We start from the raw sequence: 46,528 nt of genomic DNA, 5'->3' as shown, positions 1-46,528 counted from the left end.
CCCACCCCCCGCCCCCCCCCCCCCCCCCCCCCCCCCCCCCCCCCCCCCCCCCCCCCCCCCCCCCCCCCCCCCCCCCCCCCCCCCCCCCCAGCCCCTTCTTCATGGCGCTGTCGTCACACGCTGTGAGCCCCGGCGGGCGTGGACCGGGCGAACGTGCCGTCTTTCCATTGCCACTTGGCCTCGTCCTTGAGGTCCGGGCAGCAGCTGGGCACGTCCGGTGTCGAGTAGCCGTGGAGCGTGGCGGTGATCACACCGGCACGCAGGGCGAAGTCGCTGACGTTCTGGCGGTCCTTCGGATCGACGAGCGTGGCGACGACCCGGGGTTTGCCTCCGGTGGCACGGGTGACGACGTACACGCCGTCGGGCGGAGTGCCCGATCCGGCGGCGCAGTGCACCACGGCGACGGTCTCGGGGCTGCCGTCCCCGTCGAGGTCCCCGGATGCCTTCTTCTTGACGACGGGTTTTACGTTGCCGCAGGTGATGGGGTACGTGACGGTGGCCGGATCCGGGGCGGGCGCGGGGGCCGCCGCGGTCTTGCCCGACGGCTTGGGGACCGGCTGGGCGGCGTTCGCGGGGTCGGGCTGCAGGAAGGACGAGCCCGCGATGACGGCGGCGAGCGCGGCCGCGGTGGCCAGCCAGTGGACGGGGCGGGTGGTGTTGTGTGCCAGTTCCGGGACGGCGGGGTGCTGCACTAGGAGTGTCTCCTGTGAGGGCTGTGCCGGTGGGGGAGGTGGCCAGCATCGTGCCATACCTCACAGTGCGGCGGAACACCGGGGTCGGTGAAGGGACCGGAATGAACGGACCGGCACGAACGAAACCGGCATGAACGAGAAGGCGCCGCCGCCGAGTTCCCCGGGCGAAGGGGGAACTCGGCGGCGGCGCCAGTGCGTTCAACGGTGGTGCGCGGGTGTCGGCACCCGCGGGGTTCTCAGCGCTCCGCGCGGGGTGTGCCGCCGTCGGCGTTCGGGCCTGTGTAGTCGTCGCCGTAGGCGCCCTTGGAGGGGCGGCGGCGGCGCATGGGCGGCTCGACGCCGTCCGCGAGGCGGCGGGCGGTGAGCAGGAAGCCGGTGTGCCCGATCATGCGGTGGTCGGGGCGGACGGCGAGGCCCTCGACGTGCCAGTTGCGGATCATCGATTCCCAGGCCGTCGGCTCGTTGAAGCCGCCGATCTCACGGATGGACTCGACGGTCCTCGCGAGCTGGGTGGTGGTCGCCACGTAGCAGCAGAGGATGCCGCCGGGGACGAGCGCCTTGGAGACGACGTCCAGGCACTCCCAGGGAGCGAGCATGTCGAGGATGACGCGGTCGACGTCGGTGTCGCTCAGGTTGTCCTGGAGGTCTCCGACGGTGAGCTGCCAGGCGGGGTGCGGGGCGCCGAAGTAGCGCTCCACGTTCTGCTGGGCGATCTCGGCGAAGTCCTCGCGGCGCTCGTACGAGTGCAGCATTCCCTGGTCGCCGATGGCGCGCAGGAGGAAGCTGCTGAGCGAGCCGGAGCCCACACCCGCCTCCACGACGCGTGCGCCGGGGAAGATGTCGGCGAAGGCCAGGATCTGCCCCGCGTCCTTGGGGTAGACCACGGCGGCGCCGCGGGGCATGGACAGGACATAGTCGGGGAGCAGGGGGCGCAGCGCGAGGTAGGCGACGTTTCCCGTGGTGCGGACAACGCTGCCCTCGGGAGCACCGATCAGCTCGTCGTGGGGGAAGGAACCCTTGTGGGTGTGGAAGTTCTTCCCGGCCTCGAGCGTGAACGTGTAGTGGCGGCCCTTGGGGTCGGTGAGCTGAACCTGGTCCCCGACCTTGAAGGGCCCGCGTCGGCGGGCGGCACCGGTCGGTTCGGACATGTGACCAGCCTACCGGCCCCCGCGGGGGCCGAGGACCAGGGTGGGCGTCAGCTGGGGCGGGCCATCGCCTTGACGAAGGCGCGCTCCACGTCGGCGGCGGAGAGCACTCCGTAGATCTCGCCGGAGGCCTCGACCACGAGGTACTCCGTGGCGGGCGTCGCCCGGAGGGTGTCGAGGAGTTCCTCGCCGGCGAGCTCGGCGGAGATCCGCATGCCCTCGGTGATGTCCTGGGCGAGGCCGCTGACGGTGACCCAGGGGCGGCGGTGCTCGGGCACGCCGACGATGGCCGCCTCGCGGACCACCGACATGGGGTCGCCGTCGGCGTCGACCACGACGAGGGCCCTTGCCCCGGCGTCGTTGGCGCGGCGCAGCGCTTCGGAGAGCGGAGTGCTCGTCTCCACGGGCACCGCGCGACGGGTCAGCGCACGGGCGCGAAGCTCGGGCAGGTGTTCGCGCAGGCGGGCCATGCGGAGGCTGTTGCCCGCGCCGGTCCAGATGATCGCGGCGAGGATCGCGGCGAGCAGGGCGTCCATCACGGTGTCCATGCCGCCGATGTCCTGGGTCTCACCGCCGAGCGCGCCGGACTGGTTGAGGAGGGGCAGGCCGATCAGGACGGAGATGGCGAGCGCGCGGCCGACCCAGGCGGCGGCGATCGTGCCGCTCATGGGCTTGCCGGTGATCTTCCAGACGACGGCGCGGAGCATCCGGCCGCCGTCCAGCGGCAGGCCCGGCAGGAGGTTGAAGGCGGCGACGATGAGGTTCGAGATCATCAGTCCCGCGAGCAGGACGCCGGGCACGGTGCCGGGCTCGACGGCGCGCATGCCCGCGTAGAAGACACCCGCGAGGACGAGGGAGAGCAGCGGGCCCACGAACGCGAGGACGAACTCGCGTCCCGGCGTCTCCGACTCCTTCTCGATCTCCGACACGCCGCCGAAGAACTGCAGCTGGATGCGGCGCACCGGCAGCTTGTAGCGCAGGGCGACGACGGTGTGGGCCAGTTCGTGGACGAGCACGGAGGCGTAGAAGGCGACGGCGAAGAAGAGCGAGACGAGATAGCGGGCGGCGCCGAGTTCGGGCAGGACGCGGTCGAGCTGGCCGCCGAAGACCCAGGTGATGAGGGCGGCCACGAGGAACCAGCTCGGCGCCACGTACACGGGCACGCCGAACGGCCGCCCCATGAGCAGCCCTCCCCCGGGTCCCTTCTTCCCCTTGGGCGGGGTCTTCTTGGGCGCGGGGCCGTGGCTGGCGTGCGCGAACTCGGGATGAGTGTCGTGCGAGTTCTTCCCGGGCGTGTCGTGCGGGGCCTTCGCGAGGCGGTCGCCGGGGCGCGCGGGCTCCTCCGCGGGGCGCCCCGGCTCCTCGGGCGCCTGCCGGGGTGCTTCCTCAGGGGCCTGCGGCCGGGCGCCCTCCGCGCTCTCCCCGCTCTCTGATCCGCCCTGCGCGGGCCTCGCGGAGTCGGCCGTGTCCACCGGTCGTGACGATTCCGAGTGGCCGGAGCCGTCTGGGGCCTCCGGCCGCCGACCGTCCGTCCCGTCGGGCTGCGGCCTGCCGCTCCCGGCGCTCTCGTCCACGATGTCCCCTTGTTCGAAGCGTCCCTCGCCCCTGTCCGGCGCGGTACACGCACGATCATGCAGGGCGAGAGGGTCTGCCGTCGATGGTATGCGGCCGTTGTCAGTGGCGGGTCGTAGGGTCTGTCCTCATGGAAACCAGCACCGAGGGTGCCGCGAAGGCCGTGCGCCCGGCGTCCCTGTCGCCCTCGCGCGCCAGTGACTTCATGCAGTGCCCGTTGCTCTACAGGTTCCGGGTGATCGACAAGCTGCCGGAGAAGCCGAGCGAGGCGGCGACCCGCGGCACGCTGGTGCACGCCGTCCTGGAGCGGCTCTTCGACGCGCCCGCGGGCGAGCGGACGGCGCCGCGCGCCAAGGCCCTGATCCCGGGTCAGTGGGACCGCCTGCGCGAGGCGAGGCCTGAGCTGACGGAGCTGTTCGCCGACGACGAGCAGGGTGAGCGGCTCACGCGCTGGCTCGCGGACGCGGAGAAGCTCGTCGAGCGATGGTTCACCCTGGAGGACCCGACCCGGCTGGAGCCAGCCGAGCGCGAGCTGTTCGTGCAGGCGGAGCTGGACTCGGGCCTGAAGCTGCGCGGCATCATCGACCGCGTGGACGTGGCGCCCACCGGCGAGGTGCGGATCGTCGACTACAAGACGGGCAAGGCTCCCCGCCCCGAGTACTCCGAGGGCGCGCTCTTCCAGATGAAGTTCTACGCCCTGGTGGTGTGGCGCCTGAAGGGCGTGGTCCCGCGCCGCCTCCAGCTCGTCTATCTGGGCAGCGGGGACGTCATCACGTACGACCCAAGGACCGAGGACCTCGAGCAGGTCGAGCGGAAGCTGCACGCGCTGTGGGAGGCGATCACGCTCGCCACCGAGAGCGGTGACTGGCGGCCCCGGCCGACGAAACTCTGCGGTTGGTGCGACCATCAGGCCGTTTGTCCCGAATTCGGTGGGACTCCCCCGCCGTACCCCCTTGCTACGAGGGTGCCCGAGTCCGAAGAGGACGCGCAGGGCAGAATGGCCCCGGGCTAGCGAAGGAGAGTTACGTGGCGATCCGTGTCCTACTGGTCGACGACCAGCCACTGCTGCGCACGGGGTTCCGGATGATTCTGGAGGCCGAGCAGGATGTCGCGGTCGTCGGCGAGGCCGGGGACGGCCTGCAGGCTCTCGACCAGGTGCGGGCGCTGCAGCCGGATGTGGTCCTGATGGACATCCGTATGCCGAGGATGGACGGCGTCGAGGCGACCCGGCAGATCACCGGGCCTGGCCGGGACGGACCGGCGAAGGTCCTGGTCCTGACCACTTTCGACCTCGACGAGTATGTGGTGGAGGCGCTGCGCGCGGGTGCCAGTGGCTTCCTGCTCAAGGACGCCCCCGCGGTCGAGCTGGTCCAGGCGATCCGTGTGGTCGCCTCGGGCGAGGCGATGCTCGCGCCGAGCATCACGCGCAGGCTCCTCGACAAGTACGCCGGTCATCTCCCCTCGGGCGACGAGCCGGTGCCGGACACCTTGCACACGCTCACCGAGCGGGAGGTCGAGGTCCTCAAGCTGGTGGCGCGCGGCCTGTCGAACGCGGAGATCGCGGCGGACCTGTTCGTGAGCGAGACGACCGTCAAGACGCATGTGGGCCATGTGCTCACGAAGCTCGGTCTCCGCGACCGGGTGCAGGCCGCCGTGTACGCGTACGAGAGCGGTCTGGTGCGACCCGGCGCGCAGTGACAGCAGTACAGCGTCGCTACGACACATGAGAAGGCGGCCACCCCTCCCGGGGTGGCCGCCTTCTCATGTGTCCGTGCGATCAGGACTTGCTGAGTTCCCAGAAGCGGAACACCGTCGACGCGTCGAGGCACGACTCCACGCCGTACACGTCGTCGCGGATGACCGCGTACTGCTTGGCCTGCCAGACGGGCAGGATCGGCAGTTCGTCGGCGACGGTGTCCTGGAGCCGCGCGTACTCGTCGTCGGTCTTGGTGCGGTCGGTCTCGGCCGCGGTGCCGGGGATGATCTTCCCGGTGATGTCGCTGTTCCGGTAGTCGTTGCCAAGGACGTTGCCCTTGCCGAAGAACGGCTGCGTGAAGTTGTCCGGATCCGGGTAGTCCGGCACCCAGCCCTTGACGTACACGCCGTACTTGCCGGACTTGATGTCCTGCTCGTACTGGGTGAACGGGATCGACTTCACGTCGGCGTCGAAGAGTCCGCTCGCGTTGAGCTGCTTGGCTATCGTCTTCAGCTCCTGGTCGGTGGCGGGGCCGTAACGCGAGGGCGTGGACCAGAGGGTGAGCTCGACCTTGCCGCTCAGGCCCTCGTCGCGCAGGGCCGCCGCGGCCTTGGAGCGCTGCGGGCGGGCGCCGTAGGTGTCGAAGAAGGCGGTGTCGTGACCGCCGATCCCGGCCGGGACGATCGAGTACAGCGGCGTCGCCGTGTCCCGGTAGACGTCTTGGACCAGGGCGTCACGGTCGAGCAGGTACGCCATGGCCTTGCGGACGCCCAGCTTGCCGGCGACCGGGTCCTTCATGTTGAAGACCAGGTGCTGCACCTCGGCGCTCGTGCCCTCGACGACGTCGATGTTCTGGCTCGCGTCGGAGGTGTCCTGCTCGATGTCCGCGACGTCGTCGGAGGCGAGGCCCCGGTACGCGATGTCGATCTTGTCGTCCAGGAGTGCCTTCTTCAGGCCCTTCTGGTCGTCGTGGAAGAACTTGAGGGTGACGCCCTTGTTCTTCACCCTGGCGGTGCCCTTGTACTCGGGGTTGACCGAGAACACCGCCTGATCCTCGTTGAAGGAGTCGAGCTTGTACGGTCCCGAACCCGTGGCCTGGCCGTCGCCGCGCAGCCGGTCCATGTCGTACGAGGCGTGGTCGACGATGGATCCGGCACCGGACGCGATCTTGCTGGGGAAGGTGGCGTCGGCGTACTTGAGCTTGAAGACGACCTTCTTGGCGTTCGGGGTCTCGACGCGGTCGAGCATCGGGAACATGATCGCCGGACCGGCCCGGTCGTTCATCTTCATCATGCGGTCGAAGGAGAATTTGACGTCCTTCGAGGTCAGCGCGTTGCCGTTGCTGAACTTCAGGCCGTCGCGCAGCGTGCACTCGAAGACCTTGGTCCCCGAGCCGGTGAAGCCGCACTCCTTGGCGGCCTCGGGCTCCGGCTCCGTGGCACCGCTCGGGAAGCTCATCAGGGACTGGAAGACGTTGTTGAACAGGAGCCAGGACCCGGGGTCGTAGCCCGATGCCGGGTCGGTGGCCACGACGTCGTCCGACATCCCCATCACCACCGCGTCACCGTCCGCCCCCGCTCCCCCGGATTCCGTTCCGCAGCCGGTCAGCAGGGCGGCGGCCAGCCCTCCCGTGAGGGGGAGGGTCAGCCACTGGTTGCGCAAATTCACGAACGTGCCTTGTCGTTGATGTCAATCGGTAAAGCGAAGCCCGGCGAGGCGTGTGCCGGTGTGCGCGAGGACTAGTCGCTCACACCGCGGCCGAGCTCCCACAGCTGCAGGCTCGATGCGGAGTTCAGGGCCCACTCGACGCCCGTGATGTCGTCGCGGGCGGCGATGTACTGCTTACCCTGCCAGAGCGGGATGAACGGCACGTCCTCGGCGACGATGTCCTGGATCTTCTGGATGCTCTTGGCGGCGGAGAGGCGGTCCGCCTCACGGCGCGAGTGCGGGATCAGCTCGTCGATGATGGTGGGGTTCGCGTACGGCGAGTTGAGGAAGTTGCCCTTGTCGAGGAACGGCGCGACGAAGCTGTCGGGGTCCGGGAAGTCGGGGAACCAGCCCATTCCGTAGACGTCGTACGCGCCCTTCTGCTCGGCGGGGCGGAAGGTGGTCCAGCCCTCGCCCTTGATCGACACGTCGAACAGGCCACTGTCGTTGAGCTGCTTCTGAAGGACCTGGAACTCCTTCTTGGTGCCCGGTCCGTAGTGGTCCGTCGTGTAGTGCAGGGTGAGCTTCACCGGCGTGCTGATGTCGGCCTTCTGCAGCAGTTCGCGGGCCTTGGCCGTGCTCGGGTTGCCGTACTTGTTGAAGAACGAGTTGGTGTGGCCCACGACCGTGGCCGGCACCAGCGAGTAGAGCGGCTCGGCCGCGTCGCCGTAGACGCCGGCCGCGAGGGCGCCGCGGTCGACGACCTGCGCCATGGCCTGCCGGACCGCCTTGGACTTGACGGTGGTGGCGTCCGTGTTGAAGCCGATGTAGCGGATCTCGAGGCCCGGCGTCTCGACCAGGTCGATGTTGTTGCCCGGGTTCGCGTCGAGCTGCTTGATCTGCTCCGGCGACATGGTGCGCGTCATCATGTCGATGTCGCCGTCCTTGAGGGCCTTGCCCATGGCCTCGGTGGAGGCGTAGTCGACCAGCTCGATCTTGTCGCTCTTGGGCTTGAACGCGCCCTTGTAGTTGGGGTTCTTGGAGAACACCGTCTTGAGGAGGGTGTCGCCCTTGACCTCTTGCTTGGCGGTGTAGGGGCCCGAGCCGTCGATGGCGAAGCCGTCGCGCAGCTTCCTCTTCGCGTAGTGCTCCGAGCTGACGACGCCCGCGACGGGCGTGGCCAGCTTGTACGGGAACGTCGCGTCGGCGCTCTTGAGGTGGAAGACGATGCCCCGGTCGCCCTCAGTCTCGATCGCGTCGACGTTGGCCATCAGGCTGGAGGAGCCGGTGGAGTCCTTGATCTTCATGTCGCGCACGCGCTCGATGGAGAACTTCACATCTTTGACGGTCAGCGGCTTGCCGTCGGCGAACGTCAGGCCCTTGCGGAGCGTGCACTCGTAGCGCTCGTTGCCGGTGTCGGTGAAGCCGCACTTCTGGGCGGCGTCGGGCTCCGGCTCTCCGTCGCCACGCGGCGACGCCATCAGCGTCTGGACCGTCTGGCGCAGGATGTTCCAGGAGCCCGCGTCATAGGCGAACGCCGGGTCGAAGGGGGCAGGGACCTCCGGCGAGGTGGAGAACACGTCCGTGGTGCCGACAGCGATCGCGTCGTCTCCCCCACCGTCGCCTGCCCCGCCGCACGCCGCGAGCGCGGGAGCGAGCAGACCTACCAAGGCAGGCAGCACCAAAGTCTTACGGTTCATGCTCGACGTTCTCCAGAGCTGTTGGTCCCGTGCGGACCGACAACGAGGGGTGGGGTCAGTCGGACCGTGGGGTGTGGCGTTGTTCTCGCGAAGACATTAGTCCGCGCCGTCAGGAGGGCCGGAAGGTACCGGAGTTGCCCACCAATCACGCAGCGAAACCGGGCGCGGACACACCGATAACCCGACACGGGAAGGTTTCGTCAGGTTCCCCTCAATCGGGACACAACGCCACTCCGCAACTCGCGCAAATCGGCACTCCGACACAGCCCGGACCGACTGTCGACCCCCTGCGGAGTGGGAAAGGTCACACCTTCAACCGCTCAGCGCTTTCCGGCCATCAGACCTTGCAGAAAAGGCAGGTTGACGTGTTCGAGGGACGGGACGACGGTCCTGCCGGTCGCCGCCGCGATGGGCGCGACGGACGGCACGGCCACCACTCGGCAGCCCGCCGCCTCGGCCGCCGCGACGCCGGTCGCGGTGTCCTCGATGACGGCACATCTGGCCGGTTCTGCCCCAACCCCCGCCGCCGCGAGGAGATAGGGATCGGGGTGCGGCTTGGTCCGGGTCACCTCGTCGCCCGCGATCGTCAGCGTGAAGTGGTGGGATCCGATCGAGTCGAGCACGCGGTCGATGATGCGCCGGTGCGACGCGGAGACCAGTGCCATCGGCACCTCGTGCGCGGCGAGTTCGGCGAGCAGCCTGGCGGCTCCCGGCATCATCGGCAGGGCACGGCCGATACGGTCCTCGAAGCCGTCGTTGAGCAGCACGGTCAGCTCGGGCACCGTGATGTCGGCCCCGGTGGACGCGATGAGGAATCCGGCGCTGCGGGTCATCGGCCCGCCGACGACGACGTCGCGCCAGGCCTCCTCGAGCGTGTGTCCGAGTGAGGCGAACACCGCGACCTCGGCGTCCCACCAGAACCCCTCGGTGTCCACGAGTGTTCCGTCCATGTCGAGGAGCACCGCCTGGAGGTCGGAGCCTTCGGCCGTTCGGGTATCGAGCGCGGGAACCGTACTGGTCATCCGGGCACACCTCCGTGAGGGACGAGAAGGCCGGTTGCTCCCTTCTGACGGGTGAGCAACCGGCCTGCACTGGGCCGACAAGTGTACGACTTGTCGGCTTAGCGCGCGTTGAAGTATTTCGCCTCGGGATGGTGGATGACGATGGCGTCCGTGGACTGCTCCGGGTGGAGCTGGAACTCCTCGGAGAGCTGCACTCCGATCCGCTCCGGCTCCAGGAGCTCGGCGATCTTCGCGCGGTCCTCCAGGTCGGGGCAGGCGCCGTAGCCGAGGGAGAAGCGCGCGCCGCGGTACTTCAGGTCGAACATGTCCTCGACGTCGGCGGGGTCCTCGCCGCCGAAACCGAGCTCGGCGCGCACGCGTGCGTGCCAGTACTCGGCGAGGGCCTCGGCCAACTGGACGGACAGGCCGTGCAGTTCGAGGTAGTCGCGGTAGGAGTCGGCCTCGAAGAGCTTCGCGGTGGCCTCGCCGATCTTCGAGCCGACGGTGACGACCTGGAGGCCGACCACGTCGGTCTCGCCGGACTCCTCGGGGCGGAAGAAGTCCGCCAGGCACAGGCGCCGTCCGCGGCGCTGGCGCGGGAAGGTGAAGCGGGTGCGCTCGTTGCCCTCGTCGTCCAGGATGATCAGGTCGTCGCCCTTGGAGACACAGGGGAAGTAGCCGTAGACGACGGCCGCCTCCAGCATGTTCTTGGTGTGCAGTTCGTCCAGCCAGCCGCGCAGGTGGGGGCGCCCCTCCGTCTCGACGAGCTCCTCGTAGGTGGGCCCGTCGCCCTTCCTGGCCTGCTTGAGGCCCCACTGGCCCTTGAACAGGGCGCCCTCGTCCAGCCAGGAGGCGTACTCCTTGAGCTGGATGCCCTTGACGACGCGGGTGCCCCAGAACGGCGGGGTGGGCACGGGGTTGTCGACGGAGGTGTCCGAGCGGGCGGGGCCCTCGTCCTCGCCGACCTCCAGGACGGGGGTGTCCTTCTTGGGCACGCGGCGTTGCTTGAGCTCGGGCAGGGTGGCGCCGGGGACGCCGCGCTTGACCGCGATGAGGGCGTCCATCAGGCGCAGGCCCTCGAAGGCGTCGCGGGCGTAGCGGACCTCGCCCTCGTAGATTTCGTGGAGGTCCTGCTCGACGTAGGCACGGGTGAGTGCGGCGCCGCCCAGGATGACGGGGAAGTCCGCGGCCATCTTGCGCTGGTTGAGCTCCTCCAGGTTCTCCTTCATGATCACGGTCGACTTCACCAGCAGGCCCGACATGCCGATCACGTCCGCGCGGTGCTCGGCCGCCGCGTCCAGGATCGCCGCGACGGGCTGCTTGATGCCCAGGTTGACCACGTTGTAGCCGTTGTTGGACAGGATGATGTCGACGAGGTTCTTGCCGATGTCGTGCACATCGCCGCGCACGGTGGCCAGGACGATCGTGCCCTTGCCCTCGGAGTCGGACTTCTCCATGTGCGGTTCCAGATGGGCGACCGCGGTCTTCATCACCTCGGCGGACTGCAGCACGAAGGGCAGCTGCATCTGGCCGGAACCGAACAGCTCACCGACGACCTTCATGCCCTCCAGGAGGGTGTCATTGACGATGTCCAGCGCCGGGCGGGACTCCAGGGCCTCATCCAGATCGGCCTCCAGGCCCTTCTTCTCACCGTCGATGATGCGCCGCTGCAAGCGCTCGTCCAGCGGCAGGGCCAAGAGCTCCTCGGCCTTGCCCTCCTTCATCGACTTCATGTTGACGCCCTCGAAAAGCTCCATGAGCTTCTGCAAGGGGTCATAGCCCTCCTCGCGGCGGTCGTAGATCAGGTCGTGGGCCGCCTTGACCTGCTCCTCGTCCAGGCGCGCGATCGGCAGGATCTTCGAGGCGTGCACGATCGCCGAATCCAGGCCCGCCTTGACGCACTCATCGAGGAAGACGGAGTTCAGGACCACACGGGCAGCCGGGTTGAGGCCGAAGGAAATGTTCGACAACCCCAGGGTGGTCTGCACGTCCGGATGGCGGCGCTTGAGCTCACGAATCGCCCCGATCGTGGCGATGCCATCCCCCCGGGACTCCTCCTGACCGGTGCAGATGGTGAAGGTCAGAGTGTCGATGAGGATGTCCGACTCATGGATACCCCAGGTGCCGGTCAGATCCTCGATCAGGCGCTCGGCGATGGCGACCTTGTGCTCGACGGTACGGGCCTGGCCCTCCTCGTCGATGGTCAGCGCGATCAGCGCCGCACCGTGCTCCCGGGCAAGGGCGGTCACCTTCGCAAAACGCGACTCGGGGCCGTCCCCGTCCTCGTAGTTGACGGAGTTGATGACCGCCCTACCGCCCAGCTTCTCCAGACCGGCCTGGATGACGGGCAGTTCGGTGGAGTCCAGCACGATGGGCAGCGTGGAGGCGGTCGCGAAACGCCCCGCCAGCTCCGCCATGTCCGCCACACCGTCCCGGCCCACATAATCCACACACAGGTCGAGCATGTGGGCGCCCTCGCGGATCTGATCGCGGGCCATCTCCACACAGTCGTCCCAGCGGCCCTCCAGCATCGCCTCGCGGAACTTCTTCGACCCGTTGGCGTTCGTGCGCTCACCGATCGCCATGTAGGCGGTGTCCTGGCGGAAGGGCACGCTCTGGTAGAGCGAGGCCGCGCCCGGCTCGGGGTGCGGCTCACGGCGCACCGTCTCCACACCGCGCACCCGCTCCACGACCTGGCGCAGGTGCTCGGGGGTCGTACCGCAGCAGCCGCCGACCAGGGAAAGCCCGTACTCGCGGACGAAGGTCTCCTGGGCGTCGGCCAGCTCCGCCTCGGTCAGCGGATAGTGGGCGCCGTTCTTGCCAAGCACCGGCAGGCCCGCATTGGGCATGCAGGAGATCGGGACACGCGAATGGCGGGCCAGATAGCGCAGGTGCTCGCTCATCTCGGCCGGACCCGTCGCACAGTTCAGGCCGATCATGTCGATGCCCAGCGGCTCAAGCGCGGTCAGCGCCGCCCCGATCTCCGAACCCAGCAGCATCGTGCCGGTCGTCTCGACCGTCACCGAGCAGATCAGCGGCAGGTTCACGCCGGTGGCATCCAGCGCGCGGCGGGCACCGAGGATCGCGGACTTGGTCTGCAGCAGGTCCTGGGTGGTCTCCACCAGCAGCGCGTCCGCGCCGCCCGCGATCATGCCTTCGGCGTTGGTCTGATACGCATCCCGCAGCACCGTGTACGGGGCGTGGCCCAGGGTCGGCAGCTTCGTGCCCGGGCCCATCGAGCCCAGAACCCAGCGCTGCTGGCCGGTGGACGCGGTGAACTCGTCGGCGACCTCGCGGGCGATCCGGGCACCCGCCTCGGAAAGCTCGAAGTTCCGCTCCGGGATGTCGTACTCGCTCAAGGCCGCGAAGTTCGTGCCGAACGTATTGGTCTCCACACAGTCCACACCGACCGCGAAGTACTCCTCATGGACCGAGCGGACGATGTCCGGGCGCGTCACGTTCAGGATCTCGTTACAGCCCTCAAGGTTCTGGAAGTCCTCAAGGGTGGGGTCCTGCGCCTGGAGCATGGTGCCCATCGCACCATCGGCCACCACCACACGAGTGGCGAGCGCTTCGCGGAGGGCGTCGGCCCGGGTTCCGTTCGAGGAACCGGACGAGGGGGTCGGCAACGAGGCCATGAAAGAGCTCCCTGAGGTGCGACGGCTGTCGGCTTTGCGCTTCGGTGGAAGGCGCACCCGGTCAGGGTAGCCGGACGAAGGTCCAGAGCGCTGGAGTGTTCACGGGGCGGACGCGTGGCCGGTCCGTCGCCGCCAGGAGGTGTAGCGCGCAGCCCGGCGGGAAACGGCGGGAACTCGCGACAAACACGGCTTGCCGCGCTGTCGCGTGAGGTCGGCAACGACCGATAGTGTTCAGCATTGTCGAACGTGGAGTCAGAGGGGACGGAGGAAGGGGCTGCGATGGCACGGAACATCCAGTCGCTCGAACGGGCGGCCGCGATGCTGCGGCTGCTCGCGGGCGGCGAGCGACGGCTCGGCCTCTCGGAGATCGCTTCCGCCCTCGGTCTCGCCAAGGGCACGGCTCACGGCATTCTGCGCACCTTGCAGGCGGAGGGCTTCGTCGAGCAGGAGTCCGCGTCGGGCCGCTATCAGCTCGGCGCCGAGCTCCTGCGCCTGGGCAACAGCTATCTGGACGTGCACGAGTTGCGGGCCCGCGCCCTGGTCTGGACCGACGACCTGGCCCGGTCCAGCGGCGAGAGCGTCTACCTCGGCGTCCTGCACCAGCAGGGCGTCCTGATCGTGCACCACGTCTTCAGGCCCGACGACAGCCGCCAGGTCCTGGAAGTGGGCGCGATGCATCCGCTGCACTCCACGGCCCTGGGCAAGGTGCTCGCCGCCTACGACCCCGTGGCGCACAGTGAGGCCGCTGAGGCCGACTGGCAGGGCTTCACCTCGCGCACCGTCGTGGACCCCGGGGAATTCGAGGGCGTCCTCGACGTGACCCGCGCGCGCGGGTACGCAGCCGACGTCGAGGAGACCTGGGAGGGCATCGCCTCCGTGGCCGCCCCCATCCACGACCGGCGCCGCATGCCGGTCGGCGCGGTCGGCATCACCGGTGCGGTGGAGCGCGTCCAGAAGGACGGGGAACTGCGCCCCGATCTGATCGCGGCGGTACGGGACTGCGCCCGCGCCGTGTCGCGGGACCTGGGCGCCGGGCGCTTCTGAGTGTCCCTCGCGCCCTTCACGGGGCACGCTCCCCGCGGCTCGACATGCAGCGGACGCCCTTCCGCGCGATCATCGTGTGACGGTGTTTCGCCCGGTGGCGACCCCTGCCGCGACCGATAACCCGAAACGATCAATAACGATCGTATTTTCAATTACAGAACTCTTGACGGGCAAGTAACCCCGGGGTGAGACTCGCGTCCATCGGTCGGCATTGTCGAACACCTACCGGCATTACGCGTTAGAGTGTGACAAGGCCAAGGGCCGGCAAGACCTCACCTGAGGTCGCGGACCACCGGAGGGACCCGGGGTTCGCCTTCCCCTGGACGAAGGACAAAGGAGTCGCGGGTGTCCAGCTCCGACATCTTCATCGGCGAGACCATCGGTACCGCCATTCTCGTACTGCTCGGCGGCGGTGTCTGTGCCGCCGTCACGCTCAAGGCCTCCAAGGCCAAGGACGCCGGCTGGCTCGCGGTCACCTTCGGGTGGGGCTTCGCGGTACTCACCGGCGCCTACCTGGCAGGTGGCGTGTCAGGCGCCCACCTCAACCCGGCGGTCACCGTCGGCCTGGCCATCGAGGGCGGCACGAAGTGGAGCGATGTTCCGCTCTACCTCGGCTCGCAGCTGCTCGGCGCGATCATCGGCGCCGTCCTGGTCTGGCTCGCCTACCTGGGTCAGTTCAAGGCCCACCTCACCGACCCGGAGATCCTCGCGGCGCAGCCGATGGAGGAGGGGCTCGTCGATCAGAAGGCGGCGCCCAAGGCCGGCCCGGTGCTCGGCGTCTTCGCCACGGGACCCGAGATCCGCAACTACGCGCAGAACGTGCTCACCGAGATCATCGCGACGGTCGTACTGGTCCTCGCGATCCTCACCCAGGGCCTGAACGACGGCGGCAACGGCATCGGCACTCTCGGCGCGCTGATCACCGCCCTCGTCGTGGTGAGCATCGGCCTCTCGCTCGGTGGCCCCACGGGCTACGCGATCAACCCGGTCCGTGACCTGGGTCCGCGCATCGTGCACTCCCTCCTCCCGCTGCCGAACAAGGGCAGCTCGGACTGGGCGTACGCATGGGTGCCGATCGTCGGTCCGCTGATCGGTGGCGCCATCGCCGGAGGCATCTACAACCTCGCGTTCAAGTAGGACCGCGAGCGCCGCCGATGACCGCCCCAGGAAGACCGCCGAGAGCAAAGAAGACCAGGAGTACACCGTGAGCACCGACGCACACACCGCAGGCCCCTTCATCGCGGCCATCGACCAGGGCACCACTTCGAGCCGCTGCATCGTCTTCGACAAGGACGGCCGGATCGTCTCGGTCGACCAGAAGGAGCACGAGCAGATCTTCCCGAAGCCGGGCTGGGTCGAGCACGACGCGAGCGAGATCTGGACGAACGTCCAGGAAGTCGTCGCGAGCGCCGTCTCCAAGGCGGGCATCACCCACGAGGACATCAAGGCGATCGGCATCACCAACCAGCGTGAGACCACGCTGCTCTGGGACAAGAACACCGGCGAGCCGGTACACAACGCCATCGTCTGGCAGGACACCCGTACCGACACTCTGTGCAAGGAGCTCGGCCGCAACGTCGGCAAGGACCGCTTCCGCCGTCAGACGGGCCTGCCCCTCGCCAGCTACTTCGCCGGCCCCAAGGCCCGCTGGCTGCTCGACAACGTCGACGGTCTGCGTGAGCGCGCCGAGGCGGGCGACATCCTCTTCGGCACCATGGACTCCTGGGTCATCTGGAACCTGACGGGCGGTGTCAACGGCGGCAAGCACGTCACCGACGTCACCAACGCCTCGCGCACCATGCTGATGAACCTGCACACCATGGAGTGGGACGAGTCGATCGCCGATTCCATCGGCGTCCCGATGTCGATGCTCCCCGAGATCCGCTCATCCGCCGAGGTCTACGGCGAGGTCACCGGCGGCAAGCTCGGCGACGTCCTGCCCGGCATCCCCGTCGCCTCCGCGCTCGGCGACCAGCAGGCTGCCCTCTTCGGCCAGACCTGTTTCGCCAAGGGCGAGGCCAAGTCGACGTACGGCACCGGCACCTTCATGCTGATGAACACCGGCGAGTCGGCCATCAACTCCTACTCGGGCCTGCTGACCACCGTCGGCTACCAGATCGGCGACCAGAAGCCGGTCTACGCGCTCGAGGGTTCCATCGCGGTCACCGGTTCGCTCGTGCAGTGGATGCGCGACCAGATGGGCCTGATCAACTCCGCCGCCGAGATCGAGACGCTCGCGTCGTCGGTCGAGGACAACGGCGGCGCCTACTTCGTACCGGCCTTCTCCGGCCTCTTCGCCCCGTACTGGCGTTCCGACGCCCGCGGTGTGATCACCGGTCTCACCCGGTACGTCACCAAGGCGCACATCGCGCGCGCCGTCCTGGAGGCCACGGCCTGGCAGACCCGTGAGATCACCGACGCCATGACGAAGGACTCCGGCGTCGAGCTCACGGCCCTCAAGGTCGACGGCGGCATGACCTCCAACAACCTGCTGATGCAGACGCTCTCGAACTTCCTCGACGCACCGGTGGTGCGCCCGATGGTGGCCGAGACGACCTGCCTCGGCGCCGCCTATGCCGCCGGTCTCGCCGTCGGCTTCTGGTCCGGCACCGACGAGCTGCGCGCCAACTGGCGCAGGGCGGCGGAGTGGACCCCCTCCATGGACGCGGACACCCGTGCCCGTGAGTACAAGAGCTGGCTCAAGGCCGTGGAACGGTCCATGGGCTGGCTCGACGAAAGTGGCGAGGAGTAATCAACATGACCACCCTGCAGAGCGTCCCTGCCCTCGGGACGCATCCGGCTGCCGGTTCCAACCCGAGCCGCGCCGAGACCCGGGAGCAGCTTTCCAAGGCGACGTACGACCTCCTGGTGATCGGCGGCGGGATCCTGGGCATCTCCACCGCCTGGCATGCCGCGCAGTCGGGACTGCGGGTGGCCCTGGTGGACGCCGGTGACTTCGCCGGCGCCACCTCCTCCGCCTCCTCCAAGCTGCTCCACGGCGGTCTGCGCTACCTGCAGACCGGCGCGGTGAAGCTGGTCGCGGAGAACCACTTCGAGCGTCGCGCGGTGTCGCGTCAGGTGGCCCCCCACCTGGCGAACCCGCTCACCTTCTACCTGCCCGTCTACAAGGGCGGCCCGCACGGCGCCGCCAAGCTGGGCGCGGGCGTCTTCGCCTACTCGGCGCTCTCCGCCTTCGGCGACGGCGTCGGTCACCTGCTCAGCCCCTCGAAGGCCTCGCAGGACGTGCCGGAGCTGCGCACGGACAACCTGAAGGCCGTCGCCGTGTACGGCGACGACCAGATGAACGACTCCCGCATGGCCCTGATGACGGTCCGCGCGGCCGTCGAGGCCGGCGCCGTCGTCCTCAACCACGCCGAGGTCACGGGCCTTCGCTTCACCACGGGCCGGGTCACGGGCGCGGAGCTCAAGGACCGCATGAGCGGCGACGAGTTCGGCGTCAACGCCCGCCTCGTGCTCAACGCGACGGGCCCCTGGGTCGACCACCTGCGCAAGATGGAGAACCCGGACGCGGCGCCCTCCATCCGCCTCTCCAAGGGCGCGCACCTGGTCCTCAAGCGCACCGCCCCCTGGAAGGCCGCGCTGGCCACGCCGATCGACAAGTACCGCATCACGTTCGCCCTGCCGTGGGAGGACATGCTCCTTCTCGGCACGACGGACGAGGAGTTCGAGGGCGACCCGGCCGACGTGAGCGTCACCGAGGCCGACACCGCGCAGATCCTGGACGAGGCCGCTTTCTCCATCCGCGACCAGCAGCTGTCCCGCGACCTGATCACGTACTCCTTCGCGGGTCTGCGGGTGCTGCCCGGCGGCCCCGGCGACACGTCGAAGGCCAAGCGCGAGACGGTCGTCACCGAGGGCGCGCGCGGCATGCTCTCCGTCGCGGGCGGCAAGTGGACGACCTTCCGCCACATCGGCCGTACGGTGATGAAGAAGCTGGAGTCGCTGCCGGGCCACCCGCTCGGCGACGACTACGAGCCGATCTCGCAGCTGCAGAAGCGCCTTCCGCTGCCCGGCATCGCCAACCCGCGCGCGGTCGCGCACCGTCTCTTGGTCGACGGTCCGGCGCCCGGCCCGCGCATGGCCGCCGACACCGCCAAGCACCTGGCGACGCACTACGGCTCGCTCTCCTTCGACATCGCCCGTATCGCGAACGAGAACCCGGAGCTCGCCGAGCGCGTCTCGCCGGACGCCCCGGAGATCTGGGCGCAGGTCGTCTACGCCCGTGACCACGAGTGGGCCGAGACGGCGGACGACGTCCTGCGTCGCCGTACGACGCTGACGATCCGCGGCCTCGCCACGGACGAGGTCCGCGGCAAGGTCCAGGACGTGCTGGACAACAAGTAGGACGGCAGGAACCGAAGGGCGGCTCCCCCGGCGGGAGCCGCCCTTCGGCGTGTCCGGGCGGCTCCGCCGTGGCCGCCATGCCGCGTACATACGCGTGCAACAGGCCGCGGGGAGAGTGAATCCATGAAGTTCCAGGTCCTTTCGATCATCGGTCATGTCCCGCACCCGCTGACCGGCCACCTCTCCTCGTCCGCCGACCGCTTGGCGGACGTGATCGAGGTCGGTGTGGCCGCAGAGCGGCTCGGCTATGACGCGTACGCCGTGGGAGAGCGGCACGCGGGCGCCTTCCTGTCGTCGAGCCCCACCGTCGTGCTCGGCGCACTCGCCGCGCGGACCACCCGGATCAAACTGCTCACCGGCGTCACCGTCGTGGCGATCCTCGACCCGGTCCGGGTCGCCGAGGACTACGCGACCCTCGATCAGATCTCGCGCGGCCGCATCGAGTTGGTGATCGGGAAGGGCGCGGAGGCCGGGCACTTCGATCTCTTCGGGCTCGACGAGGAGCGGCAGTGGGATCTGCAGAAGGAGAAGTACGAACTGCTCCGCCGCCTGTGGAGCGAGGAGAACGTCGACTGGGAGGGCGAGTTCAGGCCCGCCCTGAAGGACGTGACCACGGTGCCGCGCCCGTACGCGGGCCTGCCGCGCATCTGGCACGGCTCGGCGACGTCCCTCAACTCCCCCGATCTGGCCGCCAAGCACGGGGATCCGCTCTTCACCGCCAACGCCATCCAGCCGCGCGCCGCGTACGCGAAGCTGATCGCGCACTACCGCGCGCGGTTCGAGGAGTACGGGCACGATCCGGTGCGCGCCCGGGTGGCGGCGGGCTCCGGCGGGCTGCTCATCGCGGACTCCGCGGAGCAGGCGGCCTCGCGCTACCGCGAGCTGTACGAGGCGAAGGTGCGCCAGACCTTCAAGCCGCATCTGGAGGGAAAGGCGGGCTACAACACCCCCTTCCGCACCATCGAGGACGCGATCGCCGACGGGCCGCAGCTCATCGGCTCGCCGCAGCAGATCATCGACAAGATCCTCGGCTACCACGAGGTGTACGGGCACGACCTGCAGTCCATCACCGTGGACGGATTCGGTCTGGAGCGCGGCGAGCAGATCGAGACGCTGCAGCGGTTCGCCGAGGAGGTCGCGCCAGTGGTCCGCAGGGCCGCGCCGTCCACGCTGTGGGACGCCGAGTGAGCGCGGCTGACGTCGGCTGACCTGGGAGTTACGATCCCCCGTACCCACCTTGTCCCCTTCTGGAGCGAGCCATGACCCTCCTGACGACCTGGCCGGAGTCCGGCACCGAGACCGTCATACGCCGCACCGCGGACCCGGCCGAGATCGCCGCCGCGCTCGCCCCGGTCGGCGTGCGCTACGAGCAGTGGCCGGTGCGCGAGGACGTACCCGCCGACGCCGACAGCGACACGGTCTTCGCCGCGTACCGCGCGGAGATCGACAGGCTCAATGCCGAGGAGGGCTTCCAGACGGTCGACGTGGTCGCGCTGCACCCCAGCGACGACCCCGAGTGGCCCGAGAAGGCGAAGGCGGCCCGGCAGAAGTTCCTCGCCGAGCACACGCACGACGACGATGACGAGGTGCGGTTCTTCGTCGCGGGCGCCGGGATCTTCTATCTGCACGTGGCCGGCGAAGTGCACGCGGTCTACTGCGAGAAGGGCGATCTGCTCGGGGTGCCGCGCGGCACGACGCACTGGTTCGACATGGGCACGTCGCCCGCGTTCACGGCGATCCGCTTCTTCCACGAGGAGGACGGCTGGATCGGCACGTTCACGGGCAGCCCGATCGCGGACCGCTTCCCGGACTTCGACGCGATTCACGCGGGATACACCGCGTGACTTCGGGTTCGGGGTTCGACGTCGACGCCGTCGTGCTCGACATCGAGGGCACCACGAGCGCCACGGGGTTCGTGGTGGATGTGCTGTATCCCTACGCGCGCGAGCGCTTCGGGACGCTGCTCGACTCGCGGGGCGAGGAGCCGGAGGTGGCGCGGGCCGTCGCCCAGGTGCGGGAACTGGCCGGTGAGCCGGACGCGGACGCCGGGCGGGTGGAGAAGATCCTGGGCGAATGGGTCGACGCGGACCGCAAGGCGACGCCTCTGAAGACGCTCCAGGGCATCCTCTGGGCGGAGGGCTTCGCGCGGGGTGAGCTGGTCTCGCACTTCTACCCCGAGGTGATCGACGTGCTGCGCGGCTGGGCGGCGGACGGGGTACGCCTCTACGTGTACTCGTCCGGGTCCGTCGGGGCGCAGCGGGCGTGGTTCACGTACTCGCCCGAGGGCTCCCTGATGGAGCTCGTGAGCGGTTTCTACGACACCGAGAACGCGGGCCCGAAGCAGGAGCCGGGTTCTTACCGCGCGATTTCGGCCGCTGTCGGGGTGGACCACGGCCGCACGCTCTTCCTCTCCGACCGGCTCGGGGAGCTTGACGCGGCGCGGGACGCCGGGTGGCGGACCGTGGGTGTGCGGCGGGCCGGGGAGCCGTACTTCGCCGCCGGGGTCGGCGGGCATGCGGAGGTTTCGGCCTTCGACGAGATCAGCCTTGCGAGGAGCGTTCGATGAGTTCGACGAGTGGGACCACTGCTGTTCTCGACCTGGAGGAGGCGGGTGCCGTCCTCGCTGCCGAGGCCGCGCGGTTCGCGTCGTTCGGGTGGATGCGGGGTACGTCCGGGAACCTGTCCGTGGTCCTCTCGCGTACGCCGCTTCAGCTCGCGGTGACGGCGAGCGGGCGGGACAAGGGTGAACTCACTTCCGCGGACGTGGTGTTGACGGACGCGTCCGGTGCGGCGCTGGGCGCGGGGCGGCCTTCGGCGGAGGCCGCGCTGCATGCGCGGGTCGCCGCGCTCACCGGGGCCGGGGCCGTGGTGCACGTCCACACCGTGGCGTCGGTGGCCATGGGGCACCGGAAGCCGGGGGGTGTGGCCTTCCGGGACCTGGAGATGCTGAAGGGGCTCGGGCATGCGACGCACGAGGTCGCCGTGACGCTGCCGGTGATCGAGAACAGCCAGGACATGGGTGTGCTGGGGGATCGTCTTGAGGCCGCGCTTGAGCCGGGGATGCCGGCGGTGGTTGTCGCCGGGCACGGGCTGTACGTGTGGGGGGCGGATCCTCGGGAGGCGCGGCACCGCACGGAGGTCGTGGAGTGGTTGCTGGAGCTTGAGCTGACGCGGGGCTGATCTTCCCCGGCCCCGCCCCTTCCCGGCTGTACCGATCAGCGGCTCCGCCGCGTGGCGTGCCCGCGCCCCGGGCCTATCTGGGGGTCCGACCCAGACCCCGCTCCTCAAACGCCGGTGGGGCTGCATCTCTCAGTCCCACCGTCGGCAACTCCCCCGCCCCCACCTCCAGCACACCCCGCTCCGTCACGAGCCCCGTCACCAAGGAACCCGGCGTCACGTCGAAGGCGGGGTTGTGGCCCCGCGACCCCGCCGGAGCGGTCCGCACCCCACCCCACTCCAGGACCTCCTCCTCGCCCCGCAGTTCGATGTGGATGTCAGAGCCCGTCGCCGTGGCGAGATCCACCGTCGTGGTGGGCGCGGCCACCACGAACGGGATCCCCGCGTACGCGCACGCGAGGGCGATCCCCACCGTGCCCACCTTGTTCGCCGTGTCCCCGTTCGCGGCGATCCGGTCGGCGCCGACGATCGCCGCGTCCACCTCACCCCGCAGGATCGTGCCCGCGGCCGCCCCGTCCGCCTGGACGAAGTGCGGTATCCCCTCCTGCACCAGCTCCCACGCGGTGAGCCGCGCACCCTGGAGCAGGGGGCGGGTCTCATCGGCGTACACGGTCTCCAGGCGTCCGCGGCCGTGCAGTTCGCGTATGACGCCCAGCGCCGTGCCCCACCCCGCCGTGGCGAGCGCACCCGTGTTGCAGTGGGTGAGGATCCGCAACGGCCGGTCCGCGGACACGCGCTTCAGGAGCCAGTCCGCCCCGAACGCGCCCATCGCGTGGTTCGCTTCCAGGTCCTCGCGCACGATCGCGTCCGCCTCCGCGAGCACCGCGGACAGACCGGCGTCGATGAGCGGGGCGACCCGGTCCACGCACACCATGAGGTTCACCGCGGTGGGCCGCGCCGCACGCACCCGCGCGACCTCCGCGTCGAGGCGTGCCCGGCCCCAACCCTCGCGCTCGCCCTGCGCCATGGCGAGTGCGACGCCGTATCCGCCGGCCGCACCGATCGCGGGGGCGCCACGGACCACCAAGCGCACGATCGCGTCGATCAGCTGGTCGACGGTCGTGACGTCGAGACGCTCCAAGGCGTGCGGGAGCGCGGTCTGGTCGATGAGGGAGAGGGACGGCGCGCCACCCTCCACGGCCGCCGTCCACGTGACGGCTCGCAGGTCCTGGCTGCTCATGTGCTTGCTCAACTCCGGGAGAACGGGGGCGTTCGCGGCCATGCGGGGAGGGGTGCCGCCACCGTACCTGACCTGCTCGAACCATATTTCGAGACGTTCGTGCAGCCGTCCGAAATCCGGTGCTACCCTCACCGCCACCCAGGACGGATCGACCCACGGTGCGAGGAGGACGGCCATGAAATCCCAGCGGACCGCTGGCTCCATGCGCTGCCCCGCCGTGACCGACGGCCGCCGCATGTGCCGCTGTCGCCGCTGTTGTCGCTGAGCGACTCCGGCCCTCCAGCTCTCAAGCCCCGCACGTCCGACCTCCCCGCCACCGCCTGGGCTACCAGGCTCCTTCGAGAAGGCGCTCCCGTATGTCCATGCCCCTGCGCAAGTCGCTTCGCGTATCCCGTCGTACGTCCCTTCGGCTGTCCTCGATCGTCGTCGGCGCCGCTCTTCTCGCCACCGGCTGCAACGCCGCGGCGAAGAAGGGCGGTTCGGACGGCGGCGGAGCCGATGGAGCCAAGGCGTTCACGCTCGTCACGCCCGACCCGGTGGCCCAGAACGAGTTCCTCAAGCTGGCCGTCAGCGGGGTGAAGTCGGCGGCGAAGGCGCAGGACGCCGGGGCCCCGAAGGTCTTCCAGAGCAGTGACCCGGCCTCGCGGCAGCAGAACGTGCAGTCGGCCGTGGACTCCGCGCCCGACGTCATCGCACTCGTCGGGTTCGAGTTCGCCGACATCGCGGCACAGCAGGCCGAGGCACATCCCGACCAGCAGTTCCTGCTCGTCGACGCGTGCACGAAGAAGACGTACGAGAACGTCACCTGTGCGGTCTTCCGCGAGCACGAGGCGGTGTACCTCGCGGGCGCCGAGGCCGGGCTGCTCACCAGGAGCAAGAAGGTCGGAGCCGTCGTCGTCCTCGACTCTGTGCAGTTCCGGCGCTACAGCGAGCCGTTCGCGGCCGGTGCGAAGAAGGTGGAGGCGGCGGCCAGGTCCCGCACGCTCTTCGTCGGCGGGCAGTCCCCGTTCAGTGACGCGGCGCGTGCCAAGGACCAGGCCTCGACGCTCGGTTCGGGCGGGGCCGACCAGGTGATGGCGGCCGCCGCGGGCGGCAACACCGGTGTGTTCCAGGCCGCGAAGGCCAAGGGCTTCGAGGCGTACGGCGTCGACGCGAACCAGTGCCTCACAAGTCCGGGGGCCGTCGTCGACAACGTACTGAAGAAGACCGATGTCGCCGTCGAGAAGGGCATCGCGCAGATCCTGAAGGGCAAGGGCGGCACCACGGTGTCGTACGGCCTCAAGGAGGGCGGCATGTCACTGACCGGTCTTGAGCCCGGGCTCGCGGACTCCAAGTGCCTGATCGCCGACCACAAGGACGTGTTGAAGCGCGTCGAGTCGCTGCGGGACGACATCGTCGCGGGGAAGCTGAAGGTCAATGACCCCGCGGCCTGAGTCCAGCACCGCCGCCCCCGCGGTGGAGCTGCGGGGCATCACCAAGGAGTACCCCGGCACCCTCGCCAACGACCGGGTGGATCTGACCGTCGCGCGCGGTGAGATCCACGCCCTGATGGGCGAGAACGGCGCGGGCAAGTCGACGCTGATGTCCGTGCTCTACGGTCTTCAGCGGCCGGACGCCGGGCAGATCCTGCTCGACGGTCGCGAGCGCACGTTCGCCAGTCCGAGCGAGGCGATCGCGGCGGGCCTCGGCATGGTGCACCAGAGCTTCAAGCTGTTCCCGTCCTTCACGGTCGCCGAGAACGTCGTGTACGCCGCCGAGCCGCGCCGATTCGGTCTGACGGACCGGCGGGAGGCCGTGCGCCGGGTGGGTGCGCTCGCGGAGGAGCACGGGCTCACCGTGGACCCGGCGGCGAAAGTCGGGGACCTGCCGGTGGGCGTGCGCCAGCGCGTGGAGATCCTCAAACTTCTCTACCGCGGCGCTCGTACGCTGATCCTCGACGAGCCGACCGCCGTCCTGACCCCGGCGGAGGCCGACGCCCTGTTCGGCGTCCTTCGCTCCCTGGCCGACGACGGGCGCACGGTCCTCCTCGTCACGCACAAACTGCGTGAGGTGATCGAGGGCAGCGACGCGGTGACCGTCCTGCGGGACGGTCGAGTCGCGGCGCGGATGCGGACCGCCGACACCAGCGCGGACGGGATCGCCGCGGCGATGACGGGGCGCGCGGTGGAGCTCGACCGCGCGCATCCGCCGGGTGCGCCGGGCGGCGAGGTCCTGTCGGTCGAATCCGTTTCGACGGACGCGGTGCGCGAGGTGACGCTCTCCGTCCGGGCGGGCGAGATCGTGGGCATCGCGGGAGTGGCGGGCAACGGTCAGAGTGAACTCGTCGAGGCCATCGCCGGGTTGCGCCCGGTGTCCGGCGGCCGGGTCACGCTCTCCGGCCGGGACATCACGGACGCCTCGGCTGCGGGGCGCCGGGCGGCGGGTATCTCGTACGTCCCCGAGGACCGCGTGGCGGTCGGCACGGCGCCGGGGGCGACGATCGCCGAGAACCTGGCGATGGGCCACCACCGGGGGCACGGCCTCCTGCGCCCCGCCTGGTTCCGTGAGCACGCGCGCGTGCTGATCGACCGCTTCGGCATCAAGACGGCCTCGTCCCGCCACACGGCGGGCTCGCTGTCCGGGGGCAATCTGCAGAAGCTAGTGATCGGCCGTGAACTCGCCCACCAATCACCCCTGTTGATCGTCGAGCAGCCCACCCGAGGCGTCGACATCGGCGCCATCCAGACGATCCACGACCAGCTGATCGCGCACCGCGACGCGGGCCACGCGATCCTGATGGTCTCGGCCGAACTGAGCGAGATCCGGGGCCTGTCCGACCGTGTCCTGGTGATGTACGAGGGCCGGGTGGCCGCGGAGTACGCGCGTGCGGAAGCGGACGAGCGCACCCTCGGGCTCGCGATGGCGGGCGGGGCCGGTTCGGGCCGCAGCGCCGAAGGAACCGCGGGAACCGGCTCGCACACCGCGCCCGGCACTGTCGCCGCCGGTGCACCGGGCGCTTCCTCCGCCCCGCCCGAGCCTGACAGCGGTCCCGCGTCCGGCCCGGACCTTCCGCCTCCCCGCGACAGCGGTCGGCCCGTCCCGTCGAAGGAGGCTCCCTGACATGGGCGCCACGATCCGCTCCCTCGGCGGCCGGAGCCTGCGCTCCCCCGCTCTGCACTCCGTCGTCGCCGCTGTCCTCGTCGGCGCACTCTTCCTGATCGGGACGGGCGCCGATCCCGTCGGGGCGTACGGCTCCGTCGTCAGTGGCGCGCTCGGGCCCGACGGCATCGGGTCCACGCTCACCACCGGGACCAGCGTCATCGGCCTCGCCGTCGCGCTCGCGATCCCCATGCGGGCGGGGCTGCTCAACCTCGGCGGGGACGGGCAGTTGGTGCTGGGCGGGATCGCCGCCGCTGCCACCGGGCTCTACTCGCCGTTGCCCGCGCCGCTGACCGTCGTCGCCTCGCTGCTCGCGGGGATGGCGGCAGGCGCCGCCTACGCCGCGCTCGCCGCCGTGTGCCAGAACCGGTTCGGGGTGCCGCTGCTCGTCAGCAGTCTGCTGCTCGGGTATCCGGCGATGTCCTTCGCCTCCTACCTCGCGCGTTTTCCGCTCAAGGAGGAGGGGTCGAGCCTTCCGCAGACCCGGCGGCTGCCGGACGGGGTCGAGCTGCCCGCGTTCGGGTCGTCGACCGTCACCGTCGGACTGCTCCTCGTGGCGGTCGCGGTCGCCGTCTTCCTGTTCGCCGACGCCCGTACCGCCACCGGCTACGAGATCCGCATGACGGGTCTCAATCCGCGCTTCGCCGCGTACGCGGGGGTCGACAGGCCCCGGCTCACGCTGCGGCTCATGGCGCTCTCCGGCGCCGTCGCGGGCCTGGTGGGCGCCGTCGGCGTGCTCAGCTTCCCCTACCGCTTCATCGACGGTTCGCTGACCGCGGCCGGGCACACCTGGACCGGCCTCACGGCCGCGCTCCTGGCCGCAGCCGCGCCCATCGGGACCGCCGTCGCCGCCCTGTTCTTCGCGGCGCTCGAAGTGGGCGGGCTCGCCATGGAGCGGACCACCGAGGTGCCGCGCGAGCTGACCCAGGTCCTGCAAGCCGTCGTCATCGTCTTTCTGGCGGCCCGGCTGAACCTGACGTGGCGACGGGCGAGGAAGAAGCCCGACGGCGCGCCGGAGCCCACCGACACCAAGGAAGTGAGCGTGCGATGAGCATCGACTCCGCGCTGTTCCACTCGGCGCTCCTGGCCCTCACCCCGATCCTCCTCGCCGCACTCGGCGGCGCGATCTGCGAGCGCGCGGGCGTCTTCAACATCGGCCTCGAAGGCATGATGCTGATCGGCTGCTTCAGCGGCGTCGCGGGCAGCTGGTTCACCGGGAGCGCCTGGCTCGGTGTCGTGTTCGCCGCCCTCGCGTCGGCCGCGTACTCGATGATCCTGGCCGTCGGGACGATCTCGCTGCGCGGGGACGCCGTCGTCCTCGGCGTCGCGCTCAACCTCCTCGCGGTCGGCCTGACCGGCTTCCTGCTGCGTACGGTCTTCGGCGTCCAGGGCACCTTCTCCGATCCGGGTCTTGCCGGGCTCGACGGCATCGACGTCCCGTTCGTCGGGGCGGCCTTGTCCGGGCACTCCGCACTCGTGTACCTCTCGTGGGCCGCCGTCGCGGTGGCGGCGCTCTTCCTCGCCCGCCACCCCTGGGGCCTTCGTCTGCGCGGCGTCGGCGAGGCGCCCGACGCGGCGGCGACGCTGGGTGTGAGCCCGGCGAAGTACCAGTACGCCGCCGTTCTGACGTCCGGTGTCCTGTGCGGTCTCGCGGGCGCCCAACTCGCTCTCGGCAACGTCACGTTGTTCTCCGAGAACATGACGGCCGGGCGTGGTTGGATCGCCGTGGTGGCCGTGATGCTGGGCCGCGCCCTGCCGCTCGGCGTCCTGCTCGCCGGGCTGCTCTTCGGCATCGCGGAGGCCGTCGGCTTCCGTCTCCAGGGGCTCGGCATGCCGCAACAGGCGACCGACGCGGCCCCGTACGTGGTGACCCTGGCCGCCCTCTTCCTGTCCACGGCGCGCAGGCGCCGCCGCAAGACGCCCCTGGTAGGAGCACCTTCATGACGACCGACGCCCGCACACTCACCGACGCGCTGCCCATCACCCGCGTTCCCCGCACCGGCCTGCCCACCCGCGCGGTCGTCGTCGGCGACCCGGCGCGCGCCGGCGCCGTCGCCGATCTCCTGGACGACGCGAAGGAGGTGTCGTACCACCGCGAGTACCGCACCTTCACCGGCACCTGGCAGGGCATCCCGGTCGTCGTCGCCTCGCACGGCGTCGGCGCCCCCGGCGCGATCCTGCTCTTCCAGGAGCTCGCGGAGGCGGGCGTCACCACCATCCTGCGGCTCGGCACCGCGGGCGCGATCCGCCCCGGCATCCGCGACGGCGACCTGGTCATCGCGGACGCGGCGGTGCGCGACGACGGCGTGACGCAGCAGCTGATCCCCGCCGAGTACCCGGCCTTCGCGGCTCCCGAGGCGGTCATCGCGCTCCAGCGTGCGGCCCGCGCTGCCGACGCCCCCCACCACCGCGGCGTGGTGTGGACGCGGGCCGCGTTCCAGCCGGGCTTCCTGCCGCTGTCCGGCGAGGTCTACGCGGCCGCCGGGATCGCGGCCATCGAGATGGAGCTCTCAGCGCTGTACGTCTTCGCCTCCACGCACGGCCTCACGGCGGGCGGCGCGCTCGTCGTGGACGGCGCCAACGCCGACGAACTCGTCGACGAGGAAGCCACCGGTGGCTACAACCCGCACCGGGACGTGGTGGCCGAGGGAGTCGACCGTGGCGCCCGGATAGCCTTGGACGCCCTGCGCCTGCTGGCCTCCACGGAGCACTGAGCGAAGCCCTGAGCGGAGCCCTGAGCCGTACGCGAACCGACCGCCTCGAACCACCTCACGGAGCACTGAAGCGATGCACCCCACTGACCTGCCGGCCCAGGACCGGGGCGGCTCCATAGATCTCCTGGTCCACGGCGGCGACGTCCTCACCGTCGACGCGTCAGGCACCGTCGTGGAGCACGGGGCCGTCGCCGTGCGCGACGGGCGGATCGTCGAGGTCGGCCCGGCCGAGCGGCTGCGCTCCGCCTATGAGGCGGCCGACGAGTTGGACGCCCGCGGCTGCCTCGTCCTGCCCGGCCTCATCAACACGCACACCCACCTGGCGATGACCCTCTTCCGCGGCATCGCGGACGACGTCACGCTCCAGGGCTTCCTGGCCCGCGTGATCCCGGCCGAGGCGGAGCAGCTCTCCCCTCGGACGGTGACGGCGGGCATCCGGGGCGCGATCGCCGAGTCCGTGCGCGGCGGGGTCACCACCGCGCTCGACATGTACTGGTTCCACGAGGCGGCCGAGGCCGTGGCCCGCGACGCGGGGTGGCGCCTCCTGACGGGCCCCACGTTCATGGACGTACCGGGCCCGCCGGACGGCCGCGCCTACGCCGACCGGCTCGGCTGGGCCGCGGCCGACCTGGCCGCCCGCACCCCGGCGCCGGGCACGCGCCCGGTCCTCTTCGCCCACTCGGCGTACACCCTGGGTCCCGAGCAGCTGACGGCGATCAGCGCGCTGGCCCGCGAGCACGGCGCCCTGCTGCACCTGCACGCCGCCGAGAACGCGGGCGAGGTGGAGATGGTCACCGAGCAGCACGGGATGCGGCCCGTGGAGCTGCTCGACTCGCTCGGTGTGCTCGGCCCCGACACGCTGCTCGCACACGCGGTCGACCTCACGGACGCCGAGATCGAGACCATCGCCCGCACCGGCACGGCGATCGCGCACTGCCCGGTGTCGAACCTGAAACTGGGCTGCGGCATCGCGCGCGTCCCCGACCTGCTCGACGCGGGCGTCACGGTGGGCCTGGGCACGGACGGCGCGGTGAGTTCCAACACGCTCGACCTGCTCGGCGCGGTGAAGCTCGCGGCGCTCGTGCACAAGGCGGGCGGCGACCCTACGGCGGTCGGTGCCGAGCAGGCCGTACGGATGGCGACCATCGAATCCGCGCGGGCCCTCGGCCTCGGCGACCAGCTGGGTTCCCTGGAGGCGGGCAAGCGCGCGGACCTGATCGTCCTCGACCTCTCCCGGCCGCATCTCACACCGCGGCACGACCCGTGGTCGATGCTGGCGTACGCGGCGGCGTCCTCTGACGTCAGGGACACGGTCGTCGACGGTCGTGTCCTGATGCGGGACCGTACGCTGGAGACAGTGGACGAGCAGCGCGCGCTGCGAGCCCTGCGGGACGCGGCGGCCGCCGCGGCACCGAGCGCGTCCGAAACGGAATCAAGCACCTCAAGCACCTCCGAAGTGGCAAGCACCGTATGACCATCGAACCCACCCCCATGACCGTCGAGCCCACGCGCGGCTTCACCGGCCGCGCCCGGGCCGCCGACCGCGACCCGCGGCTGCCTCCCGGGCAGTACGACGCGGCGGACGGCTGGCCCGTCCTGTCCGCCGAGGTGACGCCCGAGCTCACGTCCGCGGACTGGACGTTCCGCGTGGACGGTCTCGTCACGTCCCCGCGGACCTGGACGTGGGACGAGGCGCACGCGCTGCCCGCGTCCGAGTACCGCGGCGACATCCACTGCGTGACCAGCTGGTCCAAGTTCGGGGTGCGCTTCGGCGGGGTGAGCCTGGACGCGTTCCTGACCGCCGCGGGGCCGCGCCCGGAGGCCACACACGTCGTCGCGTACTCGTACACGGGCTACACCACGAGCCTCCCGCTCTGCGATGTGACGGACGGGAAGGCGTGGATCGTCTGGGAGTACGGGGACGGCCCGCTGCCTCCCGAGCACGGTGGCCCGGCGCGCCTGATCGTCCCCCACCTCTACTTCTGGAAGAGCGCGAAGTGGGTCGCGGGCCTGCGGCTCCTGGACCACGACGAGCCGGGCTTCTGGGAGCAGAACGGCTACCACCCCCGGGGAAATCCCTGGCGGGAGGAGCGTTACTCCGGTGACTGAGACTGGGACTGGGACTGTGGCTAGGACTGAGACTGGGACTGTGGCTGGGACTTTCGTGCCCCCGACGCGGTTCGCCGTGCCCGGGCGGATCGCGGTGAGCAATCGCGCGGCGGCGGAGTGGCAGCGGGCCGTGGTGGTGGCCGTCCGGCGCGAGAACGCGGCCGGCACGGTGTCGAGCTTCCGCCTGAAGGTGCCCGACTGGCAGGGGCATCTGCCGGGCCAGCACCTGATGCTGCGACTCACCGCGCCGGACGGATACGTGGCCCAGCGCCACTACTCGATCGCTTCAGCTCCTGACGAGGGCGGCGAGATCGAGCTGACCCTGGACCACGTGCCGGGCGGCGAGGTCTCCGGCCATCTGCACACGGTCGCCCGCGTAGGCGACGTGGTGGAGGTGCGGGGTCCGCTGTCCGGGTTCTTCGCCTGGCCCGGGGACCGTCCCGCGCTGCTCCTCGGGGCGGGCTCCGGTGTGGTGCCGCTGATGTCGATGCTGCGGCAGTGGCGGGGGGCCGGGCGTCCGGTGCCGCTGCGGCTCGTCGTCTCCGCGCGTACGCCGGAGGATCTGATCTACCCGGACGAGTACGGCGACGAGACCACGGTCGTGTTCACGCGCAGGGAGGGCAGGCTGAGCGCCGAGCACCTGGCGCCGCTGCTCGGCGCGGCTCAGCCCGAGGGGGGCTGGGAGGCGTACATCTGCGGGTCGAACGGGTTCGCCGAGCACGCGTCGCGCCTGCTGGTCGCCGGGGGCCAGCCGGTTGACCGGATCCGCATCGAGCGGTTCGGGTAGGGGATGCCTCGAACGTGTCACAGCCGGGAAGGGGCGGGGGCGGAGTCGGGGAGATGAAGCCCGCTGCGGGCGCCCCCGCCCACCCCGCCTACGGCGAAACCTCCTCCAACCGCCGCCCCGCCGTCTCCTCCGCCCCGAGGGCAGCCACGACACAACCGGCCACGGCAACCGCCCCCAGCATCACGAACACCGTGGGCACACTCCCGCCCGCGTACACGGCCCCCACCACGATCGGGCCGAGAATGACGCCGAGCCGGTTCATCGCCCCGCCCACGCTGCTCCCCAACGCCCGCATCCGCGTCGGAAAGAGCTCCGGCGTGTACAGGTACAGGCAGATGTTGGAGCCGAAGAAGAAGACCGCCGCCAGTGAGGTCCACACCAGGACCTGAACCGGCGTACCCGCACCCACCGCCGCGAGCCCCACCAGCATCACCGCCGCCCCTCCCAGACACCCGGCGATGACCTTCCGCCGCCCCACGCGGTCGACCGTGAGCGCGGCGACGAGGCAGCCGAGCAGGCCCGCGCAGGACGTGACCGTCGAGTAGAGGAGCGCGTCCGAGAGGGAGAGGTCGTAGCGGTTCTGGTAGATCGTCGGGAGCCAGGACGTGATGCCGTAGTTGACGAAGTAGCCGGTGAACCAGAGCACGCCGATCACCAGCGTCCGGCGCCGGTAGCGGCCGGTGAAGAGGCCGCGCAGTCCGGACGCGGCTTCCCCGGGGGCCGCGACGGGCAGCGCCTCCGGAACGGGCGGCAAGGGTTTCCCCGTGATCCGTTCGACCTCTGCCTCGATCCCGCTCATCACCTCGGCCGCCTCATCGGACCTGCCGTGGTCCGCCAGCCACCGCGGCGACTCGGGGACCTTCCGCTGTACGAGGATGCAGAGCAGACCCGGCAGCGCGGCAAGGGCGTACATCCAGCGCCAGCCGAGAATCGGCACCACCCAGGCCGCGACCAGCGCGCCCACGGTGAGACCCGCCGGGAACACCAGCTCGTAGAGGAGGACGAAGCGGCCACGCTGGTGGCTGCGGGTGATCTCGGCGATGAAGGTCGCCGCCACCGGCACCTCACCCCCGATCGCCAGGCCCTGGACGAACCTCAGGGCCATGAAGGATTCGGGCGACGTGGCGAAGGAGAGGGCCAGGTTGGCGACGCTGGACACCGCCACGCACAGCGCGATGACCTTCACCCGGCCGATCCGGTCCGCGAGCCGCCCGGAGAGCAACGCGCCGATCAGCATGCCGATCGAGCCGACGGTGAGCAGCAGCGTCGCGGCGGACGTGCTGAGGTCCCACTCCTGGCGCAGTCCGGGCAGGGCGTAGGCGATCAGGAGCTGGTCGAAGGCCTCGAAGAAGGTGACCGCGCCCACGATGAGCCGGACGGTGACGTGCCAGCGGCACAGAGGGAGCCGTTCGAAGCGGGCGGCAATGGCGGCCCGGACCGCTCGGTCCGGGGAAGCATCGATCGTCATGCGGGAACTCCGCTGCTGAGGGGGCGGGGGCGGACGAGCGGGGGATGCGACCGGCCACGGCGTCTGGGGAAACCCGGGCCAAGAAGCGGGTAAGCGCAAAGTTTCTAAGGGCTTAAGTTGTACCGCCCCGGCACCGGAGCACGTCAAGAGCCTGCGCAGGGGAAATCGATGAAGAGTGCTCCTCCTCCGGGTCTTGCGCTCCAGATATTTAAGCCCTTAGATTTCTAGCGCTTACCGAAGAACGTCGGGCGACCGCCTCGGTCCGGGGCTCAAGTCCCGCCCAGCCACGGCTAAGCCACGCTCGGCCACGCCCAAGCCACGCCCGGCCGCGGTCAAGTCCCGTCCGGCCACGCCCGGCCACGCCCAAGTTCCGTCCCGTCCCATCCCGTCCCGCCAGGAGGCCTCCATGCTCCGCATCCCAGCCGACGAAGCACTCATCGCGGGCGAGTGGCGACGCGGCGCGGGCGCCCCCGCAGACACCGTCGACCCGGCCACGGGGCACGTCATCGCCACCGTCCACGCGGTCTCCCTCGACGAGGTCGCCGAAGCGGCGCGGGGAGCGGCCGCCGCCGCGGCGGACCCGCGCTGGCGCGGCCTCCTGCCCCACCGGCGCGCCCTGCTCCTGCACCGCGTCGCCGAGTTGATCGAGGCGTCCACGGACGAGCTCGCCGCCCTGCAGACCGCCGACACCGGCAAGGCGCTCACCGAGACCCGCGCCCTGGTGGGCAGCGCGGCGGCCACCTTCCGCTACACGGCCGCCGCCCTGGAGACCACCGAGGAGGCGATCACTCCCTCGCGCGGCGACTACGTGACGCTGAGCGTCTACGAGCCGATCGGCGTCGTCGGCGCGATCAACCCCTGGAACTCACCGGTCGCCAGCGACGCCCAGAAGCTCGCCCCCGCGCTCGCGGGCGGCAACGCGGTCCTGCTCAAGCCCGCCGAGTGGACCCCGCTCGTCTCCCTCGCGCTCGGCCGCCTCATCACCCGCGCCCTGGACGAACTCGACCTTCCCGCGGGCCTGTTGTCCGTCCTCACCGGGCGCGGCAGCCTCGTCGGGGACGCGATCGTCCGCGATCCGCACGTCGGCAAGGTCACCTTCACCGGGGGCACGAGCACGGGCCGCACGCTCGCGCACGCGGCCGCCGAGAAGCTGATGCCCCTCTCGCTCGAACTGGGCGGCAAGTCACCGACGGTCGTCCTCGCCGACGCCGACGTGGAACAGGCCCTGGCCGGAGTGATGTTCGGCGTCTTCTCCTCCAGCGGGCAGTCCTGCGTCGCGGGGTCACGGCTCTTCGTCGCGCGTGAGCTCTACGAGGAGTTCGTGGGTGAACTGGTCCGGCGTGTGCGGAAGTTGCGGGTCGGGCCCGGCACCTCCCCCGACACCCAGGTAGCCCCGCTCGTCCACCACACGCACCGGGACTCCGTCGCCTCGTACGTCGATCTCGCCCGCGAGGAAGGGGCACGGGTGCTGTGCGGTGGCGGCGTACCGGAGGGCTCGGAGTACCGGGACGGGGCGTACTACCTGCCCACCGTCCTGGACGGGCTCCCGAACGCATCGCGGACCTGCCAGGAGGAGATCTTCGGGCCCGTCCTCGTCGCGCTGCCCTTCGACGACGAGGACGATCTCGTGCGCCAGGCCAACTCCAGTGTCTACGGCCTCGCCTGCGGCATCTGGACCCGTGACCACCGCGCCGCCTGGCGGATCGCGCGGCGCGTCGACGCGGGCACCGTCTGGATCAACACCTACAAGCAGTTCAGCATCGCCACGCCCTTCGGCGGCATGAAGGAGAGCGGCCTCGGCCGCGAGAAGGGCCGCGACGGCATCCGCGCCCATCAGCGCCAGAAGTCCCTGTACTGGGGCACCTCCGACGCGCCTCTCCCCTGGGCCAACTGAACCCCGTACCTCAGGAGCTCTGCTGCAGGCCATGTCCCACCCCCTCATCACCCGAGCCGGTCCCACCACTCCACCCCCCGTCGCCCGACCCCCGATCGCCCGCCTCCGCGCCCTGCGCTCCGTCGAACTCCTCACCCCCTCCTTCACCGAGGCGGCCGACTTCTACCAGGAGGTCTGGGGCCTGGAGACCGTCGAGGCCGAGCGCGGCACCGCCGCGTGGCTGCGCGGCACCGGCGCCGAGCACCACGCCCTCCAGCTCACCCGCGCCGACCGCACGGGCCTCGGCAAGCTCTCCTTCGCGGTGGGCACACCCGCCGAGGTCGACGAGGCCGCCCGCAGGCTCCTCGCGCGCGGCATCACGCCGGTCGCCGGGCCGGGACCGCTCGACCAGGTCGGCGGCGGCTACGGCCTGCGCTTCACCGACCCCGAGCACCGTCTGATCGAGATCAGCGCCGAGGTCCACGCGGTGGCGCCGCGCGGCCGGGACGGCGCCGTACCGGTCGGCGTCACGCACGCGGTGCTCAACACGGCGGACATCGACGCCTCCGTCGCCTTCTACCGCGAGATGCTCGGCCTTCGCGTCTCCGACTGGTCCGAGCACCAGATGGCGTTCCTGCGCTGCAACGCCGATCACCACTGCATCGCCTTCAACCAGGCCCCGTGGGCCTCGCTCAACCACGTGGCGTACGAGATGAGTTCGGTCGACCACTTCATGCGGGGCCTCGGCCGGCTCAGGCACCACGGCATCGATCCGCAGTGGGGCCCTGGACGGCACGGCCCCGGCAACAACACCTTCTCCTACTTCACCGACCCCTCCGGGCTCGTCTGCGAGTACACGTCCGAGGTCGCGCAGATCGTCGAGGACGCGTGGATCGCCCGCGTCTGGCGGCGGATCCCCGAGCTGTCCGACCTGTGGGGCACGGCCGGGCCGCCCTCGAAGGAGATCCGCTGCCACATGGCGGGATCGCCCGATCCCGGCCCGCTGTCCCCCCGGAACGAACTGGAGGTCCAGGCATGAGCGCCGTACGCAAGGTCGGCATCGTCGGCTGGGGGGCGATCGGCCGTGTCGTCGGAACCGCACTCGCCGAACACCGGTTCACCGGGGCCGAGTTGACGTGCCTCGTCGACAACCGTGCGCTCGGTGACAGCGCTCCCGCGCCGCAGGTCTCCTTCGACGAGGCCATGGAGCGCTGCGATCTCATCGTGGAGGCGGCGGGCCAAGGGGTCGTACGGGAATGGGGCGAGCGCGTCCTCACCTCCGGGACCGATCTGCTGATCGCCTCGACCGGCGCGCTCACCGACGAGGAGCTCGCCGAACGGCTCCTGTCCGCGGGGCCCGGCCGGGTCTACTTCACCGCAGGCGCGGTCGGCGGCCTCGATCTGCTCCAGGCGGTGCGCTCGCTCGGCCCGCTCGACGAGGTGCGCCTCACCACCACGAAGCTGCCGTCCACGCTCGAACAGCCCTGGATGGGCGAGGAGTTGCTGTCCCGGATGCGGACGGCGACCGGCCCGGTCGAGGTCCTGTCCGGGACCGCGCGCGACGTCCCCGTGAAGTTCCCGAGGTCGACGAACGTCGCGGCGTCGGTCGCCCTCGCCGTCGGCGACCTGGACGCTGTGCGGGTCCAGGTCGTCGCCGATCCCGGCGCCCACCACACCCGGCATGTCGTCGAGGCGTCCGGCGCGCACGGCACGTACCGCTTCGAGGTCGCGCATCTGCCCGACCCGGACAACCCGGCGACCAGCCAGGTCGTGCCGTACGCGGTCCTGCGCAGCCTCGCGGCGCTCGCGGGACGGTCGGGGCAGATCCTGTGACCGCCGCCGTCCACGTCGAGGAGGCGGGATCCGCCGGGCCGCTCCTGCTCTGCCTGCACGGCATCGGCTCCTCGTCCGCGGCCTTCGCACCGCAGCTCGCCGAGCTGTCCGCGTACGTGAGAGTCGTGGCCTGGGACGCTCCCGGATACGCCAAGTCAGCTGACCCGGAAGGGCCGTTGGACCTGGACGGCTTCGCGGACGCGGCGGCCGCCCTCATCCGGGAGCGCGGCACGAGCGCCCACGTCCTCGGTGTCTCGTGGGGCGGGGTGATCGCGCTGCGGCTGGCGGCCCGGCACCCCGAGCTGGTCGACTCGCTGATCGTCGCGGACTCCAGCGCCGGCTCAGGCACCGACCCCGCGAAGGCCGACGCCATGCGGCAGCGGGCCGCCGACCTTGCGGAACTCGGGCCGCGGGCGTTCGCCGAACGGCGCGGGCCCCGGCTCGTCTCGCCGGACGCGCCCCCTCAGCTCGTCCAGCGGGTCGTCGACACCATGGCCGCGTCCGTGCGCCTGCCCGGATACGCGTACGCCGCCGAGTCCATGGCCGCCGCCGATCTGCGCCCCGAGATCCCCTCCCTCACCGCTCCCGCCCTCGTCCTCTGCGGCGACCAGGACCGGGTCACCGGCGTCGAGGCCTCACAGGCCATCGCCGGAGCCCTGCACAGAACCGCCTACGTGATCGTCAAGGACGCCGGTCACCTGGCCAACCAGGAGCGGCCCGAGGCCTTCAACGCCTGGGTCCTCTCCCACCTCCGCATCACCGCCCGCATCCCCGAACACCTCTGAGAAGGAGCCCCTCCATGCCTCTGACCACCACCGAGTACGACAACGGCGGCGACCTCGGCAAGTACACCGACTCGCTGATCGCCACCAAGGAGTCCCGTGTCGCGGACTTCAGCACGCTGTCCTTCCAGGAGAAGGCGGGCCCGCAGTACCGCCGCGGGCAGATCCGTTACGTCGGCTCCGGCGCGACCGGCAACCACGAGAACGACAGCCGCATCCTGCCGTCCGGCGGCTTCACCTTCTCCAACATGCTGCTCCCGCCGGGCGCCGAGGGCCCCGAGCACACCCACCACGACGTCGAGGAGGCCTTCTTCGTCCTGGAGGGGCAGGTCAGGGTGGGCATCCACCGGGGCTCCGGCGAGGCCGAGTACCGCACGCTCGGCTACCGCGACATGATCGTCGTCCCGGCGGGCGTGGCGCGCTCCCTGAAGAACGAGGGCGACACCGACGCGCTCTTCTGCGTCGTCATCGGCACGCGGAAGCCGCAGGTGCCGACGTACCCCGAGCACTCGCCGATGCACGGCGTCACCCGTGACTGACGACCGCACCGTCGTCATCACCGGCGCGGGCCGTGGCCTGGGACTCGCCATGGCCCGCCGGGTGGGCGAGGACGGCTTCCGGGTCGTCGTCGCGGAGGTGGACGAGGCGCGGGGCGGTGAGGCCGCCGCCGAGCTTCGCGCGGAGGGCCTGGACGCCCACTTCGTACGGTGCGATGTGGCGGACCCGGCGTCGGTCGATGAACTGGCGCGCGCCGTGGGCGACTTGGGACCGCTGTACGGCCTGGTCAACAATGCCGCGCTCGCCAACGGCGTCGGCGGCAAGGAGTTCCAGGACATCGACGTCGAGGTGTGGGACCGCTTGATGGCGGTCAACGCCCGCAGCCCGTGGCTGGTCGCCAAGGCCCTCCACCCGCTCTTCCACGCGCCGGGGCGGATCGTCAACATCGCCTCGGACGCGGCCCTTTACGGATCGCCGCGCCTGGCCCACTACATCGCCTCCAAGGGCGCGGTCATCGCGCTGACCCGGGCGATGGCGCGCGAGCTCGGCGAGAAGGGCATCACCGTGAACGCGGTGGCGCCCGGCCTGACCGAGGTCGAGGCCACCGAGACGGTGCCTGTCGAGCGGCACGCGCTCTACCGGGACAACCGGGCGATCTCGCGCCCGCAGCAGCCGGACGACCTCGTCGGGCTCGTCTCCTTCCTCCTCTCCGAGGAGTCCCGCTATCTGACCGGACAGGTGATCGCCGTCAACGGCGGCTTCACCATGAACTGACGTAACGGAGCTTCTAGTTATGGATCTGGGTCTCTCCGGCCGGACCGTCCTGGTCACCGGCGGCAGCTCGGGCGTCGGCCTGGCCACGGTCCGCGCCCTGCTCGACGAGGGCGCGCGCGTCGCGACCTGCGGGCGTGACGCCGGCCGCCTCGCGAAGGCGGCGGCAGGACTCGGCGGCGGCGACCGCCTCCTCACCGGCGTGTGCGACGTACGCGACGCGGACGCCGTGCGGGAGTTCACCGAGCGCGCGGCCGACACCTTCGGCTCGGTCGACGGGCTCGTCAACAACGCGGGGCAGTCCCGTATGAAGGGCCTGGACGACTCGACCGCGGAGGACTGGCGCGACGAGCTGGAACTGAAGTTCGCCGGCGTCCTCAACCCCCTGCACGCCGCACGGCCGCACCTGGCGGCTTCCGACGCGGCGAGCGTCGTCAACGTCAACGCGGTCCTCGCCAAGCAGCCCGAACCCCGGCTCATCACCACGAGCGCGGCCCGCGCGGGCATCCTCAACCTCTCCAAGTCCCTGGCCACGGAGCTCGCCCCGCAAGGCATCCGCGTCAACTCGGTCTGCCTGGGCCTGATCGACACCGGCCAGTGGACCCGCCGTTACGCGGCTGCCGGGTCCGGTCTCGGTTACGAGGAGTGGCAGGCCGCTCTCGCGGCGGACCGCGGCATCGCCCTCGGGCGGCTCGGCCGCGCGGAGGAGGTCGCGTACGCGATCGTCGCGCTGCTCTCGCCCCGCGCCTCGTACACCACCGGCACCAGCATCGACGTCTGCGGCGGCGTCGGCCGCGGCATCCTCTGAGGAGCTCACCCCATGCCACCCACGCCATCCATGCCACCCATGCCACCCATGCCGTCCACGCCCTACGCCACCGGCGGCGATCTCCTCGTCGCCGTCCTGCGGGAACTCGGCATCGACACGGTCTTCGGGATCGTCAGCGTGCACAATCTGCCGCTGGTCGAGGCGGTCGACCGGGAGCTGCGCTTCGTGCCGGTACGCCACGAGGCGACCGCCGTGAACGCCGCCGACGCCTACGGCCGTGCGCGCGGCTCCCTGGGCTGCGCGCTCACCTCGACGGGCACCGGCGCGGGCAACGCGGCGGGTTCCCTGGTCGAGGCGCTGAGCGCGGGCACGTCCGTCCTGCACGTCACCGGTCAGGTGGAGGCCGAGTTCCTGGGCAGCGGCCGGGGCTTCATCCACGAGACGAAGGACCAGCTGGGCATGCTCGGGGCGGTGTCCAAGTACGCCGCGACGGTGCCGTCCACCGACGCGGCGGGCCGGATCCTGCGCGAGGCGGCGCGGGCGGCGCTGACGGATCCGGGCGGCCCGGCGAGCGTGGAGTGGCCGGTGGATCTGCAGTACGCGGCCCAGACTGACCCGGAGAGCCCTGCGAGCGCACCCCCGGCCGACCCGACCGGCGCGGAACCGGCGCGCGCACCGGCCGCTGACGCGGCCACGCGGGATCGCGTGCGGGCGGAAGGCGAACCGGCGACCACCGCAACACCCCGGCCCACCGCTGCGGACCACACGGCGGACGCGGGCCGGGAGGCCACCGGCTCCCCCGCGACGCCTGGGTCCTCCGATGCGCCCTTCCCGGCACTCGCGGACCGCAGCCCAGTGGCCGCTCCGGCGCCGTTCGGGGCCCAGCGCTCCAGTCACCCGCTTCCCGCCGAAGGTGAACTGGCCTCCGCTCAAATCCTTCTGGCCGCCGCTCGGCGCCCCGTCATCTGGGCCGGTGGCGGCGCCACCCGTGCGCGCGGCGAGCTGGCCGAGCTGCTCCACGCCACCGGCGCGGGGCTGCTCACCTCCAACTCCGGCCGTGGCTCGGTGCCCGAGGACCACCCGCAGGTGATCGGAAACTTCGCCACCACCCCGGCCGTCCGGGCCCTCCTCGCGGACGCGGACCTGCTCCTGACCGTCGGCACGCACTTCCGGTCCAACGAGACCGCCGACTACGGACTCACGCTCCCCGATGCACACATCCAGGTCGACATCGACGCCGCCGCCCTCGGCCGCGTCTACCCGGCCCTCCACGCCCTGCACGGTCACGCGCCCGACGTGCTCGCGGCTCTGCTGCCGCACGCCCGCCGGGCCGACGAGAGCTGGACGCGACGTGTCGCGGCCGTCCGCGAGGACGTCCGTGCCACCCTGCACGACAACATCGGCCCCCAGGCCGCGATCTGCGACGCCATCCGTGCCGCGCTGCCCCGCGAGGCGGTCGTCGCCCGCGACGTGACCATCCCGTCAAGCAGCTGGGGCAACCGGCTCCTGGAGATGTACGACCCCCGCGACAACGTCTTTCCGCGCGGCGGCGGCATCGGGCAGGGGCTCGGCATGGGCATCGGCGCGGCGCTCGCGCGGCCGGACGCGCCCACCGTCGTCCTCGCGGGGGACGGCGGGCTCGCCGTCCACCTGGGGGAACTCCTCACGCTCGCCCAGGAGCGGCCCCGGCTGACCCTGATCGTCTTCAACGACGGGGGGTACGGGGTGCTCCGCAACATGCAGGACCGCTACAGCGAGCGCCGCTCCGGAGTCGATCTCGCCACGCCCGACTTCGAACTCCTGGCCGGGGCGTGCGGTCTCGCCTACGCCAGGATCGCCGCCGAGGAGCACGCCCACCCCGTGATCAGCCACGCCGTCGCCTCCGACGGGCCGACCCTCGTCGAGGTCGACCTGGCCCGGCTCGGACCGATGAAGAACCCGTTCACCCCGCCCGTCAAGATCCCCGGCCAGTGAGGAGGACCCCACCATGAACGACCCCACTACGGACGAGAGCGAACTCACGCTCCTTGTGCGCCGCATGACCTGGGAGGCGGACGGAGTCCTCTCCGTCGAGCTCGCCCACCCGGACGGCAAGCCGCTGCCCGCGTGGACCCCCGGCGCGCACCTCGACCTCCACACCGGCGGTCACGTACGCCAGTACAGCCTGTGCGGCGACCCGCGGAACGTGTCCACGTACCGCATCGGGGTCCTCAACGAGGCTTCCTCGCGCGGCGGTTCACGGCACGTGCACACCACGCTACGGCCCGGCCAGACGGTCACCGCGTCCGAGCCGCGCAACCACTTCGCGCTGGAGGACGCGCCCGGCTACCTCTTCGTCGCGGGCGGCATCGGTGTCACTCCGCTCCTCGCGATGGCGCGCGACGCGGCACGGCGCGGGGCCGACTGGCGCATGGTGTACGGCGGGCGCACCCGGGGATCGATGGCGTTCACCGACGAGCTGGGCGAACTGGCCGAATCGGGCGGTGACGTGACCGTCGTACCGCAGGACGAGCACGGCCACATCGACCTCGCGACGGCGCTCGACGGACTGCCCGACGGCGCGCTCGTGTACTGCTGCGGCCCTGAACCGCTGCTCGCCGCCGTGGAGGCGCTCTGCCCGGCCGAACGGCTGCGCGTGGAGCGGTTCGCCGCGCCCGTCGTGGAGCGGGCCGGGGACGACTCCGCGTTCGAGGTGGAGTGCCGCCGCTCCGGCGTGACCCTCTCCGTCGACGCCGACACGTCCATCCTGCGGGCCGCCGAGACCGCGGGCCTGAGTGTCACCAGCTCCTGCCAGGAAGGCATCTGCGGCAGCTGCGAGACCCGCGTGCTCGGCGGCACGCCCGACCACCGCGACTTCCTGCTCAGCGAGGCCGAGCACGCCGCGAACGCCTCGATGATGATCTGCGTATCGCGCTGCGCGTCCGGCCCTCTCGTCCTCGACCTGTGATCCCCCACCGGAGGCAACAAGTGACCACCACCTGGCCGTACCTGCACGTCCACCAGTCCCGGACACACGAGCCGACCCCCTACGAGTACAAGCTCGCCGCCACCCTCGAAGAGGTGTTCACCAAGGAAGGCCATGAACTTCCCGATGTCGTACGCGGCTTGAACGCCCGTCAGGTTCCCGCGCCCGGCGGCGACCAGTGGACCGAAGAGTCCTTCCGTGCCGAGATGACCCGACTGGGAGCGTGACCCCGATGACCACCCTTACCGCGAGCGCCGACCACATCTACGCCACCGGCCTGCGCAACCAATGGCACCCCGTCGTCCCCTCGGACTTCGTCGCCCCCGGCGCCATGCGCAAGGTCACCGCCCTCGGCGAGCAGTGGCTGCTCTTCCGCCGCTCGGACGGCGCCCTGTCGATGCTGGCCGACCGCTGCCCGCACCGCGGCGCGCCGCTGTCCCTGGGGAAGCACCTGGGCGACCGGGTGGCCTGCTGGTACCACGGCGTGGAGATCGAGACCGACGGCACCGTCTCCTCCGTACCGGGACTGCCGGGGTGCAATCTGGAGGGCAAGAAACTCGTCGCGTCGCTGCCCGTACGGGAGATCGGCGGCGCGATCCTCGCCTACTTCGGCGACGAGCGGCACCCGGAGCCCGCCGAACTCGTGCTGCCCGAGCCGCTCACCGACCCCGACGTCGACGCGATCCTCTGTTACGCGGAGTGGAACGGCCCCTGGCGGTTCGCGGTGGAGAACCTCCTCGACCCGATGCACGGCGCCTTCCTGCACCACGAGTCGCACACGATGTTCGACGGCGACACCACCGCCAAGTTCCGCATCAGGGAGACGGACCGCGGCTACTTCTTCGAGAAGACCGACCAGCGGGGCGTCAACTTCGACTGGGTGGAGCTGTGCCGCACCGGTGTCGACTGGGTGGACCTGACCATTCCGTACCCGCCGTCGGCAGGCCCCGGGGGCCCGTTCGGGATCGTCGGCATGGTCTGCCCTGTCGACGAGAACCGCACCGGCGTCTTCTTCTGGCGCTACCGGCGCGTCCAGGGCTGGCAGCGCGACACCTGGCGCTTCCTCTACAAGACCCTCATCGAGGAACGCCACTGGCAGGTGCTCGAACAGGACCGGGTGATGCTGGAGGCGATGCCCGCCGACGCCGACCAGCGCGAGAACCTCTACCAGCACGACCTGGGTGTGGTCCGGCTGCGCCGGATGTACCGCGCGGAGGCTCAGGCTCAGGCCTCCGGCTCGTGAGGTTCGTCGGAGTCGGTGATGGACCGCTCCAGCTTGGACATCAGACGGGCCAGCTGGCGGCACTCGGCCGGGGTGAGTCCGCCGAGCATCCGGCGTTCGTTGTCGAGATGCTCGGTGAACACCTCGTCGATCTTGGCGAGGCCCGTGTCGGTGAGCCGTGAGTAGACGACGCGGCGGTCCTCCGCGTCGCGCTCGCGCACGATGAGACCGTCCTTCTCCAGGCGGTCGATGCGCAGCGTCACCCCCGCCGACGAGACGAGGCCGGAGTCGGCGAGCTGGCCCGCCGTGAGCCGGTAGGGCGCCCCGGCCCTGCGCAGCGCGGTCAGCACGTCGAACCCCGCGACCGCGAGGCCGTGCCGCTCGATCGCGGTGGTGAGCCTGGTGTTGTAGCGCAGGAAGGTCCGGTGCAGCCGCGCCAGGACCTCGAGCGGCGCGGTGTCGAGCTCCGGCCGCTCTCTCGCCCAGTCCTCGATGATCGATGCGACCGCGTCCCGCTGGGCCCCCGCCGACTTCTTACCCGTCATGTGCCGTAGCCTCCCTCTCGCCCGCGCCGTGGTCAGTAAGGAAATCTTAGCGCTGAGAGAAATACGTATTCGGCGGACCCACGTGCACGACAGTCCAGGAACACGCCATAATCATCCGATACATCGGATGTCTTCTGTCTTGCGAGGCGAGGTCCCATGGCTGTCACCGACGAGGCCATCGAAAAGATCAAGGGCATGATCGTCTCCGGCGCCCTGCGCCCCGGCGACCGGCTCCCCAAAGAGAGTGAACTCGCCGCCGACCTGGGCCTTTCACGCAACTCGCTGCGCGAGGCGGTGCGCGCCCTCTCCCTGATCCGCATCCTCGACGTACGGCAGGGCGACGGCACGTACGTCACGAGCCTGGACCCGCAGCTGCTTCTCGAAGCCCTGAGCTTCGTCGTCGACTTCCACCGCGACGACACGGTCCTGGAGTTCCTCGCGGTGCGCCGCATCCTGGAGCCGGCCGCCACGGCCATGGCCAGCGTCCACATCACCGAGGCCGAACTCGACGTGCTGACGGCGCAGTTGGACGCCCTGGGGGCGGCACCCTCAGTGGAGGAACTGGTCGCCTGCGACCTGGAGTTCCACCGCGGCATCGTGCAGTCGTCCGGCAACTCGGTGCTCTGCTCGCTCCTCGACGGCCTCTCCGGACCCACCACACGGGCCCGTGTCTGGCGCGGGCTCACCCAGGAGGACGCGGTCAGCCGCACCCTGCACGAGCACCGCGCGATCCTCACCGCCCTGCGCGACCGCGACGCCGAAGCGGCCAGGTCGTGGGCGACGGTGCACATCGCGAGCGTGGAGCAGTGGCTGCGCTCGACGCTGTGAAGCACCCCCTCCGTGGGAGTGCGCGGGCCTCTCGCGGGGCAGTGATCCGGTCATTGAAGCCCACGCGAGGGGGCTGCGGAGGGCCCCGCCGGAAGCCGTAAGGTTGGGTCGTACATAAAGGACGTCGGAAGGAGGCCTGGGTGATCGAGCTCGAGGGAGTTCCCGAGCTGGTCGACCCGGTCATGGTGGCCGCGTTCGAGGGCTGGAACGACGCCGGCGACGCCGCCTCCACCGCGGTCGCGCATCTCGACAAGGAGTGGAAGGGCGAGGTATTCGCGGCGCTGGACGCCGAGGACTACTACGACTTCCAGGTCAACCGCCCCACGGTCTTCCTGGAAGGCGGCGTCCGCAAGATCACCTGGCCGACGACCCGGCTCTCGGTGGTCCGCGTGGGCGGTGACAAGCCGCGCGACCTCGTACTGGTCCGCGGGATCGAGCCGTCGATGCGCTGGCGCTCGTTCTGCAACGAGATCCTCGGCTTCGCGCACGAGCTGGGCGTGGAGCTGGTGGTGATCCTGGGCGCGCTGCTCGGTGACACCCCGCACACGCGCCCCGTCCCGGTCAGCGGCGTCACCTCCGACCCGGATCTGGCCCGCACCATGGACCTGGAGGAGACGAAGTACGAAGGCCCGACGGGAATCGTCGGCATTCTCCAGGAGGCGTGCACGCACGCGGGCGTCCCCGCGGTGAGCCTGTGGGCGGCCGTCCCGCACTACGTGTCGCAGCCGCCGAACCCGAAGGCCACGCTCGCGCTCCTGAACCGCCTCGAAGACCTCATCGGCCTGCGGATCCCCCTCGGCGATCTCGCCGAGGACGCGCGCGCCTGGCAGGTGGGCGTGGACCAGCTGGCGGCCGAGGACAGCGAGGTCGCCGAGTACGTCCAGTCCCTTGAGGAGGCGCGGGACACGGCCGAGCTGCCCGAGGCGACCGGTGAGGCGATCGCCCGTGAGTTCGAGCGTTATCTGCGGCGGCGCGACGGCGGCGGTCCTCCGCAGCCCGGTGGCCACGCCACGGAGGGCGGTGACGCGACCTCGTACCTGCGCGACAGCCAGGGCGGCGACCGCACACGGCCGCCGAAGCCGCAGGCGCGCCCGGACGCGGAGCCGGGGACGGGTCCGGGATCGGGGACTGGCCCGGGATCGGGGACGGGTCCCGGATCGAGCCCGGGAACAGGGACGGGAACAGGTCCGGACGAGGAGAACAGCGGCGATTCCGGACCGTCTGATTCCTCCGAGGACTGACTGGAGCGAAGAGCGGAACACCACGTGGGGGGGGGGGGGGGGAGGGGGGGGCTCGCCCACCTGTTGGTATATCTTTTCGTTCCTCTTCTTGTGTTTTATCTCTGTCCGATCCTCCTGACGTAGCGGCG

The 46,528-nt window shown here is 70.8% G+C and carries 41 protein-coding genes; 31 read left to right on the top strand and 10 right to left on the bottom strand.

Going from position 1 to position 46,528, the window contains the following annotated elements; all coding sequences use genetic code 11:
* Positions 1 to 113: 113 nt before the first annotated feature.
* The 3 genes from ACZ5CR_RS08605 to ACZ5CR_RS08595 form a co-directional block, all read right to left on the bottom strand.
* Complete coding sequence (locus tag ACZ5CR_RS08605) at positions 114 to 692, bottom strand: hypothetical protein (RefSeq protein ID WP_468855018.1); 579 nt, start codon at positions 690 to 692, stop codon at positions 114 to 116.
* Positions 693 to 928: 236 nt separating this feature from the next.
* Positions 929 to 1,840: a tRNA (adenine-N1)-methyltransferase gene (locus ACZ5CR_RS08600; RefSeq protein ID WP_383285533.1), complete on the bottom strand. Its 912-nt coding sequence runs from the start codon at positions 1,838 to 1,840 to the stop codon at positions 929 to 931.
* A gap of 47 nt (positions 1,841 to 1,887) precedes the next feature.
* Positions 1,888 to 3,411: a site-2 protease family protein gene (locus ACZ5CR_RS08595; protein WP_468855015.1), complete on the bottom strand. Its 1,524-nt coding sequence runs from the start codon at positions 3,409 to 3,411 to the stop codon at positions 1,888 to 1,890.
* A 128-nt stretch (positions 3,412 to 3,539) separates the two neighbouring features.
* On the opposite strand from ACZ5CR_RS08595, the gene ACZ5CR_RS08590 reads away from it, so the two are divergent.
* On the top strand, positions 3,540 to 4,421 hold the full coding sequence (locus ACZ5CR_RS08590) for a RecB family exonuclease (protein WP_468855014.1): 882 nt from the start codon (positions 3,540 to 3,542) through the stop codon (positions 4,419 to 4,421).
* A gap of 14 nt (positions 4,422 to 4,435) precedes the next feature.
* Entirely contained in the window at positions 4,436 to 5,107 is a 672-nt protein-coding gene (locus ACZ5CR_RS08585; RefSeq protein ID WP_389911797.1) for a response regulator, read from the top strand.
* A gap of 79 nt (positions 5,108 to 5,186) precedes the next feature.
* On the opposite strand, the gene ACZ5CR_RS08580 is transcribed toward ACZ5CR_RS08585, so the two are convergent.
* The 4 genes from ACZ5CR_RS08580 to metH form a co-directional block, all read right to left on the bottom strand.
* The gene (locus ACZ5CR_RS08580) at positions 5,187 to 6,773 is read right to left on the bottom strand and encodes an ABC transporter substrate-binding protein (RefSeq protein WP_468855012.1); all 1,587 of its coding nucleotides are present in this window, start codon (positions 6,771 to 6,773) and stop codon (positions 5,187 to 5,189) included.
* A 71-nt stretch (positions 6,774 to 6,844) separates the two neighbouring features.
* Positions 6,845 to 8,452: an ABC transporter substrate-binding protein gene (locus ACZ5CR_RS08575; RefSeq protein ID WP_468855011.1), complete on the bottom strand. Its 1,608-nt coding sequence runs from the start codon at positions 8,450 to 8,452 to the stop codon at positions 6,845 to 6,847.
* Between the two features lie 320 nt (positions 8,453 to 8,772).
* Positions 8,773 to 9,474, bottom strand: a complete 702-nt coding sequence (locus tag ACZ5CR_RS08570) for an HAD family hydrolase (RefSeq protein WP_468855010.1) — start codon at positions 9,472 to 9,474, stop codon at positions 8,773 to 8,775.
* A 98-nt stretch (positions 9,475 to 9,572) separates the two neighbouring features.
* Positions 9,573 to 13,091, bottom strand: coding sequence for a methionine synthase (gene metH / locus ACZ5CR_RS08565; protein WP_468855009.1), 3,519 nt, complete (start codon positions 13,089 to 13,091; stop codon positions 9,573 to 9,575).
* 279 nt (positions 13,092 to 13,370) lie between these two features.
* Here metH and ACZ5CR_RS08560 point away from each other — a divergent pair, with 279 nt between their 5' ends.
* From ACZ5CR_RS08560 to mtnB, 8 genes are all read left to right on the top strand, one after another.
* Positions 13,371 to 14,135 (top strand): IclR family transcriptional regulator, encoded by a 765-nt coding sequence (locus ACZ5CR_RS08560; RefSeq protein ID WP_468855008.1) that lies wholly within the window; start codon positions 13,371 to 13,373, stop codon positions 14,133 to 14,135.
* Positions 14,136 to 14,480: 345 nt separating this feature from the next.
* Positions 14,481 to 15,272 (top strand): MIP/aquaporin family protein, encoded by a 792-nt coding sequence (locus ACZ5CR_RS08555; RefSeq protein WP_468855006.1) that lies wholly within the window; start codon positions 14,481 to 14,483, stop codon positions 15,270 to 15,272.
* Positions 15,273 to 15,339: 67 nt separating this feature from the next.
* Positions 15,340 to 16,887, top strand: a complete 1,548-nt coding sequence (glpK, locus tag ACZ5CR_RS08550) for a glycerol kinase GlpK (protein ID WP_468855003.1) — start codon at positions 15,340 to 15,342, stop codon at positions 16,885 to 16,887.
* Positions 16,888 to 16,892: 5 nt separating this feature from the next.
* Entirely contained in the window at positions 16,893 to 18,500 is a 1,608-nt protein-coding gene (locus tag ACZ5CR_RS08545; RefSeq protein WP_468855001.1) for a glycerol-3-phosphate dehydrogenase/oxidase, read from the top strand.
* A 123-nt stretch (positions 18,501 to 18,623) separates the two neighbouring features.
* Positions 18,624 to 19,688, top strand: coding sequence for an LLM class flavin-dependent oxidoreductase (locus ACZ5CR_RS08540; protein ID WP_468854998.1), 1,065 nt, complete (start codon positions 18,624 to 18,626; stop codon positions 19,686 to 19,688).
* 71 nt (positions 19,689 to 19,759) lie between these two features.
* A complete protein-coding gene (locus tag ACZ5CR_RS08535) occupies positions 19,760 to 20,344 on the top strand; it encodes a 1,2-dihydroxy-3-keto-5-methylthiopentene dioxygenase (RefSeq protein WP_468854995.1) in 585 nt (194 codons plus the stop codon).
* Entirely contained in the window at positions 20,341 to 21,066 is a 726-nt protein-coding gene (gene mtnC, locus ACZ5CR_RS08530) for an acireductone synthase (protein ID WP_468854992.1), read from the top strand. Before ACZ5CR_RS08535 ends, mtnC begins: the two co-directional genes overlap by 4 nt.
* A complete protein-coding gene (mtnB, locus tag ACZ5CR_RS08525; protein WP_468854991.1) occupies positions 21,063 to 21,680 on the top strand; it encodes a methylthioribulose 1-phosphate dehydratase in 618 nt (205 codons plus the stop codon). Before mtnC ends, mtnB begins: the two co-directional genes overlap by 4 nt.
* Before the next feature lie 73 nt (positions 21,681 to 21,753).
* On the opposite strand, the gene mtnA is transcribed toward mtnB, so the two are convergent.
* Entirely contained in the window at positions 21,754 to 22,899 is a 1,146-nt protein-coding gene (gene mtnA, locus ACZ5CR_RS08520) for an S-methyl-5-thioribose-1-phosphate isomerase (protein WP_468854989.1), read from the bottom strand.
* 314 nt (positions 22,900 to 23,213) lie between these two features.
* On the opposite strand from mtnA, the gene ACZ5CR_RS08515 reads away from it, so the two are divergent.
* From ACZ5CR_RS08515 to ACZ5CR_RS08480, 8 genes are all read left to right on the top strand, one after another.
* Complete coding sequence (locus ACZ5CR_RS08515; protein WP_468854987.1) at positions 23,214 to 24,290, top strand: BMP family ABC transporter substrate-binding protein; 1,077 nt, start codon at positions 23,214 to 23,216, stop codon at positions 24,288 to 24,290.
* The gene (locus ACZ5CR_RS08510; protein WP_468854985.1) at positions 24,274 to 25,956 is read left to right on the top strand and encodes an ABC transporter ATP-binding protein; all 1,683 of its coding nucleotides are present in this window, start codon (positions 24,274 to 24,276) and stop codon (positions 25,954 to 25,956) included. The genes ACZ5CR_RS08515 and ACZ5CR_RS08510 overlap by 17 nt, the downstream gene beginning before the upstream one ends.
* A gap of 1 nt (position 25,957) precedes the next feature.
* Entirely contained in the window at positions 25,958 to 27,046 is a 1,089-nt protein-coding gene (locus ACZ5CR_RS08505; protein ID WP_468854983.1) for an ABC transporter permease, read from the top strand.
* The gene (locus tag ACZ5CR_RS08500; RefSeq protein WP_468854981.1) at positions 27,043 to 27,939 is read left to right on the top strand and encodes an ABC transporter permease; all 897 of its coding nucleotides are present in this window, start codon (positions 27,043 to 27,045) and stop codon (positions 27,937 to 27,939) included. The genes ACZ5CR_RS08505 and ACZ5CR_RS08500 overlap by 4 nt, the downstream gene beginning before the upstream one ends.
* On the top strand, positions 27,936 to 28,709 hold the full coding sequence (locus ACZ5CR_RS08495) for a nucleoside phosphorylase (RefSeq protein WP_468854979.1): 774 nt from the start codon (positions 27,936 to 27,938) through the stop codon (positions 28,707 to 28,709). The genes ACZ5CR_RS08500 and ACZ5CR_RS08495 overlap by 4 nt, the downstream gene beginning before the upstream one ends.
* A 73-nt stretch (positions 28,710 to 28,782) precedes the next feature.
* Positions 28,783 to 30,183, top strand: a complete 1,401-nt coding sequence (locus tag ACZ5CR_RS08490; protein WP_468854978.1) for an amidohydrolase — start codon at positions 28,783 to 28,785, stop codon at positions 30,181 to 30,183.
* Positions 30,180 to 30,818 (top strand): sulfite oxidase-like oxidoreductase, encoded by a 639-nt coding sequence (locus ACZ5CR_RS08485; RefSeq protein WP_468854976.1) that lies wholly within the window; start codon positions 30,180 to 30,182, stop codon positions 30,816 to 30,818. The genes ACZ5CR_RS08490 and ACZ5CR_RS08485 overlap by 4 nt, the downstream gene beginning before the upstream one ends.
* Positions 30,819 to 30,858: 40 nt before the next feature.
* On the top strand, positions 30,859 to 31,605 hold the full coding sequence (locus ACZ5CR_RS08480) for a ferredoxin reductase (RefSeq protein WP_468854974.1): 747 nt from the start codon (positions 30,859 to 30,861) through the stop codon (positions 31,603 to 31,605).
* Between the two features lie 88 nt (positions 31,606 to 31,693).
* On the opposite strand, the gene ACZ5CR_RS08475 is transcribed toward ACZ5CR_RS08480, so the two are convergent.
* Complete coding sequence (locus ACZ5CR_RS08475; protein WP_468854971.1) at positions 31,694 to 33,073, bottom strand: MFS transporter; 1,380 nt, start codon at positions 33,071 to 33,073, stop codon at positions 31,694 to 31,696.
* A 406-nt stretch (positions 33,074 to 33,479) separates the two neighbouring features.
* Between ACZ5CR_RS08475 and ACZ5CR_RS08470 the strand changes: the two genes are divergently transcribed.
* Genes ACZ5CR_RS08470 through ACZ5CR_RS08420 form a run of 11 tightly spaced genes read left to right on the top strand, consistent with a single transcriptional unit; the run spans position 33,480 to position 43,807 of the window.
* Entirely contained in the window at positions 33,480 to 34,967 is a 1,488-nt protein-coding gene (locus ACZ5CR_RS08470) for an aldehyde dehydrogenase (RefSeq protein ID WP_468854969.1), read from the top strand.
* 31 nt (positions 34,968 to 34,998) lie between these two features.
* Complete coding sequence (locus ACZ5CR_RS08465) at positions 34,999 to 35,985, top strand: VOC family protein (protein ID WP_468854967.1); 987 nt, start codon at positions 34,999 to 35,001, stop codon at positions 35,983 to 35,985.
* Positions 35,982 to 36,779 (top strand): aspartate dehydrogenase domain-containing protein, encoded by a 798-nt coding sequence (locus ACZ5CR_RS08460; RefSeq protein ID WP_468854965.1) that lies wholly within the window; start codon positions 35,982 to 35,984, stop codon positions 36,777 to 36,779. The genes ACZ5CR_RS08465 and ACZ5CR_RS08460 overlap by 4 nt, the downstream gene beginning before the upstream one ends.
* A complete protein-coding gene (locus tag ACZ5CR_RS08455; protein ID WP_468854963.1) occupies positions 36,776 to 37,564 on the top strand; it encodes an alpha/beta fold hydrolase in 789 nt (262 codons plus the stop codon). The genes ACZ5CR_RS08460 and ACZ5CR_RS08455 overlap by 4 nt, the downstream gene beginning before the upstream one ends.
* A gap of 14 nt (positions 37,565 to 37,578) precedes the next feature.
* Positions 37,579 to 38,100 carry a cupin domain-containing protein gene (locus tag ACZ5CR_RS08450; RefSeq protein ID WP_468854961.1) on the top strand — a complete coding sequence of 174 codons (522 nt, stop codon included), beginning with the start codon at positions 37,579 to 37,581 and terminating at the stop codon, positions 38,098 to 38,100.
* A complete protein-coding gene (locus ACZ5CR_RS08445) occupies positions 38,093 to 38,833 on the top strand; it encodes an SDR family oxidoreductase (protein ID WP_468854958.1) in 741 nt (246 codons plus the stop codon). Before ACZ5CR_RS08450 ends, ACZ5CR_RS08445 begins: the two co-directional genes overlap by 8 nt.
* Before the next feature lie 19 nt (positions 38,834 to 38,852).
* Positions 38,853 to 39,638 (top strand): SDR family oxidoreductase, encoded by a 786-nt coding sequence (locus tag ACZ5CR_RS08440; RefSeq protein ID WP_468854955.1) that lies wholly within the window; start codon positions 38,853 to 38,855, stop codon positions 39,636 to 39,638.
* Between the two features lie 48 nt (positions 39,639 to 39,686).
* On the top strand, positions 39,687 to 41,573 hold the full coding sequence (locus tag ACZ5CR_RS08435) for a thiamine pyrophosphate-binding protein (RefSeq protein WP_468854952.1): 1,887 nt from the start codon (positions 39,687 to 39,689) through the stop codon (positions 41,571 to 41,573).
* A gap of 13 nt (positions 41,574 to 41,586) precedes the next feature.
* On the top strand, positions 41,587 to 42,546 hold the full coding sequence (locus ACZ5CR_RS08430) for a PDR/VanB family oxidoreductase (protein ID WP_468854949.1): 960 nt from the start codon (positions 41,587 to 41,589) through the stop codon (positions 42,544 to 42,546).
* 20 nt (positions 42,547 to 42,566) lie between these two features.
* Positions 42,567 to 42,791 (top strand): recombinase-like helix-turn-helix domain-containing protein, encoded by a 225-nt coding sequence (locus tag ACZ5CR_RS08425; protein ID WP_468854946.1) that lies wholly within the window; start codon positions 42,567 to 42,569, stop codon positions 42,789 to 42,791.
* A gap of 5 nt (positions 42,792 to 42,796) precedes the next feature.
* Positions 42,797 to 43,807, top strand: a complete 1,011-nt coding sequence (locus ACZ5CR_RS08420) for a Rieske 2Fe-2S domain-containing protein (RefSeq protein ID WP_468854944.1) — start codon at positions 42,797 to 42,799, stop codon at positions 43,805 to 43,807.
* Here the strand turns inward: ACZ5CR_RS08420 and ACZ5CR_RS08415 are convergent.
* Positions 43,789 to 44,331 (bottom strand): MarR family winged helix-turn-helix transcriptional regulator, encoded by a 543-nt coding sequence (locus ACZ5CR_RS08415; protein ID WP_468854942.1) that lies wholly within the window; start codon positions 44,329 to 44,331, stop codon positions 43,789 to 43,791. The two genes, ACZ5CR_RS08420 and ACZ5CR_RS08415, sit on opposite strands and share 19 nt — an antisense overlap.
* Before the next feature lie 156 nt (positions 44,332 to 44,487).
* Between ACZ5CR_RS08415 and ACZ5CR_RS08410 the strand changes: the two genes are divergently transcribed.
* Both ACZ5CR_RS08410 and ACZ5CR_RS08405 read left to right on the top strand, forming a co-directional pair.
* Positions 44,488 to 45,159, top strand: coding sequence for a FadR/GntR family transcriptional regulator (locus tag ACZ5CR_RS08410; protein WP_135332691.1), 672 nt, complete (start codon positions 44,488 to 44,490; stop codon positions 45,157 to 45,159).
* A 140-nt stretch (positions 45,160 to 45,299) separates the two neighbouring features.
* Positions 45,300 to 46,400 carry a PAC2 family protein gene (locus ACZ5CR_RS08405; RefSeq protein WP_468854940.1) on the top strand — a complete coding sequence of 367 codons (1,101 nt, stop codon included), beginning with the start codon at positions 45,300 to 45,302 and terminating at the stop codon, positions 46,398 to 46,400.
* The last annotated feature ends 128 nt before the right edge of the window (positions 46,401 to 46,528 follow it).

The sequence above is a fragment of the Streptomyces sp. NPDC031274 genome (genome assembly GCF_055570235.1).
Note: the sequence above shows the minus strand (reverse complement) of the source record. Positions and strands in the feature narration are given on the sequence as shown.

Coding starts and splice junctions, on each gene's coding strand:
- ACZ5CR_RS08500 (WP_468854981.1), top strand. CDS start 27,043: ATGAGCATCGACTCCGCGCTGTTCCACTCGGCGCTCCTGGCCCTCACC.
- ACZ5CR_RS08600 (WP_383285533.1), bottom strand. CDS start 1,840: ATGTCCGAACCGACCGGTGCCGCCCGCCGACGCGGGCCCTTCAAGGTC.
- metH (WP_468855009.1), bottom strand. CDS start 13,091: ATGGCCTCGTTGCCGACCCCCTCGTCCGGTTCCTCGAACGGAACCCGG.
- ACZ5CR_RS08465 (WP_468854967.1), top strand. CDS start 34,999: ATGTCCCACCCCCTCATCACCCGAGCCGGTCCCACCACTCCACCCCCC.
- ACZ5CR_RS08435 (WP_468854952.1), top strand. CDS start 39,687: ATGCCGTCCACGCCCTACGCCACCGGCGGCGATCTCCTCGTCGCCGTC.
- mtnA (WP_468854989.1), bottom strand. CDS start 22,899: ATGGCCGCGAACGCCCCCGTTCTCCCGGAGTTGAGCAAGCACATGAGC.
- ACZ5CR_RS08515 (WP_468854987.1), top strand. CDS start 23,214: ATGTCCATGCCCCTGCGCAAGTCGCTTCGCGTATCCCGTCGTACGTCC.
- ACZ5CR_RS08540 (WP_468854998.1), top strand. CDS start 18,624: ATGAAGTTCCAGGTCCTTTCGATCATCGGTCATGTCCCGCACCCGCTG.
- ACZ5CR_RS08545 (WP_468855001.1), top strand. CDS start 16,893: ATGACCACCCTGCAGAGCGTCCCTGCCCTCGGGACGCATCCGGCTGCC.
- ACZ5CR_RS08570 (WP_468855010.1), bottom strand. CDS start 9,474: ATGACCAGTACGGTTCCCGCGCTCGATACCCGAACGGCCGAAGGCTCC.
- ACZ5CR_RS08505 (WP_468854983.1), top strand. CDS start 25,958: ATGGGCGCCACGATCCGCTCCCTCGGCGGCCGGAGCCTGCGCTCCCCC.
- ACZ5CR_RS08535 (WP_468854995.1), top strand. CDS start 19,760: ATGACCCTCCTGACGACCTGGCCGGAGTCCGGCACCGAGACCGTCATA.
- ACZ5CR_RS08510 (WP_468854985.1), top strand. CDS start 24,274: ATGACCCCGCGGCCTGAGTCCAGCACCGCCGCCCCCGCGGTGGAGCTG.
- mtnB (WP_468854991.1), top strand. CDS start 21,063: ATGAGTTCGACGAGTGGGACCACTGCTGTTCTCGACCTGGAGGAGGCG.
- ACZ5CR_RS08440 (WP_468854955.1), top strand. CDS start 38,853: ATGGATCTGGGTCTCTCCGGCCGGACCGTCCTGGTCACCGGCGGCAGC.
- ACZ5CR_RS08410 (WP_135332691.1), top strand. CDS start 44,488: ATGGCTGTCACCGACGAGGCCATCGAAAAGATCAAGGGCATGATCGTC.
- ACZ5CR_RS08590 (WP_468855014.1), top strand. CDS start 3,540: ATGGAAACCAGCACCGAGGGTGCCGCGAAGGCCGTGCGCCCGGCGTCC.
- ACZ5CR_RS08485 (WP_468854976.1), top strand. CDS start 30,180: ATGACCATCGAACCCACCCCCATGACCGTCGAGCCCACGCGCGGCTTC.
- ACZ5CR_RS08490 (WP_468854978.1), top strand. CDS start 28,783: ATGCACCCCACTGACCTGCCGGCCCAGGACCGGGGCGGCTCCATAGAT.
- ACZ5CR_RS08575 (WP_468855011.1), bottom strand. CDS start 8,452: ATGAACCGTAAGACTTTGGTGCTGCCTGCCTTGGTAGGTCTGCTCGCT.
- ACZ5CR_RS08430 (WP_468854949.1), top strand. CDS start 41,587: ATGAACGACCCCACTACGGACGAGAGCGAACTCACGCTCCTTGTGCGC.
- ACZ5CR_RS08475 (WP_468854971.1), bottom strand. CDS start 33,073: ATGACGATCGATGCTTCCCCGGACCGAGCGGTCCGGGCCGCCATTGCC.
- ACZ5CR_RS08415 (WP_468854942.1), bottom strand. CDS start 44,331: ATGACGGGTAAGAAGTCGGCGGGGGCCCAGCGGGACGCGGTCGCATCG.
- ACZ5CR_RS08420 (WP_468854944.1), top strand. CDS start 42,797: ATGACCACCCTTACCGCGAGCGCCGACCACATCTACGCCACCGGCCTG.
- ACZ5CR_RS08495 (WP_468854979.1), top strand. CDS start 27,936: ATGACGACCGACGCCCGCACACTCACCGACGCGCTGCCCATCACCCGC.
- ACZ5CR_RS08560 (WP_468855008.1), top strand. CDS start 13,371: ATGGCACGGAACATCCAGTCGCTCGAACGGGCGGCCGCGATGCTGCGG.
- ACZ5CR_RS08450 (WP_468854961.1), top strand. CDS start 37,579: ATGCCTCTGACCACCACCGAGTACGACAACGGCGGCGACCTCGGCAAG.
- ACZ5CR_RS08460 (WP_468854965.1), top strand. CDS start 35,982: ATGAGCGCCGTACGCAAGGTCGGCATCGTCGGCTGGGGGGCGATCGGC.
- ACZ5CR_RS08470 (WP_468854969.1), top strand. CDS start 33,480: ATGCTCCGCATCCCAGCCGACGAAGCACTCATCGCGGGCGAGTGGCGA.